The 57,671-nt window shown below is 63.9% G+C and carries 46 protein-coding genes (1 of these 46 running past the window's edge); 27 read left to right on the top strand and 19 right to left on the bottom strand.

Going from position 1 to position 57,671, the window contains the following annotated elements; translation table 11 throughout:
- The 4 genes from SB756_RS24745 to SB756_RS24730 all read right to left on the bottom strand — a co-directional run.
- On the bottom strand, positions 1–842 hold the 5' portion of the coding sequence (locus SB756_RS24745) for an aldehyde dehydrogenase (NADP(+)) (protein ID WP_341796541.1). 736 nt of this gene lie to the left of the window's left edge; 842 of the gene's 1,578 nt are visible here — the first part of the coding sequence; it begins with the start codon at positions 840–842; its stop codon lies beyond the left edge, outside the window.
- A gap of 185 nt (positions 843–1,027) precedes the next feature.
- On the bottom strand, positions 1,028–1,975 hold the full coding sequence (locus SB756_RS24740) for a dihydrodipicolinate synthase family protein (protein ID WP_341796540.1): 948 nt from the start codon (positions 1,973–1,975) through the stop codon (positions 1,028–1,030).
- A 41-nt stretch (positions 1,976–2,016) separates the two neighbouring features.
- Positions 2,017–2,943 (bottom strand): 4-hydroxyproline epimerase, encoded by a 927-nt coding sequence (locus SB756_RS24735; protein WP_341796539.1) that lies wholly within the window; start codon positions 2,941–2,943, stop codon positions 2,017–2,019.
- Between the two features lie 23 nt (positions 2,944–2,966).
- On the bottom strand, positions 2,967–4,580 hold the full coding sequence (locus SB756_RS24730; RefSeq protein WP_016498358.1) for an APC family permease: 1,614 nt from the start codon (positions 4,578–4,580) through the stop codon (positions 2,967–2,969).
- Positions 4,581–4,948: 368 nt separating this feature from the next.
- Here SB756_RS24730 and SB756_RS24725 point away from each other — a divergent pair, with 368 nt between their 5' ends.
- Positions 4,949–5,731, top strand: a complete 783-nt coding sequence (locus tag SB756_RS24725) for an AraC family transcriptional regulator (protein WP_341796537.1) — start codon at positions 4,949–4,951, stop codon at positions 5,729–5,731.
- Here the strand turns inward: SB756_RS24725 and SB756_RS24720 are convergent.
- Positions 5,719–6,606 (bottom strand): LysR family transcriptional regulator, encoded by an 888-nt coding sequence (locus SB756_RS24720; RefSeq protein ID WP_049276897.1) that lies wholly within the window; start codon positions 6,604–6,606, stop codon positions 5,719–5,721. The genes SB756_RS24725 and SB756_RS24720 overlap by 13 nt on opposite strands.
- A gap of 140 nt (positions 6,607–6,746) precedes the next feature.
- Here SB756_RS24720 and moaB point away from each other — a divergent pair, with 140 nt between their 5' ends.
- Entirely contained in the window at positions 6,747–7,286 is a 540-nt protein-coding gene (gene moaB, locus SB756_RS24715) for a molybdenum cofactor biosynthesis protein B (RefSeq protein ID WP_043204243.1), read from the top strand.
- A 68-nt stretch (positions 7,287–7,354) separates the two neighbouring features.
- On the opposite strand, the gene SB756_RS24710 is transcribed toward moaB, so the two are convergent.
- Positions 7,355–8,254, bottom strand: coding sequence for a bestrophin family protein (locus SB756_RS24710; RefSeq protein WP_341796535.1), 900 nt, complete (start codon positions 8,252–8,254; stop codon positions 7,355–7,357).
- 20 nt (positions 8,255–8,274) lie between these two features.
- The gene (gene moaA, locus SB756_RS24705; protein WP_341796534.1) at positions 8,275–9,279 is read right to left on the bottom strand and encodes a GTP 3',8-cyclase MoaA; all 1,005 of its coding nucleotides are present in this window, start codon (positions 9,277–9,279) and stop codon (positions 8,275–8,277) included.
- Between the two features lie 225 nt (positions 9,280–9,504).
- On the opposite strand from moaA, the gene SB756_RS24700 reads away from it, so the two are divergent.
- Positions 9,505–11,835 carry an FdhF/YdeP family oxidoreductase gene (locus SB756_RS24700; RefSeq protein ID WP_341796533.1) on the top strand — a complete coding sequence of 777 codons (2,331 nt, stop codon included), beginning with the start codon at positions 9,505–9,507 and terminating at the stop codon, positions 11,833–11,835.
- 109 nt (positions 11,836–11,944) lie between these two features.
- Here the strand turns inward: SB756_RS24700 and SB756_RS24695 are convergent, their stop codons facing one another.
- The gene (locus SB756_RS24695; RefSeq protein WP_049276903.1) at positions 11,945–12,403 is read right to left on the bottom strand and encodes an Lrp/AsnC family transcriptional regulator; all 459 of its coding nucleotides are present in this window, start codon (positions 12,401–12,403) and stop codon (positions 11,945–11,947) included.
- Between the two features lie 92 nt (positions 12,404–12,495).
- Between SB756_RS24695 and SB756_RS24690 the strand changes: the two genes are divergently transcribed.
- On the top strand, positions 12,496–13,677 hold the full coding sequence (locus tag SB756_RS24690; RefSeq protein ID WP_016498366.1) for a trans-sulfuration enzyme family protein: 1,182 nt from the start codon (positions 12,496–12,498) through the stop codon (positions 13,675–13,677).
- 61 nt (positions 13,678–13,738) lie between these two features.
- Here SB756_RS24690 and SB756_RS24685 read toward each other — a convergent pair whose 3' ends face one another.
- A complete protein-coding gene (locus tag SB756_RS24685) occupies positions 13,739–13,975 on the bottom strand; it encodes a YdcH family protein (RefSeq protein ID WP_410912297.1) in 237 nt (78 codons plus the stop codon).
- Positions 13,976–14,227: 252 nt separating this feature from the next.
- On the opposite strand from SB756_RS24685, the gene SB756_RS24680 reads away from it, so the two are divergent.
- The 4 genes from SB756_RS24680 (at position 14,228) to SB756_RS24665 (ending at position 18,449) form a co-directional block, all read left to right on the top strand.
- Positions 14,228–15,865, top strand: coding sequence for a phosphoethanolamine transferase (locus SB756_RS24680; protein WP_410912295.1), 1,638 nt, complete (start codon positions 14,228–14,230; stop codon positions 15,863–15,865).
- A gap of 225 nt (positions 15,866–16,090) precedes the next feature.
- Complete coding sequence (rnd, locus tag SB756_RS24675; RefSeq protein WP_341796530.1) at positions 16,091–17,224, top strand: ribonuclease D; 1,134 nt, start codon at positions 16,091–16,093, stop codon at positions 17,222–17,224.
- Positions 17,221–17,514, top strand: coding sequence for a YcgL domain-containing protein (locus SB756_RS24670; protein ID WP_016488604.1), 294 nt, complete (start codon positions 17,221–17,223; stop codon positions 17,512–17,514). Before rnd ends, SB756_RS24670 begins: the two co-directional genes overlap by 4 nt.
- 2 nt (positions 17,515–17,516) lie before the next feature.
- Entirely contained in the window at positions 17,517–18,449 is a 933-nt protein-coding gene (locus SB756_RS24665; RefSeq protein WP_234229528.1) for a D-2-hydroxyacid dehydrogenase, read from the top strand.
- A 113-nt stretch (positions 18,450–18,562) separates the two neighbouring features.
- Here SB756_RS24665 and SB756_RS24660 read toward each other — a convergent pair whose 3' ends face one another.
- Positions 18,563–19,156, bottom strand: coding sequence for a nitroreductase family protein (locus SB756_RS24660; protein ID WP_410912292.1), 594 nt, complete (start codon positions 19,154–19,156; stop codon positions 18,563–18,565).
- Between the two features lie 143 nt (positions 19,157–19,299).
- Here SB756_RS24660 and SB756_RS24655 point away from each other — a divergent pair, with 143 nt between their 5' ends.
- Complete coding sequence (locus tag SB756_RS24655) at positions 19,300–19,749, top strand: YcgN family cysteine cluster protein (RefSeq protein WP_016498373.1); 450 nt, start codon at positions 19,300–19,302, stop codon at positions 19,747–19,749.
- Positions 19,750–19,790: 41 nt separating this feature from the next.
- The gene (locus SB756_RS24650) at positions 19,791–20,999 is read left to right on the top strand and encodes a hypothetical protein (RefSeq protein ID WP_394207467.1); all 1,209 of its coding nucleotides are present in this window, start codon (positions 19,791–19,793) and stop codon (positions 20,997–20,999) included.
- A 56-nt stretch (positions 21,000–21,055) separates the two neighbouring features.
- Here the strand turns inward: SB756_RS24650 and SB756_RS24645 are convergent, their stop codons facing one another.
- Positions 21,056–21,394, bottom strand: coding sequence for a DUF2892 domain-containing protein (locus SB756_RS24645; RefSeq protein WP_410912290.1), 339 nt, complete (start codon positions 21,392–21,394; stop codon positions 21,056–21,058).
- Between the two features lie 300 nt (positions 21,395–21,694).
- Between SB756_RS24645 and SB756_RS24640 the strand changes: the two genes are divergently transcribed.
- The 5 genes from SB756_RS24640 to SB756_RS24620 all read left to right on the top strand — a co-directional run bounded on the left by SB756_RS24640 (position 21,695) and on the right by SB756_RS24620 (position 27,771).
- Positions 21,695–22,411 (top strand): GntR family transcriptional regulator, encoded by a 717-nt coding sequence (locus SB756_RS24640; protein ID WP_049276917.1) that lies wholly within the window; start codon positions 21,695–21,697, stop codon positions 22,409–22,411.
- A gap of 61 nt (positions 22,412–22,472) precedes the next feature.
- Entirely contained in the window at positions 22,473–23,792 is a 1,320-nt protein-coding gene (locus tag SB756_RS24635; protein WP_410912287.1) for an NAD(P)/FAD-dependent oxidoreductase, read from the top strand.
- A gap of 183 nt (positions 23,793–23,975) precedes the next feature.
- Positions 23,976–25,304 carry an MFS transporter gene (locus SB756_RS24630; RefSeq protein ID WP_410912285.1) on the top strand — a complete coding sequence of 443 codons (1,329 nt, stop codon included), beginning with the start codon at positions 23,976–23,978 and terminating at the stop codon, positions 25,302–25,304.
- Between the two features lie 69 nt (positions 25,305–25,373).
- Entirely contained in the window at positions 25,374–26,267 is an 894-nt protein-coding gene (locus SB756_RS24625) for a dihydrodipicolinate synthase family protein (protein ID WP_410912283.1), read from the top strand.
- A gap of 13 nt (positions 26,268–26,280) precedes the next feature.
- A complete protein-coding gene (locus SB756_RS24620; protein WP_410912281.1) occupies positions 26,281–27,771 on the top strand; it encodes an aldehyde dehydrogenase in 1,491 nt (496 codons plus the stop codon).
- A gap of 173 nt (positions 27,772–27,944) precedes the next feature.
- Here SB756_RS24620 and SB756_RS24615 read toward each other — a convergent pair whose 3' ends face one another.
- Both SB756_RS24615 and SB756_RS24610 read right to left on the bottom strand, forming a co-directional pair.
- Entirely contained in the window at positions 27,945–28,415 is a 471-nt protein-coding gene (locus tag SB756_RS24615) for an RNA methyltransferase (protein WP_016498381.1), read from the bottom strand.
- A 71-nt stretch (positions 28,416–28,486) separates the two neighbouring features.
- Positions 28,487–28,858, bottom strand: a complete 372-nt coding sequence (locus tag SB756_RS24610) for a YajD family HNH nuclease (RefSeq protein WP_016488597.1) — start codon at positions 28,856–28,858, stop codon at positions 28,487–28,489.
- Between the two features lie 132 nt (positions 28,859–28,990).
- On the opposite strand from SB756_RS24610, the gene SB756_RS24605 reads away from it, so the two are divergent.
- Positions 28,991–29,269: a hypothetical protein gene (locus SB756_RS24605; protein ID WP_084738417.1), complete on the top strand. Its 279-nt coding sequence runs from the start codon at positions 28,991–28,993 to the stop codon at positions 29,267–29,269.
- Between the two features lie 136 nt (positions 29,270–29,405).
- Here SB756_RS24605 and SB756_RS24600 read toward each other — a convergent pair whose 3' ends face one another.
- Positions 29,406–31,448 (bottom strand): S9 family peptidase, encoded by a 2,043-nt coding sequence (locus SB756_RS24600; RefSeq protein WP_410912279.1) that lies wholly within the window; start codon positions 31,446–31,448, stop codon positions 29,406–29,408.
- Positions 31,449–31,540: 92 nt separating this feature from the next.
- Here SB756_RS24600 and SB756_RS24595 point away from each other — a divergent pair, with 92 nt between their 5' ends.
- From SB756_RS24595 to SB756_RS24570, 6 genes are all read left to right on the top strand, one after another.
- On the top strand, positions 31,541–32,038 hold the full coding sequence (locus SB756_RS24595; RefSeq protein WP_341796525.1) for an MFS transporter: 498 nt from the start codon (positions 31,541–31,543) through the stop codon (positions 32,036–32,038).
- Positions 32,039–32,055: 17 nt separating this feature from the next.
- Positions 32,056–32,829 (top strand): class II glutamine amidotransferase, encoded by a 774-nt coding sequence (locus SB756_RS24590; RefSeq protein WP_086974630.1) that lies wholly within the window; start codon positions 32,056–32,058, stop codon positions 32,827–32,829.
- A gap of 9 nt (positions 32,830–32,838) precedes the next feature.
- Entirely contained in the window at positions 32,839–33,360 is a 522-nt protein-coding gene (locus tag SB756_RS24585) for a DUF2937 family protein (protein ID WP_341796524.1), read from the top strand.
- A gap of 236 nt (positions 33,361–33,596) precedes the next feature.
- Positions 33,597–34,373 carry a 5-oxoprolinase subunit PxpA gene (locus SB756_RS24580; protein WP_410912277.1) on the top strand — a complete coding sequence of 259 codons (777 nt, stop codon included), beginning with the start codon at positions 33,597–33,599 and terminating at the stop codon, positions 34,371–34,373.
- The gene (gene pxpB, locus SB756_RS24575) at positions 34,370–35,056 is read left to right on the top strand and encodes a 5-oxoprolinase subunit PxpB (protein ID WP_410912275.1); all 687 of its coding nucleotides are present in this window, start codon (positions 34,370–34,372) and stop codon (positions 35,054–35,056) included. The genes SB756_RS24580 and pxpB overlap by 4 nt, the downstream gene beginning before the upstream one ends.
- Positions 35,053–35,970, top strand: coding sequence for a biotin-dependent carboxyltransferase family protein (locus tag SB756_RS24570; RefSeq protein WP_410912273.1), 918 nt, complete (start codon positions 35,053–35,055; stop codon positions 35,968–35,970). Before pxpB ends, SB756_RS24570 begins: the two co-directional genes overlap by 4 nt.
- Before the next feature lie 114 nt (positions 35,971–36,084).
- On the opposite strand, the gene SB756_RS24565 is transcribed toward SB756_RS24570, so the two are convergent.
- The 3 genes from SB756_RS24565 to SB756_RS24555 form a co-directional block, all read right to left on the bottom strand.
- Positions 36,085–37,263 carry a vWA domain-containing protein gene (locus SB756_RS24565; RefSeq protein ID WP_410912271.1) on the bottom strand — a complete coding sequence of 393 codons (1,179 nt, stop codon included), beginning with the start codon at positions 37,261–37,263 and terminating at the stop codon, positions 36,085–36,087.
- 13 nt (positions 37,264–37,276) lie between these two features.
- Positions 37,277–38,122, bottom strand: a complete 846-nt coding sequence (locus SB756_RS24560; RefSeq protein ID WP_016488585.1) for an AAA family ATPase — start codon at positions 38,120–38,122, stop codon at positions 37,277–37,279.
- A gap of 158 nt (positions 38,123–38,280) precedes the next feature.
- Positions 38,281–39,354, bottom strand: a complete 1,074-nt coding sequence (locus SB756_RS24555; protein ID WP_019473480.1) for a DUF748 domain-containing protein — start codon at positions 39,352–39,354, stop codon at positions 38,281–38,283.
- Positions 39,355–39,487: 133 nt separating this feature from the next.
- Here SB756_RS24555 and cysK point away from each other — a divergent pair, with 133 nt between their 5' ends.
- Together cysK and SB756_RS24545 are read left to right on the top strand one after the other, a co-directional pair.
- The gene (gene cysK / locus SB756_RS24550; protein ID WP_013973746.1) at positions 39,488–40,462 is read left to right on the top strand and encodes a cysteine synthase A; all 975 of its coding nucleotides are present in this window, start codon (positions 39,488–39,490) and stop codon (positions 40,460–40,462) included.
- Positions 40,463–40,635: 173 nt separating this feature from the next.
- Positions 40,636–41,571, top strand: a complete 936-nt coding sequence (locus SB756_RS24545; protein WP_341796520.1) for an aspartyl/asparaginyl beta-hydroxylase domain-containing protein — start codon at positions 40,636–40,638, stop codon at positions 41,569–41,571.
- Between the two features lie 38 nt (positions 41,572–41,609).
- On the opposite strand, the gene SB756_RS24540 is transcribed toward SB756_RS24545, so the two are convergent.
- Together SB756_RS24540 and azu are read right to left on the bottom strand one after the other, a co-directional pair.
- A complete protein-coding gene (locus tag SB756_RS24540) occupies positions 41,610–43,262 on the bottom strand; it encodes a cyclic peptide export ABC transporter (RefSeq protein ID WP_341796519.1) in 1,653 nt (550 codons plus the stop codon).
- 34 nt (positions 43,263–43,296) lie between these two features.
- Complete coding sequence (gene azu, locus SB756_RS24535) at positions 43,297–43,746, bottom strand: azurin (RefSeq protein ID WP_341796518.1); 450 nt, start codon at positions 43,744–43,746, stop codon at positions 43,297–43,299.
- Between the two features lie 180 nt (positions 43,747–43,926).
- On the opposite strand from azu, the gene SB756_RS24530 reads away from it, so the two are divergent.
- From SB756_RS24530 to SB756_RS24520, 3 genes are all read left to right on the top strand, one after another.
- A complete protein-coding gene (locus tag SB756_RS24530) occupies positions 43,927–44,910 on the top strand; it encodes a TauD/TfdA family dioxygenase (RefSeq protein WP_341796517.1) in 984 nt (327 codons plus the stop codon).
- Between the two features lie 260 nt (positions 44,911–45,170).
- Positions 45,171–51,638: an amino acid adenylation domain-containing protein gene (locus tag SB756_RS24525; RefSeq protein WP_410912268.1), complete on the top strand. Its 6,468-nt coding sequence runs from the start codon at positions 45,171–45,173 to the stop codon at positions 51,636–51,638.
- Position 51,639: 1 nt separating this feature from the next.
- The coding region (locus SB756_RS24520) for an amino acid adenylation domain-containing protein (RefSeq protein ID WP_410912266.1) at positions 51,640–57,671 on the top strand (6,032 nt) is incomplete at its 3' end.

Here is a 57,671-nt window from a genome sequence, read left to right as displayed (position 1 = left end):
GCTTGCAGGGCCGCCTCGAACAGGAACACCGGGTTGATCGAACTCATTTCGGCGTATACCGGGATCGGCTCCGGGCGGGCCTGGGCCGCCTGGCACAGCGCGATACCACCGCTGCGTGAGCCGGTAAAGCCAACGGCCTTGATGCGCGGGTCGCTGACCAGCGCGATGCCGACTTCACGGCCGGAACCGTACAACAGCGAGAATACGCCGGCCGGCAAGCCGCACAGCTTCACCGCTTGCGCCACCGCCTGGCCGACCAGTTCGCTGGTGCCCGGGTGGGCGCTGTGGGCCTTGACCACCACTGGGCAGCCAGCCGCCAATGCCGATGCGGTGTCGCCACCGGCCACCGAGAAGGCCAGCGGGAAATTGCTGGCGCCGAACACGGCTACCGGCCCCAGGGCCACCTGGCGCTGGCGCAGGTCGGCGCGCGGCAAGGGCTGGCGTTCTGGCTGGGCGTTGTCGACCCGCACATCCAGCCATTCACCGGCCCGCACTACCCGGGCGAAGGTTCGCAGTTGGGTACAGGTGCGGCCACGCTCGCCCTGGATACGCGCCTTGGGCAGACCGCTTTCGGCCACGGCGCGGTCAATCAGGGCATCGCCCAGCGCTTCGATCTGGGTGGCGATGGTTTCGAGGAATTGTGCCCGTTGTTCGAGCGTGGTTTCGCGGTAGCCATCGAACGCCGCCCAGGCCAGGGCGCAGGCTTGGGCCACGTGTTCGCCGGTGCCGCCCAGGTAGGCCGGTTCCAGCGGCTGGCCGGTGGCCGGGTCGATGGCGCGGATGGCTTCGCGGCTGCCGGTTACCGGCGTCTGGCCGATCAGCATGTTGCCGGTGAGGGTCATGTATCCTCCTTGTGGATCAAATTCGGGTATCAAGGTAAACCGCAACCCCTGTAGGAGCGGCCTTGTGCCGCGAAGGGCTGCAAAGCAGCCCCAGCAATTTGTGTGTCTGCGCTGAAATGCTGGGGCTGCTTTGCAGCCATTCGCGGCACAAGGCCGCTCCTACAAGGGCCCAAGCAGGGCTTTGGTCAGGCGATGTTCTGCTCGGCCGACCAGCTGGCGTACCAGTTGCGGAACAGCGCGTACTGCTGTTCGGCATAGTTGCGCTGGGCATCGGTCAGCAGGTCGGTTTCGTTGAAGTGCAGGCTGTACTCGCTGTCGCCGTTCAGCACCATCAGGTGCTTGTAGTACAGCACCAGGTCGCAGCCTTCATCGAACGACGACAGCACCGCCAGCGCCGCTTCCAGCTCGCGCGCCAGGCGGCGGGCCTTGGCGTCGCCCTTGGCCGCCTGCTTGCTCAGGCTTACCAGGTGCAGCACCTCGCGGGGCAGGGCGTTGCCGATACCGGTGATGGCACCGGTGGCGTTGCAGTTGACGAAGCCATGCACCACCTGGGTGTCCACGCCGACCATCAGGGTCACGTCGTCATCCTTGGAGGTGATGTGTTCGGCGGCGTAACGCAGGTCGGCGCCACCACCGAATTCCTTGAAGCCGATCAGGTTGGGGAATTCGCGGCGCAGTTCGAAGAACAGGTCGGCGCGGGTGGCAAAACCGTAGTAGGGGCTGTTGTAGATCACCGCTGGCAGCTTGGGCGCCGCCGCGAGGATGGCCGAGAAGTGGTGTTTCTGGGCGATCAGCGAAGCGCCGCGGCTGAGCACGCGAGGGATGACCATCAGGCCGGCGGCGCCCACTTCGGCGGCGTGGGCGGCATGCGCTACCGCTTCACGGGTGTTTACCGCGCCGGTGCCGACAATGGTCGGAATGCCGGCGGCCACCAGGCGCGCCACGCCTTCCTGGCGCTCGGCCTCGGTCAGCAGCGGCCAGTCGCCCATCGAGCCGCAATACACCACAGCGCTCATGCCGGCCGCGATCAGTTCACGGCCCTTGCGCACCAGGGCGTCGAAGTCCGGCTTGCGTTCGGCGGTGCACGGGGTCATCAGGGCGGGCATGGTGCCGGTGAAGATGTTGTTGGTCATTGTTGTCACTCCTCGCAGTATTCAGTCGGAAAAAGGCGGGGTCAGATGCCCCAGGCGAACGGGTCCTGTTCGTCGATCAGCAGGGTGCTGTCGGCGGTCATGTAGGCGCGGCCGGTGATGAACGGGCGAATGTGGTCGCCGTCGCGCTCGTAGCGGCCATGGAACTGGCTGCCGGTGATGCTGGCCTGTACCCAGGTCTGGCCTTCGGCAAGCTTGCCGTCGGCGGCCAGGCAGGCCAGCTTGGCGCTGGTGCCGGTGCCGCACGGGGAGCGGTCGTAGGCCTTGCCGGGGCACATCACGAAGTTGCGGCTGTCGGCGTTGGCGTCGTCGGCAAACAGCTCGACGTGGTCGATAGGCGCGCCGTTTTCGCCGGTGATGCCCTGGGTTTCGAGGGCCTTGAGCATGGCCCAGGTGTACTCGGTCAGCGCCTCACGGTTGGCCAGCTCGATACGCTGGCCGTGTTCGGAAACCAGGAAGAACCAGTTGCCGCCCCAGGCGATGTCGCCGCGCACCACGCCGTGGCCGGGCACGTCCACCGCTACCTGTTGGCGGTAGCGGTAGGAGGGCACGTTGCCGATGGTGATGGCGCCGTCTTCATGCAGGGTGGCGCTGACCTGGCCGACCGGGGTGTCGATCTTGTGCACACCCGGTGCGATCAGGCCCAAGTGCTGCAACGAGGCGACCAGGCCGATGGTGCCGTGGCCGCACATGTTCAGGTAGCCGGCGTTGTTGAAGAAGATCACCCCGCAGGTGGCGTTGGCCGACATCGGTGGGCAATACAGCGCGCCGACCAGCACATCGTTGCCGCGTGGCTCCAGCAGGCAGGCACGGCGCCATGGGTCGTGCAGCTCGCGCAGTTCGTCGCGCTGTTCGGCCATGCTGCGGCCGCGCAGTTGCGGGAAGCCCTTCATCACCAGGCGGGTTGGTTCGCCGCCAGTGTGGGAGTCGATGACGTGTATCTGTTTCATGGGCTTGTCCCTTGCGTAAAAGATCAGGAAGCGACGGCGGCAGGGCGGCGGGTATAGGTTTCAGCGGCGGCTTCGCTTTCGTCTTCACCTTCCAGGCGCACCAGGTGGGCAGGCACGCCAGTCGCGGCGCCCCAGTAGTAGATGCCCAGCGCGCAGGCGGCCACAGCCACGGTGTCGAACGGGTGGCCGAGCACCCCCAGGCCGCCGAAGCTGCCCAACCACGACAGCAGGATGGTCACCGCGTAGAAGCCGATCAGCCATGCCGACGAGCGTACTTGCTGGGCCAGCGACAGGTGTTGGGTGGGTACGAAACGGCTGCACAGCAGGTACAGCACGAACATCACGATTTGCAGGGCCAGCAGCCACGACACGGTGTTCCAGCCCGACCAGTACACGATCAGCGCGGCGATGATGAACGACAGCGGGCCGAGCACCGCCATGCCCTTGACCCGGAACGGGCGCGGCATGTCTGGTGCATTGCGGCGCAGGGCGGCGACGGTGACCGGGGCGACGGCGTAGCTCAGTACCAGGGCAGCCGATACCACGTTGATCAGCGCTTCCCACGAGGGGAACGGCAGGGTCCAGAACACCGACAGGCCAAACGTCAGCCACAGGGCCGGGCGCGGGATGCCGGATTCTGCATCGATGCGGGTGAAGTACTTGAAGAAGGTGCCGGTCTGCGCCCAGCCATAGATCACCCGCGGGGTGGCGTTCATGTAGATGTTGCCGCAGCCGCTGGGCGAGATCACGGCGTCGGCCACCACCAGGTAGGCCAGCCAGCCCACACCCAGGGCCAGGGCGATGTCACGGTAGGGCAGGGCCAGTTCCTTGGTCACGCTGGCCCAGCCGTTGGCCAGCATTTCGGTGGGCACGCTGCCGAGGAAGGCCAGTTGCAGCAGGGCGTAGATCGCGGTGGACAGCAGCACCGACAAAATCAGTGCGATAGGGATGGTGCGCTGTGGGTTCTTCACCTCGCTGGCCACCGAAATGATCGGCGTCAGGCCCAGGTAGGCGAAGATGATGCCGCCTGCCGACACGGCCATTTCCACCCCGGACAGGCCGAACGGGGCAAAGCCCTGGACCTCGAAGTTTTCTGGTTTGAAGAAGGTGAACAGCACGCCGATTACCAGCAGCGGCACGATGAACTTGAACACGCTGACCAGGTTGTTGGCCTTGGCGAAGGTTTTCACGCTGCGGTAGTTGAGGAAGAAGAACAGCCCCAGCAGGGCGAACTGCACCAGCCAGCCGAGCACGGTCGGGTCGCTGGAGCCGGCCTTGGTGAGCCCGGGGAACCAGGCGGCGGCGTATTGGCGTGAGGCGACTACTTCGATGGCGATCAGGCTGGAAAAGGCGATCAGGGTGATGAAACCCATCAGGTAGCCGAGCAGTGGGCCGTGCGAGTAAACCGGGTAGCGCACTACGCCACCGGCACGTGGCAGGGCGGCGCCCAGTTCGCAGTAGACGATGCCCAGCAGCAGTACGGCGAACCCGCCGAGGAACCAGGAGAGGATGCCGGCCGGGCCGGCGATGGCCGACACGTGGCTGGCGGCGAACAGCCACCCGGAGCCGAAAATGGCCCCTAGGCCGATGAAGGTGAGGTCCAGCAGTGATAACTGTTTTTTGAATTTGCCTGACATGGGTTCGCCTTTTTGTTGGTTATTGGATAGGCAGGTCTGATGTCACGAGATGCGGCTTTTTGGGCCGCGCTCTTGTAGGACTTGGGCGGCTTGCGTGGGGCATAGAGTGAACCGGTCGGGGCGACGGTTCTTGATGGTTTTCTGCAGGGGGGATGACGAAATCGGCACAGTTGCAAAAAAAGCTGGTGGCCAGGGTGGGCTGGTGGATAGGCTGTAGGCCATACCGGATAAGGGTTTGAGAGATGCAGCGCCAGTGCTTGCCTCTTCGCAGCACAAGGCTGCTCCTACAAGGACCGCATGGCTATCAAGGCATGTAGGAGCAGCCTTGTGCTGCGAAGAGGCCCGCCCAGCAAACCGAGATAGAGAAGATGACCAACACCCCCCTGGCAACCCTCTACCAGTCTCTCGACCAGCACCGCCCCGCCACCCTCGAGGCCCTGCTTGCCGGTGTGTCGCTGCTGCTGCCGATCCTCGACGCCATCCCCAACGCCGCCATCTTCATCAAGGACCCGGCTGCCCGCTATGTGCTGGCCAACAACACCCTGGTCCAGCGCTGTGGCCTCAAGCGCCTGCAACCGTTGCTGGGCAAGACCAGTGCCGAGGTATTCCCGGCACAGCTCGGCCCCGGCTACACCGAACAAGACCGCCGGGTGCTCAAGGAAGGGATGGTGCTGGAGGACCAACTGGAGCTGCACCTGTACGGCAGCCGTGAACCCGGCTGGTGCCTGACCCACAAGCGCCCGCTGTACAACCAGGCGGGCGAGATCATCGGCCTGGTCGGCATTTCGGTCGACCTGCAATCAGCCGCCGACAGCCACCCCGCCTATCAACGCCTGGCCGCGGTGGACGAGCACATTCGCCAGCACTTTCACCAGCCGATCAGCATGGGCGAGCTGACCCGCATCGCCGGTATTTCCGTGGCCCAGCTGGAGCGCTACTGCAAGCGGGTGTTCCACCTCACGCCCCGGCAGATGATCCACAAGGCACGCCTGGAGCACGCCCACCGCCTGTTGCATTCGGACCTGCCCATCACGGACGTGGCGATGCGCTGCGGCTACACCGACCACAGCGCCTTCAGCCGCCAGTTCAAGCAACTGACCGGCTTTACCCCGCGCCAGTACCGCCAGGCCACCAGCGATCAGGTGGCTTGAAACAGTGCCCGTGCCTCGGCGAAGCACTGTTCGGCAATCGCCGAGCGCGGCTCGCTGCGGCGCAACAGCAGGCCGACCGGGCTGTGGATGGCGGCGTCGGCCACCGGCACGATGCGCAGGTGCTCGCTGAGGTCTTCCAGGCCGCAGTCCAGCGGCATGATCGCGCAGCACATGCCGGTGTTGATGGCCTGGATCAGCTGGAAGGTCGAGTCGCTTTCCAGCACCGCATTCGGCTCCAGGCCGCGGCTGCGGAAGCTCAGGTCCAGAGACTGGCGGTAGTGCATGCCTTTGCTCAGCAGGCCCAGTGGTATGTCGCTGAGTGCATCCCAGCGCAGCGGGTCGCTGGCGAACTGGAAGTGCCGGGTGTCGTGCAGCAGGCCCATGGTGGTGGTGCCCAGTTCGATCACTTCAAAGAAGCTGGTGTTGACCTGGTCCAGGTAGCAGATACCCAGGTCGAGCTGGTTGCGGCTGAGCCCGTCGATGACCTGTTCCGAGCTCAGCGAGCTGAGTTGAAAGTGCAGTTCGGGGTATTTTTCGCGCAGTGGCAGCAGCAGGTGCATGGGGTTGAAGCTGGCCAGCGGTACCGTACCCAGGCGCAGGCTGCCGACCACTTGGCCGCGGCAGCTGGCAGCCTCGGCCTGCAGGCCGTCGTGGGCGGCAAGCAGGGTGCGGGCCCAGGCCAGGATGCGCTCGCCGGCCTCGGTAAAACCTTCGAAGCGCTGGCCGCGCTTGACCAGCACCAGCTCCAGCTCGTCCTCCAGGTTGCGCAGGCGCATGGACAGCGTCGGCTGGGTGATATGGCACAGCGCCGCCGCCTGGCCGAAGTGGCGGGTCTGGTCGAGGGCGATGAGGAACTTGAGCTGCTTGATGTCCATGGAAATGCCTGGCGTCTGGTTATGCAGACCTTAACCCACGTCTGCGATAGATGTCATTGATCGCCCGGTACGCCATATTGATTGGACGCCCTCGGGCCGTGCCTCTAGCGTGGCGACAATGCCATTCAAGGAGCTTTACCGTGCGCGTCCAACCCGATGCAGTCTTCGTACCGCTGAACATCGCCGTGCTGACCGTCAGCGACACCCGTACCTACGACAACGATACCTCTGGCGAGCTGCTGGCCAGCCGTTCGGTAGAGATCGGCCACCGGCTGGTGGCGCGGGCGCTGCTCAAGGACGACCTGTACAAGATCCGCGCCCAGGTGGCGACCTGGATTGCCGATGAGCAGGTGCAGGTGGTGCTGATTACCGGCGGCACCGGCTTTACCGGGCGAGACAGCACACCGGAGGCCGTCGAATGCTTGCTGGACAAGCGCATCGATGGTTTTGGCGAGCTGTTCCGGGCGTTGTCGATTCTGGATATCGGCACCTCGACCGTGCAGAGTCGGGCGTTGGCCGGGTTGTCCAACAGAACGTTGGTGTGCTGCCTGCCTGGCTCTACCGGGGCCTGCCGTACCGCGTGGGAGGGTATCCTGGCCGAGCAGCTGGATGCCCGGCATCGGCCGTGCAATTTCGTCAAACACCTGTTGCCGATCGAGGCCTGCGCAAGCCGGGGCTGATGCTACTCCTGTTCTGGCCTCTTCGCGGGCGTGCCCGCGAAGAGGCCAGAACAGGCAACCACAAATCGTCAGCTCAACACATACCCCACCGGCAACAACGCCGGCGGCAACTGCTGCTCCCCCAACCCCGCCAGCACATCGCGCTCCACAGTCCGCACCATGGCATCGGTCGGCAAATCATTCTCATCGCGCCCGAACGGGTCTTCCAGCTCGTTGCCAATCGCATCCAGCCCGAAGAACGTGTACCCCACGATGGTGGTGAACAGCGGCGCCAGCCAGCCCAGGGGCTCGGCCAGGGCAAACGGTAGCAGCAGGCAGAAGATGTAGATGGTGCGGTGCAGCAGCAGCGTATAGGGGAACGGCAAGGGCGTACCCTTGATCCGCTCACAGGTGGCCTGTACTTCGGTCAACCCTACCAGCCGCTGCTCCAGCAAACTGTAACGCCAGTCACTGATCTGCTGTTGCTCTGCCAGCCTTGAGCAATGCTGGCCAATTTCGCGCAGGATGCCATCGCACACGTTGTGCGAGCTGATCGCCTCTGGCCGGGCGAGCCATGGCCGGGCAGCCGCCAGTTCGTCCTCACCGCGCAGCCGCGCATTCAATGCATGGGCAAAACCGCACAGGCTGCGCAGCAGTTCGTTACGCAGTTTTCCATCTGTAATGACAACGCTCTCACGCACGAACGAGCGGGTTTCGATGATCAGCTTGCCCCAAGCTTTGCGGCCCTCCCACCAGCGGTCATAGCAGGCGTTGTTGCGAAAGCTCATGAAGATCGACAGCGACAGGCCAAGCAAGGTGAACGGCGTGGCGCTCACCGGGTAGAAAAACGCCGGGTAATGGCGCTCGATCAGCACGATCAGCGCGGCCAGCAGGGTCACCATCAGGCAGCGCAGGGCAATGCGCTTGACGATCGAACCCTTGAGGGTGAACAGCACGCGCAGCACATCGGGGGTTGGGTGGACGATCATGGATTTCCAGAGACGGCCGCTTAGCCGCCGGTCATGTTCATGAAGCGCAGGATCTGCACGTCGCCACCGACTTCGAAGTGATGGCGGTACGGCTTGAGGTGCAGCGAATCGCGGATGGCCTTTTCCAGGCGTTCGGCATTGCCAGGGTGCGCGCGCAGCACATGCTTGAGGTCCACCGAATGTTCATTGCCCAGGCATAGCAGCAGGCGGCCTTCGACCGTCAGGCGCACGCGGTTGCAGGTGGCGCAGAAATTGTGGCTGTGCGGCGATATGAAGCCGACTCGGGTGTTCGCGGTTTCGGCCAGACGCCAGTAGCGGGCCGGGCCCTGTGAGGATTCGGTGGATTCGATCAGGGTGAACTGCTCGGCAAGGCGCTCACGTACTTCATCACTGGAGCAGAACGACTCGCCGCGTTCGTGCTCGCTGATCACCCCAAGCGGCATTTCTTCGATGAAGGTGATGTCCAGTTCGCGATCAATGGCGAAGCGCACGAGGTCGACCAGTTCATGATCGTTGCGGCCCTTGAGCACCACGCAGTTGAGCTTGGTGCGCTTGAACCCGGCCTTGCGTGCGGCGTCGATACCGGCGATGACCTGATGCAGGTCGCCGGTGCGGGTCAGCTGCTTGAAGCGGTCGGCGTCCAGGCTGTCGAGGCTGATGTTCAGGCGCGTCACGCCGGCATCGAACAGCGGCTGGGCCAGGCGCCCGAGTTGCGAGCCGTTGCTGGTCAGGCACAGTTCGCGCAAGCCGGGCAGGGCTGCGATGCGCCCGCACAGGTCGACGATGCCCTGGCGTACCAGTGGCTCGCCGCCGGTCAGGCGGATCTTGCGGGTGCCCAGGGCGACGAAGCGCTCGGCCACCTGGAACAGTTCTTCGAGGCTGAGGATCTGCTGGCGCGGCAGAAACTGCATGTCTTCTGCCATGCAGTACACGCAACGGAAGTCACAGCGGTCGGTGACCGACATCCGCAGGTAGTCGATTTTCCGGTTGAAGCCGTCGATCAGGGCCCGGCTGTTCTGTTCCACGTTCGCGCTCGAATGGGTTGGGACACAACTCCAAGCTATAACCTGGCCGCAGGTGCGTCAAATTGCTTTGTCCGACTGCTTGATCGACGGCCTCTATCATGGCGGCAACCACATTCCCGGCCCATGATCGAAACCGCTTATCACACCGTAAGATCTTTCGATTGGACGCCCCTGCCTCACGCTCAATAGGCTGGAAAAAAGCATCGAAGCGTGAGGATTCATCGCATGAGCCAGGACGAACACATCAGGGACTACAAGGGCGCCGCCGCTGGCTGGGGGGCGCTCAAGAGCGTTACCAAAAGCTGGCTGGGCAGCGAAAATGCCTTCAAGAACCTGCGGGCCATGCTCAAGACCAACCAGAACGGCGGCTTCGACTGCCCCGGCTGTGCCTGGGGCGAGTCGCCGGAAAGCGATATGGTCAAGTTCTGCGAAAACGGCGCCAAGGCGGTTAACTGGGAAGCCACCGGCCGCTCGGTCGACCCGGCCTTCTTCGCCAAATACAGCGTCAGCGCGCTGAAGGACCAGACCGACTACTGGCTCGAATACCAGGGCCGCCTCACGCACCCAATGCGCTACGACGCTGCCACCGATCACTATGTCGAAACCACCTGGCAGGAGGCCTTCGAGCTGGTCGCCACGCACCTGCGTGCGCTGCAGTCGCCCGATGAGGCCGAGTTCTACACCTCGGGCCGGGCCAGCAACGAGGCGGCGTTCCTGTACCAGCTGTTCGTGCGCGCTTACGGCACCAACAACTTCCCCGATTGCTCGAACATGTGCCACGAAGCCAGCGGCGCCGGCATGTCGGAAACCCTCGGGGTGGGCAAGGGCACCGTGGTGTTTCACGACCTAGAGCTGGCCGACGCCATCTTTGTCATCGGCCAGAACCCCGGCACCAACCACCCACGCATGCTCGAACCGCTGCGTGAGGCGGTCAAGCGCGGGGCCCAGGTGGTGTGCTTCAACCCGCTGAAGGAGCGTGGCCTGGAGCGCTTCCAGCACCCGCAGCACCCGTTCGAAATGCTCAGCAACGGCTCCGAGCCGACGTCCAGCGCCTACTTCCGCCCGGCCTTGGGCGGTGACATGGCGGCCATGCGTGGCATTGCCAAATTCCTCTTGCAGTGGGAGCGCGAAGCCCAGGCCAAGGGCGAGCCGGCGGTGTTCGACCATGCTTTCATCGCCGAGCACACCAGCGGCGTCGATGACTACCTGGCAGCGGTGGACGCCACCTCTTGGGAACACATCGTCAAACAGTCGGGCCTGACCCTGGCCGAGATCGAGCTGGCCGCACGCATGTACCGCAAGGCCGAGCGGGTGATCATGTGCTGGGCCATGGGCGTCACCCAGCACCGCCATTCGGTGCCGACCGTGCAGGAAATCGTCAACCTGCAGCTGCTGCGCGGCAACGTCGGCAAGCCCGGCGCCGGCCTGTCGCCGGTGCGCGGCCACAGCAACGTGCAGGGGGACCGCACCATGGGCATCGACGAGAAGCCCAAGGCGGCGCTGCTCGACGCCATCGAAAAACGCTTCCAGTTCCGCGTGCCGCGGGCCCACGGGCACAACGCGGTGCTGGCGATCAAGGCCATGGAAGAGGGCCGGGCTAAGGTGTTCATCGCCTTGGGCGGCAACTTCGCCCAAGCCACCCCGGACACCCCGCGCACCCACGCGGCCCTGCAGAACTGCGCGTTGACCGTGCAGATTTCCACCAAGCTCAACCGCTCGCACCTGGTGACAGGCCGCGATGCGTTGATTTTGCCGTGCCTGGGCCGTACCGAAATCGACCTGCAGGCCGAAGGGCCGCAAGGGGTGACCGTGGAGGACACCTTCAGCATGGTGCACATCTCCAACGGCCAGTTGCGCCCGCGTTCGCCGCACATGCGCTCCGAACCGTGGATCGTCGCCGGCATGGCCAAGGCCACGCTGGGCAATCAGCCGATCGACTGGGAGTATGCGGTGGCCGACTACAACCGCATTCGTGACATGATCGCCGACGTGATCCCGGGTTTCACCGGCTTCAACCAACGCCTGCATAGCCCGGGCGGTTTCCACCTGGGCAACAATGCCGCCGATCGCAAATTCCGCACGGCCACGGGCAAGGCCCGCTTCATGCCCCACGCACTGCCGGAAGAGTTGGTCAACGCCAAGGTGCTGGCGCGGGGTGACAAGCCCGACCTGATCCTGCAGACGCTGCGCTCGCATGACCAGTACAACACCACCCTGTATGGCCTGGATGACCGCTACCGCGGGGTGTTCGGCCTGCGTGAAGTGGTGTTCGTCAACGAGGCCGACATCCGCCGCCTGGGCTTCGAGCCGGGTGAGCAGGTGGACCTGGTGTCGCTGTGGGAGGATGGCGTGGAGCGGAGGGTTTCCGGGTTCCGCCTGGTGGCGTATGACGTGCCTGAGGGGCAGGCAGCGGCGTATTACCCGGAGACCAACCCACTGGTGCCGCTGGAAAGTTATGGCGAGGGGACCTACACCCCGACTTCGAAATTTGTGGCCATCAAGGTCGAGAAAGCCAAGGCGGGGAACCGCATTGCCGCGGTGTTGGCTTCGGATTGACCGGTTGCCTGAGCTGGCCTCTTCGCGGCACAAGGCCGCTCCTACAGGTGATCGCATTCCTCTGTAGGAGCGGCCTTGTGCCGCGAATGGGCTGCAAAGCAGCCCTTGATCACCGATGCACCGGGTAAGCCGTGGTGTACTTCATCTGTTCCATGGCAAAACTGGAGGTGATGTTCGACAGCCCATCGGTACGGGTAATCAGCTTTTTGTAGAACCGGTCATACGCCGCAATATCTCCCACCACCACCCGCAGCATGTAGTCCCAATCCCCCGACATGCGGTAAAACTCCATCACTTCCTCGAACCCGGTCACAGTCGCGGCAAACTGCTCCAGCCAGGCGCTGTCGTGGCGCTGGGTCTTGAGCTGGACGAACACCGTCAGCCCCAGCCCAAGCCGTTCGGGGTCCAGCAGGGCGACACGGCCGAGTATGTAGCCTTCTTCTTCCAGGCGCTTGACCCGCTTCCAGCACGGCGTGGTGGACAGGTTGACGGCCTCGGCCAGGTCCTTGAGCGAGATCGAGGCATCGCGCTGTAGCAGGGTAAGAATGTGCTGGTCGAAACTGTCCATATCGCGCGCGGGCCGTGTAGAAAAATTTTTCACAGATTACCCCAAGGCCAGAAGATTTGGGTTGTGCGATAGTTGCAGCCTTCACTCTGCCAATGGGCCTGACCATGTCCGACAAGCCGCGCAATTTCGCCACCCGTACCATTCACGCCGGCGAGCAGTTCAGCGTCGCCGAAAACGCCATCTTCCCGGCCATCGTCACCGCCAGCTCGTTCACCAAGCGCAGCCTGGACGACAAGCCGGAGTACTCCTACAGCCGGGTCGGCAACCCCACCCGGCATGCCTACGAAACCTGTGTCGCCGCCCTGGAGGAAGGCGTGGGCGCGGTGGCCTGTGCCTCGGGGGTGAATGCCACTGCGACGGTGCTGGAGCTGCTGCCCAAGGACTCCCATGTGGTAGTGATGAACGGCGTGTATGGCGGCACCTTCCGCATCCTGGAAGACTACCGCAGCCGCACCTCGGGCCTGACCACCACCTATGTCGACCTCAACGACCTTGAGGCCGTGGCTGCCGCCATCAAGCCAGAAACCCAGCTGATCTGGATCGAGTCGCCGACCAACCCGTTGCTGCACCTGGTCGACATCAAGGCAGTGTGCGACCTTGCCAGGGCGCGGGGGATTCTCACCTGCATCGACAATACCTTCTGCTCACCGTGGAACCAGCGCCCGATCACCTTGGGCGTGGACCTGGTGATGCACTCGGCCAGCAAGTACATCGGCGGCCACTCCGACCTGACCGGTGGCGTGGTAGTGGCGGCCAATGATGCGCTGCTGGCGCGCCTGCGCCGCATCAGCATGGCGATTGGCGCGGTGCAGGGGCCGTTCGACTGCTACCTCGCCCTGCGCGGCCTGAAGACCCTGGATGTGCGCATGGAACGCCAATGCAGCAACGCCCTGCAGGTGGCACGTTTCCTCGAAGGGCATGCGCAGATCGAGCAGGTGTATTACCCGGGGCTGGAAAGCCACCCCCAGCATGAACTGTGCAAACGCCAGATGCGCAGTGGCGGGGCGGTGGTGGCGATGAAGGTCAAGGGTGATCGGGCCGCGCTCAACCGCCTGGTGGAAGCGCTGCAGATTTTTGTGCTGGCTGACTCGCTGGGCGGGGTGGAGAGCATGATCAACCACTCGTGGACCATGTCGCACTGCTCGCTGAGCCCGGAGCAGAAAGGGGTGATGGGGATCAGCGAGAACCTGCTGCGGCTGTCGATGGGGATCGAGGATTACCGCGACCTGATCGAGGACCTGGATGGTGCACTGAAAGCGCTGGCTGCAGTGTAAGGGCGGCAGGCCTCTTCGCGGGCGAGCCCGCGAAGAGGCCTGCAGGTTTGATGAATTTTTTTCAGGATTTGGGCGGATGGATGATCTGTTCGATCTTGTCCTTGATCAGCAACCGTTCCTTGCGCAGCCGGTTGACGGCGTCGTCGTTGGTACCGTTGCCTTCGGCGGCGACCACCTCCTTGTCCTTGGCGTTGTATTCCTTGTGCAGCGTGTGCAGCGTCTGGTCCTTGTCTATGAGCGCCTGGAATGCATCAGCGGTAACGTGCAGGTCAGCGAGCAGATCATGCGGAACTGGCATTTCTTCACCTCTGTCAGGGTTGTCGGTAAGGTCCTGACCACTGAGGATAGCCGCGTTTGCGCAGGCTTGTGACGGCTGCCAGGCTGAATGCCCGCTGAACCGCTGTCAGGTAATTGATAAAAGACGCAGCTTCACTAAATTGTTACCGTCTTTTTCACGAAAAATTGATGACGCGCTTTCTAGAGTTCGCCCAACTTTCCCACCGTGCCATGCGGCCTGGGAGTTGATAATTACTCTTGATTGCGGACGCTGATGCTCAACTTCAAATCCATGCGGACTGAATGGGTCACGCTGCTGGCCAGCCTTTACCTGCTGATTGGCTTGAACATGTTCCTTTGGGAGCATCTGCAAGAGGTCGTGCCCGCCGGCCTGTCGGGGCTGTGGCTGAGCTTGGCATTTGCCGTGCTGATGTTGTTTGCCTTCAATCTGATCCTCACCTTGTTCGCCTTCCGCTATATATTGAAGCCGTTACTTATCGTGTTGTTCATGAGTGGAGCCGGTGTGGCTTACTTCATGAACCAATACGGTGTACTTATTGATGCCGGCATGTTCCGCAATATGGCTGAGACCAATGTTGCAGAAGTGCGCGACTTGATGTCGCTGAAGTTTGCTGCCTATATCCTGCTGCTGGGCGTGTTGCCTTCGGTGCTGCTGTGGAAAGCGCCTGTCGCCTACCGCCCCTGGCACCGTGAGCTGCTGGGCAAGCTGGTGGTCAGTGGTGCCTGTGTCGTGGCCCTTGGCTCGGTAGCGCTGGTCAACTATCAAGGCTTGTCGTCGCTGTTTCGCAACCACCACGAACTGCGCCTGATGCTCACCCCGAGCAATATCGTCGGGGCCTCCATTGGTTATGTCAGCGAGCGAGTCGGTACTGCTTCGCGCCCGTTCCAGCACTATGGCGAAGATGCCAAGCGTGATGCCGCCTGGCAAAAACATGAGCGCAAGTCGCTGACAGTGCTGGTGGTTGGTGAAAGTGCCCGGGCAGACCATTTCGGCGTGCTGGGCTATGACCGCGATACCACGCCGAACCTGGCCAGGGAACAGGGCCTGTTGGCGTTTTCCGACGTGCACTCGTGCGGTACGGAAACGGCAGTCTCGGTGCCGTGCATGTTCTCGGGCATGAAACGCAAGGATTACGACGCCCGCGTGGCGAAGAACCGCGAAGGGCTGCTGGACATCCTTCAGCGTGCCGGCCTGGCCGTACAATGGCGTGACAACCAGTCAGGCTGCAAGGGTACCTGCGACCGTGTGCAGTTCATTGATGTCAGCAACCTCAAGGACCCCCAGCTGTGCGCCAATGGCGAATGCCATGACGAGATCCTGCTGCAAGGCCTGGACGAGCTGATCGACAACCTCGACAAGGATACCGTGCTGGTGCTGCACCAGATGGGCAGCCACGGCCCGGAATACTTCAAGCGCTACCCCAATGGCGGCGAGCGCTTCACGCCGGTGTGCAAGAGCAACGCGCTGAACCAGTGCAGCGAGCAGGAAATCATCAACGGCTACGACAACACCCTGGCCTACACCGACAAGGTGCTGGCGTCGCTGATCGACACCTTGCGCAGCAAACAGGACAAAGTCGATACGGCCATGATCTACCTGTCCGACCATGGCGAGTCGCTGGGCGAGTACAACCTGTTCCTGCACGGCACGCCTTACGCCATTGCCCCAGAGCAGCAGAAGCACGTGCCGCTGCTGACCTGGTTCTCCGACAGCTACAAGGAAGACTTCGGCCTCGACACCGACTGCCTGGCCAAGCTCAGCGATGCCCCGCTGTCGCAGGACAACCTGTTCCACTCCATGCTCGGCCTGTTACAGGTGCACACCGAGCTCTACCAGCAGTCGCTGGACATGTTCGCCAGCTGCCGGCCTTGGCTGGCGGCCAAGCGCTGAATGCATGGCTGTACCTCCCCCGGTAGGAGCAGCCTTGTGCTGCGAAGAGGCCGGTACAGCCAGCCCATTACCAGAATGCCTGCACCGGCCCTTTCGCAGCACAAGGCTGCTCCTACAAAAAAGGGCCGGTTTGCAGCGCCGTTTATCTACTCCAGGGATGGCGCAGGTTTCACCAGCAGTGCCCGCGCCGTATATACTGCGCGCCAATGTTAGTGGGAGAGCCTCGTGGCCATCGAAATTCACTGGATCCGTGACGACCAGAGCCTGGCCGAACACTGCCGCGACTGGCACCAACTGCCCTTCGTCGCCGTCGACACCGAATTCATGCGGGTCGACACCTTTTACCCGAAAGCCGGGCTGATTCAGATCGGTGACGGCCAGCGGGCCTTCCTGATCGATCCGCTGTTGATCGGCAACTGGCAGCCCTTGGCCGACCTGCTGGAAGACAGTGGCGTGGTCAAGGTGCTGCACGCCTGCAGCGAAGACCTTGAAGTGCTGCTGCGCCTGACCGGCAAGCTGCCGCAGCCGCTGTTCGACACCCAGCTGGCTGCCGGTTACCTGAACCTGGGCTTCAGCATGGGTTATTCGCGCCTGGTGCAAGAGGTGCTGGGTATCGAGCTGCCCAAGGGGGAGACCCGTTCCGACTGGCTGCAGCGCCCGCTCTCGGAAACCCAGGTCAGCTACGCTGCCGAGGATGCCGTGCACCTGGCCGAGCTGTTCACCGCGCTGCGCCCGCGCTTGTCCGACGACAAGTACGCCTGGGTGCTGGAGGACGGTGCCGAACTGGTGGCCGCATTGCGTCGTGAAGTCGAGCCCGAAAGCCTGTACCGCGACGTCAAGCTCGCCTGGAAGCTGGCCCCCCAGCAACTGGCGGTGCTGCGTGAACTGTGCGCCTGGCGCGAGCGCGAAGCCCGCAACCGCGATGTGCCGCGTAACCGCATCCTCAAGGAACACTCGTTGTGGCCCATGGCCAAGAGCCAGCCAAGCAACCTGTCGGCGCTGGCCAAGATCGACGAGATGCACCCGCGCACCATTCGTCAGGACGGTGAGTTCCTCATCCAGCTGATCAAGCGCGCCGGTAGTCTGCCAGCGGAGCAGTGGCCAGCGCCCTTGCCCGAGCCATTGCCGATCGAGGCCGCCGGCATCCTCAAGCAGCTGCGTGCCATCGGCCAGGCCGAAGGCGAGCGCCTGGGGATTACCCCCGAGCTGATGCTGCGCAAGAAAGCCCTGGAGGCGCTGCTCAAGAGCGGCTACCCCAACGGCCCATATCAACTGCCCGATTCGCTGCGCGGCTGGCGCCGTGAGCGCATGGGCCAGGCCCTGCTGGACAACCTCGCAGGTGCCGGAGAGACCCGATGAAACGCATTTGCTCGATCTACAAGAGCCCCCGCAAGAACGAAATGTACCTCTACGTGCTCAAGGCGGACGGCCTGGAGCGCGTGCCCGAAGGCCTGCTGCCGGCCTTCGGTACCCCCATGCACGCGTTTGACCTGGTGCTCAGCCCCGAGCGCAAGCTGGCCCGCGAGGACATCACCAAGGTACTGGAGAACCTCGACAACCAGGGCTACCACCTGCAGATGCCGCCGCTGGAAGATGAGTACATCGAGCACCTGCCCGAAGAGCTGCTGCGCCGTAACGACCCGGTCTGACCATGCGTGTACTGATTGCTGAGCATGAGCATGCTCGATACGCCGGGCTATTGCGTGAAGCAGCGCCTGAAGTGGAAATCCTGACCAGCGGTGACTCCGCCGAACTGGCGCAGCAGGCATCGCAGTGCACGGTGTGGCTGGGCCAGCCGGACCTGCTGGCAAGCTTGCTGCGCCAGGGCCTCAAGCCGCAGTGGATGCAATCGACCTGGGCCGGTATCACGCCGTTGCTGGCCGACGGCCTGCCGCGTGACTATCGCCTGACCCGTGCGGTGGGCATTTTCGGCCAGGTGATGGCCGAGTACATGCTGACCTACATGCTCGGCCATGAGCGCGAGGTGCTGTCGCGCCTGGTCAGCCAGGTCGAGCGGCGCTGGGATGACCGCCCGGGGCGCACGCTGGAAGGGCGCAAGGTGCTGATTGTCGGCACCGGCGACATTGGCCAGCGTGTGGCCGAGTTCCTGCAACCGTTTGGTGTGGTGCTGTACGGTGTGGCCAGCACCGCCCGGGAACAGGCACCGTTTGTCGAGGTGGCGGCCCTGGCCGACTTGCCGCGCATGGTTGGCCAGGTCGACTACGTGATCAACCTGCTGCCGGACACCCCGGCTACCCATGACCTGTATGACGCGGCGCTGTTCAAGTGCTTCCTGCCCACGGCGTTGTTCATCAATGCCGGGCGTGGCGTGGCGGTGGTCGATGCCGACCTGGTCGAAGCGCTGAAGGAAGGCCATCTGGCCGGTGCGGTGATCGATGTCTGTCGGCAGGAACCACTACCCAAACAACACCCGTTCTGGACCGCCTGGGGGCTGTTGCTGACCGGGCACAGTTCGGCACCCACCTCGCCGGCGGCGATGGTGCGGTTGTTTGTCGAGAATGTGCGGGCTTATGAAGCGGGGCAGGGGTTGCGTGGGGAAGTCGACTTCGCCAAGGGCTACTGATTTGTAGTGCCTGTATCGGCCTCTTCGCAGCACAAGGCTGCTCCTGCAGGGCGATGGAGGTCCTGCAGGAGCAGCCTAGTGCTGCGAAGAGGCTAGTGCAGCCTACACAGGCCTTACAGGCTGAAATCACCCTCGGCAGCCAGCTCGCTCAACGGCTTGCGCGGGCTTGGCACTTCACGCGACTGCAGCGCTTCATCCAGGCTGGCCTTGTCACCCAGCTTGCCAATCGCCACCATGGCATGCAGCACGTAGCCCTCGGGAACCTTCAGTTCCTGACGCGCCAGGTCCTGGTCGAATCCGGCCATGCCATGGGTATGCCAGCCGCTGATGCTGGCCTGCAGGGCCAGGTGGCCCCAGGCGGAACCTGTGTCGAAGGTGTGCCACAGCGCCGGTTTTTCTTCTGTGGCGCCCGGGGCGGCAAAGGTGGTCTTGGAAATGATCAGCACCAGCGCCGAGGCGTGTTGCGCCCAGCTGCGGTTGAACGGCACCAGCAGGTTCAGGTAGCGCTCCCAGTTCGGCGTGTCGCGGCGGGCATACAGGAAGCGCCAAGGCTGCGAGTTGTACGCCGACGGTGCCCAGCGTGCGGCTTCCAGGAAGCTCAGCAGGGTTTCTTCGCTGATCGGCTCGGCGGTGAAGGCGCGTGGCGACCAGCGGTTGATGAACTGTTCGTTGATGGCGTAATCGGCAATGCGGGGGGTTGCGCTCATGACAGCTCCTGCAAATGTACGGGAAAGCGGCACGCTACTGCGTCCCGTCGCGACTGACAAGCGGTCTGGCTTTGCCGAAGGCCAGGCTCTAGACTGGCGCCGCCGCGCGCCGTGGCCCCAAGATGAATGCAGGAAACCGTGTGATGATCGCTGAAAACGCGCCGTTCTGGCGGCGCAAGACCCTCGAACAACTCAGCCCGCAAGAGTGGGAGTCGCTGTGCGACGGCTGCGGCCTGTGCTGCCTGCAAAAGCTTGAGGATGAAGACGACAACAGCGTCTATTACACGCGTATCGCCTGCAAGTTGCTGGACATGGATACCTGCCAGTGCAGCGACTATCCCAACCGCTTCGCGCATGTACCGGACTGCATCCAGCTCACCCCGGGCAAGGCCGACCAGTTCACGTGGCTGCCAAGCACCTGCGGTTATCGCCTGGTCAGCGAGGGCAAGGACCTGCCGGCCTGGCACCATCTTGTCTGTGGCGATCGCCAGCAGGTCCATGAACAGCGCATTTCCCAGTCGGGGCGTATGCTCAGGGAGCAGGATGTGCACGAAGACGACTGGGAAGACCACCTGATCTTCCGCGCCAGCTGACCGGCGCGGCCCGCTGCCACGGGGAAACAAGGAGTTTCTGTATGCGTTGCCAGCTGTTCTTGCTGTTGGGCCTGATGGCCAGTTCGCCAGCCTGGGCTAAAAAGGTCGACCTTGACTACCAGGTGCGCCTGTTGCCCGCCAGTGGCCAGGCGGAAGTCCGCCTGACCCTGGCAGAAGGCAGTGCTGTGCGCAGCCTCGACTTCGACCTGGGCAAGGCGGGTGCCTTCAGCGGCTTCCAGGCCGATGGCCAATGGCAACTCAAGGGCCAGCGTGGCGTGTGGCAGCCGGCGGCCGGCAAGACCAGCCTCAGCTACCGCGTGCAGCTCGACCAGAAGCTCGCCAGCGGTGCCTATTCCTCACGTATCACCCCGCACTGGGCGCTGTTCCTCGGCGACCAGCTGGTACCGCCTGCGCGGCTTGACCAGCAAGATGGCACCGAGCTGGTGGCGCGCCTGGCGTTCGACTTGCCCGAGGGCTGGAAGAGTATCGAGACCTCCTGGCCACGCATTGGCAAGGACAAGTTTCGCATCGACAACGTTTCGCGCCTGTTCGACCGCCCGACTGGCTGGATGCTGGCCGGCGACCTGGGTAGCCGCCGTGCCCGCCTGGGCGATACCGAGGTCACCGTGGCCGCGCCGGTGGGGCAGGGCATGCGGCGCATGGACAGCCTGACCTTGCTGACCTACGTCTGGCCGCAGCTGCAGGCGGTGTTCCCGCGCAACCCGCCAAAGCTGCTGCTGGTCGGTGCCCGTGACGGCATGTGGCGCGGGGCAATGGCCGCGCAGGGTTCGCTGTACCTGCACAGCGCCCGGCCGATGGTGAGCGAGAACGGCAGCAGCCCGTTACTGCGCGAAGTGGTGCAGCTGTTTGCGCAGATCCGTGGGCGCGACGGCAATGACTGGCTGGTGGAAAGCCTGACCGACTACTACGCCAGCGAGTTGCTGCGCCGTTCGGGCGGGGTCAGCGATGACCGCTACCAGGCGTGGCAGGCGCGCCTGAGCAAGCAGGGCGCCAAGGTCACCCAGCTCAAGGGCGAACGCGCAAGCCCGGCCCAGGTAGCCCGCGGGGTAATCCTGCTACAGGCACTGGACAAGGAAATCCGCATTCATACCCAGGCCAAGCGTTCGCTGGACGATGTGGTGCGCGGGCTGATGCGGCTGCCCAGCGTAAGCACCGAAGAGTTCGTGCAAATCAGCGAGAACGTGCTGGGCCGCAAGTCCGAGGTACTGCAAAGCAAGGCGTTGCGTTAGACATCCCTGGCGCCTGTATCGGCCCCGCGAAGAGGCCAGTACAGGCGACACAAAGATCAGCTGTCAGCCAACGGATCCTTCCCGGTCACCGTCACTCCCTGCGTCGCCGCCTTGGCGCTGGCCTTCAACGCCTCCAGCTCCGCCGCACTGTGTTCTATATCCGAACGCAAGCGGTGGTACTCCTGCCGATGCCGCTGCCACCACGCCTTGGTCGAGCAATGCCCGCTGACCCCGCGTGCCACCGCAATACCGCCCACCACCATCTGCAGCAAGCCGACCAGCCCGCCATGGCGCAGCCCCTTGCTGAGCATCAGCGCCCCGCCGGCCAGCGAACTGACCCGTTCCAGACCATGAACATTTTGCTGCGAAGCCGCAGCAGCGTGGATATCGAGCATGGCAAGACCTCCGTGTGAAATGTAAGCAGCTGACCTGCCGGAGGCCGCCGGCGTTCATTCGGGTCGCCCAGCGGCGCCAAAAGTGCTCGCTGTGTCGCATTTGGCCAATTACCTGTCTGGTTTGGCAATGCACCCCCAAGGGTGTTTAATCACACCCCGGGAGCCGCTGTAACCCTTGAAAACAAAGGGCCACGCAGTTTTCACCGTTCATCGAGAATGCTGTAGACACATTGTCTAACAGTGCCCTATAGTCGTTATACAAATAGTAGACACAGCTCTATGACAACAAAGAAGGCCGCCATGAAAGCCACCGTCCAACCACTCGCTGCAGAAGTGCCGCAGGACCGCAAAGCCGTCCTCGCCGAAGCACTGCGCCGCCGGATCATGAGCATGGAACTGGCTCCGGGCGCCGTGGTGGACGAACTGGCCCTGTGCGACGAGTTTGGCCTGTCGCGCCCCCCGGTCCGCGAGCTGCTGCGCCAGATTGCCGCTGAAGGCTACATCGAGCTGGAAGCCAACCGCGCGCCACGCGTCGCCGCCATGAACCACGAGTCGCTGCACAGCTTCTACGTTGCGGCGCCGCTTATCTACGTGGCCACTACCCAGCTGGCCGCCACTTACGCCAGCGCTGAAGAAATCGAGGTGCTCAAGGCTATCCAGGCCCAGTTCCGTCAGGCCATCGAAGAACGCGACGTTGAAAACCGCGTGCTCTACAACGACGCCTTCCACCTGGAAATCGGCAAGATGGCGCACAACGACTACCTGATGCCGAGCCTGCGTCGCCTGCTGATCGATCACACCCGATTGGGCAAGATCTTCTATCGCCATCCCACTACCGATGACATGCAGCGCGACCTCGAAATCGCCTGCGAGCAGCACGAGCAGATGATTCAGGCCATCGAGCGCCGCGACCCGCAAGCGGCTGGCCAGCTGGTGCGCGATCACTTCGAACTGTCGCGCCGCCGCATGGCCGAGTACGCCGCGCCGCAAGGGCTGGATGTACCGATTCAGATATGAATTACCAAGGTCAGGCCACCGGCGTTGACCACCCGTCGACAACACGATCCAGGTTAGTGAGATGACAAGAATAAGTTCGTTACCTGCCGATGATGCCACCTGTGGCTGGTACCACCTGAGCAAACCGCGTACGCCACGGCCGGCCCACAGTGGGCACAGCCAGGCGCGCTGGGTGGTGGTCGGCGCAGGCTTCACCGGGCTGGCGGCCGCACGACAGCTGGCAACGAACTTTCCGCATGACGAGATCGTACTGGTCGAAGCGCAGGAGGTTGGCTTCGGCACTTCCGGGCGCAACGCCGGCTTTGCCATCGACCTGCCGCACGATATCGGCGCCGAGGATTACATTGGTGACATCGACATCGCCAAGACGATCCTCAAGCTCAACCTGGGTGGGCAGCAATGCCTCAAGGACCTGATCGAGCGCTACAACATCGATTGCCAGTTCCGCCATTGCGGCAAATACCAGGCGGCCATCGAAGACCGCGGCATTGCCGTGCTGGATGCCTACCGCCGCGGCCTGGACAAACTGGGTCAACCCTACGAAGTGGTCGAGGGCCGCGACCTGCCCGATCATATCGGCACGGATTTCTACCGCAAAGGCCTGTTCACGCCAGGCACAGCCTTGTTGCAACCCTCGGCGCTGGTCAAAGGCCTGGCCGATAGCCTGCCGTCCAACGTCTCGCTGTACGAGCACACACCGATCACCGACGTCGAGTATGGCGACAAGGTGGTGCTGCGCCACACCAAGGGTTCCATCACCGCCGACAAGCTGGTGCTCACCACCAACGCCTTCGGCATGAGCTTCGGTTTCCTCAAGGGGCGCATGCTGCCGGTGTTTACCTACGCCAGTATCACCCGCCCGCTGACCGAGGAAGAACAGGCGCGCCTGGGCGGTAAACCCTACTGGGGCGTGATCCCGGCCGACCCGTTCGGCACCACCCTGCGCCGCACCGTCGACAACCGCCTGCTGATCCGTAACAGCTTCAGCTACAACCCCGACGGCCGTAGCAACCGCAAATATCTGGAACGCTTTGTTCAGCGCCACCGCGAATCGTTCGCCCGGCGTTTTCCGATGTTGCCTGGGGTGAACTTTGAATATACCTGGGGCGGTGCGCTGGCGCTGTCGCGCAACCACATGGGCTTCTTCGGCAAGTTGGCGCCTAATGTCGTCGGCGCACTGTGCTGTAACGGGCTGGGCGTTACCCGAGGCACGGTCACCGGCAAGTTGCTGGCCGACTGGCTGGCGGGCGACAAGCACGAACTGATCGAGTTTTTGCTCAATGCCCCGGGGCCTTGTGCAAACCCGCCGCAGCCCTTGGTTTCCTTGGGCTTGAACGCCAACCTGATGTGGGGGCGGTTCCGCGCTGGCAAAGAAAGCTGATCGCTGCCTGAGTTAGACCAAAGAGCATTTTACGTCGGCGTTAGTTGGCCGGCACGGGCACGGCTTGCCCGAATTTTATGATCGAGATGCGTCGTCCGATCACCCGGGGCTGAAGGCAGTTTTCAGTTTCGCGGACACGCTCGCCTTGAAAATGTGCATGTAGCCGAAATGGCAGGAACAACAATGACAAATCCGAATGTTTCGATTGAAGATGTACCGATCAACAACTTCCACCAATTGCTGACCTTGCGTTCTGGCGGCGGTTCGTTCGTCGATGGCTATGTACTGAGCATCATTGGCGTGGCCATGGTGCAGATGTCTGCAGGCCTGAGCCTGAACAGTTTCTGGCAGGGCATGATCGCCGCTTCGGCGTTGATCGGCATTTTCTTCGGTGGTTTTTTCGGCGGTTGGCTAACCGACCGCTTCGGCCGCAAACGCGTGTTTTTCGTTGGCCCGACCCTGTTTATCCTGGCCTCGGTCGCGCAGTTCTGGGTGGAGTCGGCGCTGGTTCTGTTCCTGCTGCGGTTTGCCATCGGCATTGCCGTAGGCATCGAATACCCGGTTGCAACTTCGCTGCTGGTGGAGTTCCTGCCTAAGAAGAACCGTGGCCCGCGCCTAGCTACCCTGACGGTGTTGTGGTTTGCCGGCGCCGCTACCGCCTACCTGGCCGGTGAGGCCATCCTGCGCCAGGGTGGCGACGATGCCTGGCGCCTGGTGCTGGCCAGTGCGGCCGTCATTGGTGCGCTGCTGTTCGCCATCCGCCTGGGTACCCCGGAATCGCCGCGCTGGCTGATCAGCAAAGGCCGCTTGGCCGAGGCCGAGCAGGTGATCAAGCGCGTCTACGGCAACGGCTTTTCGCTGAAGAACCTGCCGGAAGAGCCCAAGGCCCGCAAGCTGTCATTCCTCAGCCTGCTGCACTCCGGCTACGGCAAACGCATGCTGTTCGTCACCATGTTCTGGACCTGCTCGGTGATCCCGGTATTCGCCGTGTACGCATTCGCCCCGAAAGTGCTGGGCGCGCTGAACCTGAAAGGTGACTGGGCATCGATCGGCTCCATCGCCATCACTTTCCTGTTCGTGGTGGGCTGCATCGTGGGCACCCGCCTGCTCAACACCCTCGGTCGGCGCACCACGCTGCTGCACAGCTTCTTCTGGTCGGGGCTGGCACTGCTGGGCCTGGGTGCCTTCAGCAATGGCAACGAGATGCTAATCCTGGTGCTGTTCGGTGCCTATGCCCTGTTCATCGGTGGCGCCCAAGTGCTGCAACTGGTGTACCCCAACGAATTGTTCCCTACCGAAATCCGTGCCGGCGCCGTGGGCGTGGGCACTTCCATGTCGCGGGTCGGTGCGGCAGTCGGCACCTGGCTGGTGCCCATCGCGCTCGACAGCTATGGCATCGGCGCCACCATGTATGCCGCTGCCGCCGTGACCTTTGTCGGCCTGGCCTTCTCGGTCGCCCTGGCCCCGGAAACCCGTTCGCTGAACCTGCAACAAGCGGCTTCGTTGAGCTGAAACCTTACGCCGCCGCGTGGTTGCGTGGCGACTCTTTACAACACTGAGCAACGCACTGGAGAACCTACCGTGAAATTCGAAGGCATCTACACCCCGGCAATCAGCCCGCTGGCTGCGGACGGCTCGATCGACAAGGCGGCGTTCGCCGAGGTCCTCGAATACCTGGTCGAGTCGAAAATCCACGGCGTCATCATTGGTGGCTCCACCGGCGAGTACTACGCCCACACCACCCAGGAGCGCATCGAGCTGGCCGCCCAGGCCAAGGACGTGCTCCACGGCCGCCTGCCGCTGATCGTCGGTACCGGTGGCATCCGCACCGAAGACGCCGTGGCTTTCGCCCAGCACGCCAAGGAGATCAAGGCTGACGCGCTGCTGGTCGGCACACCGCCGTACGCCCTGCCGACCCAACAGGAAATCGCCTTGCACGTCAAAGCGGTCGACGCCGCTGCCGACCTGCCGATCATGCTCTACAACTACCCGGGCCGCATGAGCGTAAGCATGGGCGAAGAGTTCTTCGATGCCGTGGCTGATGTGAAGAACATCGTCGCCATCAAGGAAAGCTCCGGCGACATGGCCCAACTGCACCGCCTGGCCATCCATCGCCCGAACATCCAGCTGTCGTGCGGCTGGGACGACCAGGCCCTGGAGTTCTTCGCCTGGGGCGCCCAGAGCTGGGTCTGCGCCGGCTCCAACTTCATTCCGCGTGAGCACGTGGCCCTGTACGAGGCCTGCGTGATCGAAAAGAACTTTGCCAAAGGCCGCAAGATCATGGCCGCCATGATGCCGCTGATGGACTACCTCGAAGGTGGCAAGTTCGTCCAGTCGATCAAGTACGGCTGCGCCCTCAATGGCTTGAGCACCGGTGGCGTGCGCAAGCCGCTGTACGACCTCGACGCTGGCGAGAAGCAGGAACTGCAACGTGTGGTCAGCGAACTGAAGGCCACCATCGCCCAGATCAAATAAGGAGGCTGGAAAAATGGCTGAATTGCTGAGCAAGGAACAATACGCGGCCATCGCCGCTGACCTGCAACTGCGCACCCAGGCATTCATCGACGGTGAATTCCGTGATGCCATCTCGGGCCGCACCTTCGTCACCACCAACCCAGCCACCGGCAAGCAACTGGCCGAAGTCGCCGCCTGTGACGTCAATGACGTCAACGTGGCCGTAGCGGCTGCCAAGCGTGTGTTCGAAGAGGGCACCTGGTCGAAGATGCAGCCGAACGACCGCAAGCACGTGTTGCAGAAGTTCGCCCAGCTGCTGGAAGACAACGCCCACGAACTGGCGGTGCTGGAAGCGCTGGACAGCGGCAAGCCGGTCAGCGAGTGCCAGACCGTCGATGTGCCGGAAACCATCCACACCATTCGCTGGCACGCCGAGCTGATCGACAAGATCTACGACGCCACTGCCCCGACCGGGAACGCTGCCGTGACCATGGTGGTGCGTGAAGCCATCGGCGTGGTCGGCCTGGTGCTGCCGTGGAACTTCCCGCTGCTGATGCTGGCCTGGAAGATCGCCCCGTCGCTGGCTGCCGGTTGCTCGATCGTGGTCAAGCCCGCCAAGGAAACCACCCTCAGCGCACTGCGCGTGGCCGAGCTGGCCCATGAGGCTGGTATTCCGGCCGCTGTGTTCAACCTGGTGCCTGGTGGTGGCCGTGAAGTGGGCGAGGCCATCGGCCGCCACATGGACATCCCGATGGTCAGCTTCACCGGCTCCACCGACACTGGCCGCCTGTTCCTGAAATACGCTGCCGAGTCCAACCTCAAGCGCATCGTCCTGGAGCTAGGTGGCAAGAACCCGGCCGTGGTCATGAACGACTGCGAAGACCTGGACGAAGTGGCCCAGTTCGTCACCGCCGGCGCGTTCTGGAACATGGGCGAGAACTGCTCTGCTTCTTCGCGCCTGATCGTGCACAAGGATGTGAAGGATGAGCTGCTGGGCCTGATGGCCAAGCACCTGAAGGACTGGAAACTGGGAGACCCGATGGACCCGGACAATCGCCTGGGCGCCATGGTCAGCAAGTCGCACTTCGAGAAGGTGAAGTCGTACCTGGAATACGCTGCCGAGCAAAAACTCAGCATTGTCCAGGGTGGCGAAACCGAGCAAGGCGTGTACGTGCAGCCGACCATCGTCGACAACGTAGGCCGCGACAACAAGCTGTTCGTGGAAGAAATCTTTGGCCCGGTGCTGAGCGTGACCAGCTTCGAGACCATTGATGAAGCCATCGAACTGGCCAACGACACCATCTACGGTCTGGCGGCTTCGGCGTACACCGGCAGTCTGCGCAATGCGTTGCGCCTGTCGCGTGAAATCCGCGCGGGTGTGGTCACGGTCAACTGCTTCGGCGAAGGTGACGTGACTACGCCGTTCGGTGGCTACAAAGAGTCTGGCTTTGGTGGGCGCGACAAGTCCATCTGGGCACACGACCAGTACACGGAGCTGAAGAGCATCTGGATCAACGCTTCGTGATCTGAGCAAGAGCGGTGCTGTTCTGACGGAGCTCAGCACCTGGCCGCCCTGTGCTGGCAGGGCTGGCCCTTTCGCAGCACAAGGCTGCTCCTACCGGGTTCACACTGCCCGCTGTTGTAGGAGCAGCCTTGCGCTGCGAAGAGGCCGGTCCCGCTGTCGCAGTGGCGGCCTTTTTATTTGAACTTGGGCCCCGAGCGGGTATTAAGCCCCTTGGCCAAGCGGTCATACAGCACCACATTCACCGTCGCCGCCAGGTTCATGCAGCCTTCGGTGGGGATGTAGATGGTTTCTTCGCACCACGCCCGGACCTCGGGGCTGAGGCTGCCGTCTTCCGGCCCGAAGATGTAGATGGCCCGGTCCGGGTGGGTATAGTCCGGCAGGGGGCGCGCACCTTCCACCAGCTCCACCGCCACCGGCGTACAGCCCAGCGGGATGATGCGCTGCAGGTCATCGATGCCGATCAGCGGGATGTCGTAGTGCACGCGCTTGGTGTCGGTGACGAAGTCACGCGCGCGTTCGTAGCGTTTGCCGGTGTAGAACACCGAATTGACGCCATAGCAGCCCGCAGCGCGCATCACCGAGCCGACGTTTTCTGCCGACTTGGGGTTGAACAGGCCGATGCAGCTGTATCGTTTGTTTGCCACGTACCGGGGCCCTTCGCGAAAAAAGCGCGATTATACGGGCTGCCCGGTAGTAGCGGGGGCCGAATCGATGGTCAGTCTTTCTTCAACATGCCCGCCAGCGCGGCGAACGGGTTGTGGGTGGCCTTGGCGATACTCGGCGTGCTGGTGGAGCCTTCGCTGAAGTACTGCTGGTCGGTGTAGCGCGAATGCTCGTTGTCATGGCAGTACAGGCATAGCAGCTCCCAGTTGGAGCCGTCCTGCGGGTTGTTGTCGTGGTTGTGGTCACGGTGGTGCACGGTCAGCTCGCTCAGGCGCTTGCCGGCGAATTCGCGGGCGCAGCGGCCGCACACGTGCGGGTACATTCTCAGGGCCTTGTCGCGGTAGCCCATTTCCTTGTCACGCTTGGCATCGGCCAGGATGCGGTCGAGGCGCGCGGTGGCGGCGGCGGAAGAGGTGGAGCTCATGGTGTTTCCTTTGTTCTGATCAGGCAAATGACGGTTATGGCATTGAGTCTAGCGCGCTTGCAGGGCAGGCGGACAGGCGAAAGCGGTGATTTAGGCGTAGCCTGTAAGCAGGTTCCCGACAGGAGGTTGCTGATGTTTCACGCGATCCTCACCGCGTTGTTGATGGCTGGCCTGCCCATGGCCGAAGCTGCCAGCACGCCACCACGACTCACTACGCCAGTGCCTGGTGCACCGGGTACGCCCACGCCCACGCCATACCCGCAGATAACCCCGAGTACACCGCCCAAGGCTTACGACAGCCAGCCGGGGGCGCCCTTGTTGCCGCCAATGCCAGTGCCCGGGCCGCCGAAGGACCAGCCATTGCCGGGGTTGCGCCAAGACCCGCCGAGGCCGGCGGCGCAGGATGATTGAGCATGAGCGGCCTGCGCCGGTCTTGTGGGAGCGGGCATGCCCGCGAACACCGGCGTAGCCGGTGCCAGGCACCGCGTTGAATGCTTCGCGGGCTTGCCCGCTCCCACAGGTATCGCGCAGGTGCTCAAACCTCCCTTCATGCGATACCTAATTCGCCAAACACGAACGCATATTCCAGAGCCACATCCTTCAACCCCTGGTACCGCCCGCTCATCCCGCCGTGCCCAGCCCCCATTTCGGTCTTGAGCAGCAGCAGGTTGTTGTCGGTCTTGCGCGTCCGCAAGCGCGCCACCCACTTGGCTGCTTCCCAGTACTGCACGCGGCTGTCGTTGTAGCCCGCTACCACCAGCATCGCCGGGTAGGCCTGCGCTTTTACATTCTCGTAGGGCGCATACGCCTTGATCCGCTCATACACCTCCGGCTCCTCCGGGTTGCCCCATTCGTCGTACTCGGTCACCGTCAGTGGCAGCTCGGGGTCGAGCATGGTGTTGAGCACGTCGACAAACGGCACTTCGGCAATCGCACAGCGGAACAGCTCGGGCCGCAGGTTCAGCACTGCGCCTATCAGCAGGCCGCCGGCGCTACCGCCGCTGATGGCCAGCCGCTCGGCAGTGGTCACGCCCTCGGCAATCAGGTGCTCGGCGCAGGCGATGAAGTCGCTGAAGGTGTTGGGCTTGTGCTCCTGCTTGCCGGCGCGGTACCAGGCTTCGCCCAGCTCGCCGCCGCCGCGCACGTGGGCGATGGCAAAGGCCACGCCGCGTTCCAGCAGGCTCAGGCGGGCATGGGAGAACCACGGGTCGAGGCTTTCGCCATAGGCGCCGTAACCGTACAGGTACAACGGCACGGTTTTGCCCAGGTCCTGGCGGCGACGCACCAGGCTGATCGGCACCTGGGTGCCATCCGCGGCGGTTGCCCACAGGCGCTCGCTCACATAGTCATCGGCATCGAACGCACCCAGCACCGGGGTTTCCTTGAGCACCGCCTGGGCGCCCGTGGCCAGCGCCAGCTGGCGCACCTGGGCTGGGCGGTTGAGCGCTTCGTAGCGCAGGCGTACGCGCGTGCTGGCGAACTCCAGGCTGTCTTGCACGTACAGGCTGTAGGCAGCGTCGGGGAGTTCCACGCGGTAGGCCGGCAGGCCTTGCGGGCGTACTTCGATGATCGGCAGGCCACCTTCGCGCAGGCTCAGGGTCAGGGCGCCGGCATTCAGGCTGAGGCCTTCGAGCATGATCGCATCGCGGTGTGCCACCAGCACCTGCCATTGTTCACGGCTGGGCACCGGTGTGACCGGGGCGTGGTACAGGGCGAAGTTGATACCGTCCTGGTTGGTGCGGATGAACCAGCGCCACTCGCCATCGAGCTGGCCATGGTCGGGGAAGTACTCATGGCCTTCGACACGCGGCGCCAGGCAGGTGAACGGCGCCTGCGGGGTTTCGGCGTCCAGTACCCAGGCCTCGCTGGTGGTCTTGCTGTTCAGCAGCAGCACCAGCTGGCACTCGGAACTGGTGCGGTAGCAGTGCAGGAAGAAGCGCCCGTCTGGTTCTTCGAACACGGTCTGCGCATCGTCGCTGCCCAGGGTGTGGCGGCGCAGCCGCCAAGGCCGGTGGGTGTCGTCCAGTTCGGCGAAGAACAGCGTCTGGCTGTCGTTGGCCCAGGTCAGGCTGCCGTCGCAGTCGTCGAAGGGCAGGGCGGTGATGCTGCCAGTGGCCAGGTCCTTGACGTACAGGGTGTAGATTTCATCGCCGCTGGTATCGAGGCTGTAGGCCAGCAGGCGGTGGTCGGGGCTGACGTTGAACGCCCCCAGCGACAGGAAGCCGCCATTGGCCAGGGCGTTGGGGTCGAGCAGCAGCTGCTCCTGGCTTTCATCGACGGTGTTCGAGTCGTCGGCCGGGCGCGGGCAGCGGTAGTGGCGTGGGTATTCGTCGCCTGCGGTGGTGCGGGTGTAATACAGGTAAGGGCCCCAGGGTGCCGGCAGCGACAGGTCGGTTTCCAGGATGCGGCCCTTGATCTCTTCGAACAAGTGCTCGCGCAACGGCGCCTGGTCGGCCAGGCAGGCTTCCTGGTAGGCGTTTTCGGCTTGCAGGTAGGCGAGTACCTCGGGGGTGTCGCGCTGCTGCAGCCAGGCGTACGGGTCGGCGGCGTTGTCGGCGTGGGCGATGGGCGGCTGAGGCTTGTTGGGCATTGGTGATCTCTTGGCTAGGGACAGGCAAACACTGTCTGCGCCCGGAAAAGTGTTTATCATAGGCATCTCTTTGCCTGGCTTGCACGAACACCATGACCGAGAACGACTACACCTTCGCCTGGGGCCTGTACGCCGTGGCCGCCCTGGGCTGCCTGCTGGTGGCCTTCAAGGTCACCAGCTGGATGTGGCGCTGGCTGCGCGAACCGCTGCGGGTGGTGCTGGCCGTGCTGCTGCTGACCCCGACCGTGGTCGACCCGGTCAAGGACAGCTTCGCCCCGGCCATCGCCATCACCGCCCTGGATGTCGCCTTCAAGGTCGGCAACAACGCCTGGCGTGCGGTGTCCGACTTCGCCATGTACGGCATGATTGCCTTCGGCCTGTATTTCCTCTTCGTGCTGCTGCGCTGGCCGCTGGAAAAGCGCGCCCGCGAGCGCCGTGCGCAAGCCGAGGACGCCGCCAAGCGCCAGGCGGACGAGGATAACCAGGTCGGCGGGCAAGCCCCCTTGGCCGCCGAGCGCGGCGACCGTTACCGCGACGACCCACGCCCTGCCGCACCCCGCGGCAATGGCCGGGTCGAGCCCCGTCTGTAAACGGAGGAGACACGCCAGTGTGCGAACTGCTGGGCATGAGTGCCAACGTCCCCACCGACATCGTTTTCAGCTTCACCGGCCTGATGCAGCGCGGTGGCCGTACCGGCCCGCACCGTGATGGCTGGGGCATCGGCTTCTACGAAGGCCGTGGCCTGCGCCTGTTCCAGGACCCGGCCGCGAGCAGCGAGTCGGAAGTGGCCAACCTGGTGCAGCGCTACCCGATCAAGAGCGAAGTGGTAATTGGCCATATCCGTCAGGCCAACGTCGGCAAGGTCTGCCTGTCCAACACCCACCCGTTCGTGCGGGAAATGTGGGGCCGCAACTGGTGCTTCGCGCACAACGGGCAATTGGGCGACTTCAAGGGCCTGGCCAGCTTCTACCGGCCGGTGGGCGACACCGACAGCGAAGCGGCTTTCTGCGACCTGCTCAACCGCATCCGCAGTGCCTTCCCCGAGCCGGTGCCGGTGGAACAGCTGCTACCGGTGCTGGTCGAAGCTTGTGCCGGCTACCGTGGCCTGGGCGTGTTCAACTGCATGCTCAGCGACGGCGACTGGCTGTTCTGCTTCTGCTCGACCAAGCTGGTGCACATTACCCGCCGTGCGCCGTTTGGTGCCGCGCGGTTGAAGGATGTCGACCTTATCGTCGATTTTCATACCGAAACCACCCCCAACGACGTGGTCACGGTGATTGCCACCGAGGCCCTGACCGAGAACGAGACCTGGCACCGCTACGAGCCGGGTCAATGGGCCCTGTGGCGGCACGGCGAGTGCGTGGCGCACGGCCAGAGCTAAGGACGCTGCATGTTCAGAAGTTACCTGCGGTTGCTGCTGTTCACCTTCGGCCTGCTGGCCGGTATCCAGGTCCCGGGGCTGGTCAAGGACTATAGCCAGCGGGTGGAGGCGCACCTGTTCGAATCGCGCGAGGCGCTTGATGGGTTCCGGCAAACCGCCGAGCGCTTCTTCAAGGGCGACTTGCAGGCGTTGCTGCAGCATTACCGCAGCAGTGACGACCCGGTGTTCAATAGTGATGCCAACAGCATCGAAAGCCTGATGATCCGCAACCAACTGCTGGAAAACGAATGGCAGGCGCTGCAAGGGCCTTGGGCCCAGCGTACCTGGCATGTGCTGGTGCAGGCCGACCCGCAGCTGCGCGAAGAAACGCTCAATGGTTACAGCTACCAGATCCTGCTGGTGCCCGAGGCGATTGGCTGGGGTGTAGGCGCGGGGTTTGTGCTGGCCTTCGTGGTCGAAAGCCTGGTGCTGGGGCTTGGCTGGGTGATCCTGGGCGGGCGGCGCAGGGCGGTGAAAGAAAGCTGGCGCTGACGCCTTACTAAATCAGTTTGTACGCAGCCCCAGCAATTTGTGCATCGCTGCTGAACCCCTGGGGGCTGCTGTGCAGCCCTTTCGCGGCACAAGGCCGCTCCTACAAGGGCCGAGTCAGCCTGTGAGAAGTGGGGCGGTTGAAATCGGTTAGACCCAGCACTCCGCTGCCCCCTGCGGCGGCCTTGAGCCTGCAGGAAACACGCGGCAAACAGCTGCAGGCGCGGTAAGGTAGGCCTATGAACAACAAGGGAGACCGCGTGGTGGAACGCCTGCTACTCAATTGCGACATGGGCGAGAGTTTCGGCAGCTGGCGCATGGGCCTGGATGCCGAGGTAATGCCCTACATCGATTGCGCCAACATTGCCTGTGGCTACCACGCCGGCGACCCCGGCATCATGCGCCGCACCGTGGCCTTGGCGCTGGAGCATGGCGTGACTGTCGGCGCGCACCCCGCCTACCCGGACCTGGTCGGCTTCGGCCGCCGCTCCATGGCCTGCAGCCCCGAGGAAATCCGCGACCTGCTGCACTACCAGATTGGTGCGCTGGACGGCATCTGCAAAGTGCTGGGTGGCCGCGTGGCTTATGTGAAGCCCCATGGCGCGCTGTACAACGACATGATGGCCGACCCGCTCAAGCTGCGCACCGTGCTGGAAGCTGTGGCGGCCTACGACGGCAACCTGCCTCTGATGCTGATGGCCACCGCCGACAACCGCGCCGCTCAGGCACTGGGCGATGAAATTGGCGTGCCGCTGTGGTTCGAGGCGTTCGCCGACCGCGCCTACACTGCCAGCGGCCACCTGGTGTCGCGCCGTTTGCCTGGCGCGGTGCATCACGACCCGGTGCTGGTGGTGGAGCAAGCGGTGCGCCTGGCCCGAGGCGATACGCTGGTGGCGGACGATGGCAGCGCCCTGCGCCTGCAGGCCAGCACCCTTTGCGTGCATGGCGACAACGACAGTTCGGTGGCGGCGGTGCGGCAGATACGCCAGGCCTTCGACGCGCTGGAGCCGCAATGAAAGCGCGTATCGAAGTGGTGGCCATCGACAGCCTGATGGTGCGCCTGTTCGACCGTATCGACGAGGCCAACATGCCGTGGATGCTCGCCGCTAGCCAGCGCCTGAGCGCCGTGTTCGGCGAGCACCTGCTGGACCTGGTGCCGTCCTACACCACGCTGATGGTGCAGTTCGACCTGCCGCCAGGCGAGGCGAGGGCGCTGATCAACCAGGCGCTGGAGGGTTTGCAGCCAGACACCGGCAGCGGCAGCCGGCACCACGAGATCCCGGTGTGGTACGACGCCAGCGTCGGCCCTGAACTGCCTGTGCTGGCGGCCCGCAGCGGGTTGAGTGAAACCGAGGTTGTGCGCTTGCACAGCGAACGTGATTATCCCGTGTTCGCCCTGGGCTTCGCCCCCGGTTTCGGTTTCATGGGCCTGGTCGACGAACGCCTGGCCAGCCCACGCCTGAGCACCCCGCGCAAGCGGGTGGCGGCGGGTAGCGTGGGCATCGCCGAGCGCCAGACGGCGGCGTATCCGGCGGTATCGCCGGGTGGCTGGAACCTGATCGGGCGCACGCCGGTGCGCCTGTTCGACCGTGAGCGTGACGGCTACAGCCTGTTGCAGCCCGGTGACCGGGTGCGTTTCGTGGCGGTTTCGCGCAGCGAGTTCTTGGCGTTGGGCGGCGATGTGGAGGCACAAGGATGAAGCAATTGAAGATCGAGGCCAGCACGCCGCTGTGCCAGTTGCAGGATGCTGGCCGCTTTGGCGTGCGTCACCTGGGCGTGACCCAGGGCGGCGCGCTGGACTGGGTGGCCATGCACTGGGCCAACTGGCTGCTGGGCAACCCGTTGGGGGCCCCGGTGGTCGAGGTGGCGCTGGGTGGCTTTGGCGTGGTGGCCGAACAGGATTGCGTGCTGGCCCTGGCCGGTGCCGACCTGGATGCCCGAGTCGATGACCAGCCTGTCGCGCCCTGGCGCAGCTTTGCCCTGGGCAAGGGCCAGCGCTTGACCCTGAAGCAGCCAAAGCAGGGCGTGCGGGCTTATCTGGCGGCACCGGGCGGGTTCCTGGGCGAAGATGTACTGGGCAGTTGTGCCACGGTGGTACGTGAAGCACTGGGGGGCATTGGTGGCCAGGGTGCGGCGCTGGCTAAAGGCCAGGCGTTAGCGTTTACCGGTAGCGATACAACCCTGCGCGAGGTGCCGCAAGCGCTGCGCCCGCAGTACGCAGAAAAGCCTGTGCTCGACCTGGTGATGGGCGCACAGATCGGTGACTTCAGTGGTACCAGCCTGTTCGAAGCCTTCAACCGGGAGTGGACGCTGGACAGCCGGGCTGACCGCATGGGCATTCGCCTGTTGGGGCCGCAGCTGGTTTACCTGGGGGCGCCGATGATTTCTGAAGGGATACCGCTGGGGGCGGTGCAGGTGCCGCCGGATGGGCAGCCGATTGTGTTGCTCAATGATCGCCAGACCATTGGCGGGTATCCGCGGCTGGGGGCGTTGACACCGTTGGCGCTGGCGCAACTGGCGCAGTGCATGCCGGGGGCGGTGGTGCGGTTCAGGGCGGTGGTGCAGGATGAGGCCTGGCGGGAGCACCAGGTTTACCTGGGCCGTTGGTTGTAAGGCTGCTGGCCCTTTCGCGGGCTTGCCCGCTCCCACAGGTATTCCACAAACCTCAGGGTCTGTGGTGCACCTGTGGGAGCGGGCGAACCCGCGAAAAGGCCGGCACCGGCAACATCACTTGGACAGGTAGCGCATCCCTTCTTCCAGCCCCTGCAAGGTCAGCGGGTACATCTTGTCCTCGATCAGGTCGCGCACCAGATGGGTCGATGCGGTGTAGTCCCAGGCCTGCTTGGGGTACGGGTTGATCCAGATCACCTTCTTGAACTTCTCCATGAAACGCTGCAGCCACACATACCCGGCCTCTTCGTTCCAGTGCTCCACGCTGCCGCCCGGCTGGGTGATTTCGTAGGGCGCCATGGCCGCATCGCCGACGAACACCACTTTGTAGTCGTCGCCATACTTGTGCAGCAGGTCGAAGGTGGAATAGCGCTCCGAGGTGCGGCGCAGGTTGTTCTTCCACACCGACTCGTACACACAGTTGTGGAAGTAGTAGTACTCCAGGTGCTTGAACTCGGTCTTGCAGGCCGAGAACAGCTCTTCGCAAACCTTGATGTGGGCGTCCATCGAGCCGCCGATGTCGAACAGCAACAGCAGCTTTACCGTATTGCGCCGCTCGGGGCGCATCTGGATGTTCAGCAAGCCGGCGTCCCGCGCGGTATGGTCGATGGTGCCGTCGATATCCAGCTCTTCGGCGGCGCCTTCCCGGGCGAACTTGCGCAGCCGGCGCAGGGCCAGCTTGATGTTGCGCGTGCCCAGTTCAACCTGGTCGTCGAGGTTCTTGTACTCGCGCTGGTCCCACACCTTTACCGCCTTGCCCTGGCGTTTGCCTGCCTCGCCCACGCGGATGCCTTCGGGGTTGAAACCACCCGAGCCGAACGGGCTGGTGCCGCCGGTGCCGATCCACTTGTTACCGCCGGCGTGGCGTTCCTTTTGCTCCTCAAGGCGTTTCTTGAATTCCTCGATCAGCTTGTCCAGGCCACCCAGGGACTGGATCTGCGCACGCTCTTCATCCGTGAGCGAACGTTCGAACTCCTTGCGCAACCAGTCTTCGGGGATCAGCGCCTCGATGTGTCGGTCGAGGTTTTCCAGGCCTTTGAAGTAGGCAGCAAAGGCCCGGTCGAACTTGTCGAAATGGCGTTCGTCCTTCACCAGGATGGCGCGCGCGAGGTAGTAGAATTCGTCCATGTCGGCGAACACCACATGCTTTTGCAGGGCCTGGTGAAGGTCCAGCAACTCGCGTACCGACACCGGCACCTTGGCCGCGCGCATTTCATTGAACAGGTTGAGCAGCATGGCCCGGCTCCTGTCAGCGGTTGCCGCGCCGGCTCATGAAGGCCAGGCGCTCCAGCAGCTGCACGTCTTGCTCGTTTTTTACCAGCGCGCCGGCCAGCGGCGGGATGGCCTTGGTCGGATCGCGCTCGCGCAGTACGGCTTCACCGATGTTGTCGGCCATCAGCAGCTTGAGCCAGTCGACCAGCTCGGAGGTGGACGGTTTTTTCTTCAGGCCCGGCACCTTGCGCACGTCGAAGAACACATCCAGGGCTTCGCTGACCAGCGACTGGCTGATGTTCGGGTAGTGCACGTCGACGATCTGCTGCAGCGTGGTGCGGTCGGGGAAGGCGATGTAGTGGAAGAAGCAGCGGCGCAGGAAGGCGTCCGGCAGCTCTTTTTCGTTGTTGGAGGTAATAATGATGATCGGGCGTTGTCTGGCCTTGATGGTCTCGTCGATTTCGTAGACGTAGAACTCCATCTTGTCCAACTCTTGCAGCAGGTCGTTGGGGAACTCGATGTCGGCCTTGTCGATTTCGTCGATCAGCAGGATGACCCGCTCATCAGCCTCGAAAGCCTCCCACAGCTTGCCCTTTTTCAGGTAATTGCGCACATCGTGCACCTTGTCCACGCCCAGCTGCGAGTCACGCAGGCGGCTGACCGCGTCGTACTCGTAGAGGCCCTGGTGGGCCTTGGTGGTGGACTTGATGTGCCAGGTGATCAGCCGCGCGCCGAACGAGGCCGCCAGCTGCTCGGCAAGCATGGTCTTGCCGGTGCCGGGCTCGCCCTTGACCAGCAGCGGGCGTTCGAGGGTGATGGCCGCGTTTACCGCCAGTTTCAGGTCGTCTGTGGCGACGTAGTCGCGGGTGCCTTCGAACTTCATGGGTCTGTCCTCTGCCGTATGCCTGTCAGGGCCTCTTCGCGGGCGTGCCCGCGAAAGGCCCAACACCTGTTTTCGATTTGTTACCGACTATAACGCGGGGTTGAGCGGCTGCAAACGCAGACCGGGTATTCAGTCCCTGAATGCCCCGTCACGCCGCCTCAGTCGGAATCCGGCGCGCCTCGCTCGTATCGGGCATTGAACGCCTGGATAAACCCGTTGCGCAGGATTTGCAAAAACGCCTCGAAGGCGCTGATATCCTGCTTGCGCACACTGCCACTGAGCTCCACCCGGGTGGCGAACTGGTTTTTCGGCTGGTTCTTCAGCACCGTCTCGGTCGCCCCCACCACCGCTTCCCACACCGAGCGGAAGAAGCCCTTGTCCTTTTCCTCGACGTCCTGTTGCCAGTCGAATACATCGACGTCACGCAGCAGCGGCTTTATGTAGCCGTTAAGCCGACCGTTTTCCGCCTGCGCCTCGATGACCACGTCCCCATGCCCGGCATTGAAGTCAAATTTGCCATAGGCGCTGGCGAAGTCGTTCAGTTTGCGCAGCTCGATGCCGGTGGCGCGCAGCCTGAATTCGAAGTCATCGAAATCACTGAACGGGTCGAACGTGGCACGGCTTTCTACCTTCGCATCGCCCGCGATCAGTGCAGTACCTTCAAAACTCGCATCGCGACGGCCTTTGGGGTCACGGACATTGGTCAGGTTGCGAATGTTGGCGTTCAGCCGGGTGGCCTTCAGGTCGACCGGTGGCTTGGAGTTGAAGTTGCGGAACGTCAGCACGCCGTTGTCGATACGCACTTCGTTGAGTGTGATGGGCAGCAGTTTCTCCAGTTGCTGGCGCCAGTCGGTACCCCGGCCGGTCTGCGACGCCTGCTTGCTGCCACCGTCGACGAAGTTCAGCTCCGGGCGCACGAAGGTCACCTCGGCCACCACGGCCTTGTCGTACCACAGCGAATGCCAGCTCACCGAAAGGTCGATCAGCGGCGCGTCCAGAAACGGTACCGGCACCTTGCCGCTGGTCTTGACGATCTTCAGGCCGTTGATCTGGTACGCGCCGCGCCACCAGGCCAGGTCCACATCGGCCACCTGGCCACGGTAATCGCCCATGTCGGCCAGTTTTTCGTTCAGGTAGTTGCGCACCAGGTAGGGCAGGGCAAGGTGCAGGGCCACCAGCAGCACGACCAGGCTGCCCAGGCCGATCAGCGGCCAGCGATAACGGGCTCTCATCGGGACGTCTCCAAGGCGGGATGTGCGGTTGACCGCAACACGCCCAGCCGAGTTCGAACAGGCTTTACGGGCCACCGGTCGGGGCTTACCCTTTAGGTCTTTCCCGCTGTTTTTCATGCCAAGGACTCCTGCCATGAGCCGTATCTTTGCAGACAACGCCCATTCCATCGGTAACACGCCGCTGGTGCAGATCAACCGCATCGCCCCGCGTGGCGTAACCATCCTGGCCAAGATCGAAGGGCGCAACCCGGGTTATTCGGTCAAATGCCGCATCGGCGCGAACATGGTCTGGGACGCGGAGAGCAGCGGCAAGCTCAAGCCGGGCATGACCATCGTCGAGCCCACCTCAGGCAACACCGGTATCGGCCTGGCCTTCGTCGCCGCCGCACGGGGCTACAAGCTCATGCTGACCATGCCAGCCTCCATGAGCCTGGAGCGCCGCAAGGTGCTGAAGGCGCTGGGTGCCGAACTGGTGCTGACCGACCCGGCCAAAGGCATGAAAGGTGCCATCGAGAAGGCCAACGAAATCGTCGCCTCCGACCCGGCCCAGTATTTCCTGCCGGGCCAGTTCGAAAACCCGGCCAACCCGGCCATCCACGAAAAAACCACCGGCCCGGAAATCTGGAACGACACCGACGGTGCCGTCGACGTACTGGTGGCGGGCGTGGGCACGGGCGGCACCATCACCGGCGTGTCGCGCTACATCAAGCACACCCAGGGCAAGGCCATCCTGTCGGTGGCTGTGGAGCCCGTGGCTTCGCCGCTGATCAGCCAGACCCTGGCCGGCGAAGAACTCAAGCCCAGCCCGCACAAGATCCAGGGCATCGGCGCCGGCTTCGTGCCAAAAAACCTCGACCTGTCGATTGTCGACCAGGTCGAAACGGTGACCGACGAAGAGTCCAAGGCCATGGCCATTCGCCTGATGCAGGAAGAGGGCATTCTTTGCGGGATTTCCTGTGGTGCGGCAATGGCCGCCGCCGTGCGCCTGGCCGAAAAACCGGAAATGCAGGGTAAGACCATCGTCGTAATCCTGCCCGATTCGGGCGAGCGTTACCTGTCGAGCATGTTGTTCAGCGACATGTTCAGCGAGCAGGAAAACCAGCAGTAATCGGCCTTGCCGCTGACCCTGCGCAACAATCGGCGGCCTGGTTTATTGCAAAATCTTCATGAATGCGATCCCGCCCGGGTTGTTTTTACCGGGGCGGGATCGGTTTATGATGGCAGGATGATTTTCAGGAGAGCAGGTGGCGCAGCCCTGGCTCTTCCCCAAGGAGTGAAAGCATGACCTTTTCCTTTGCAGCCAAGGCGGGCGTCTTGCTGGTGTTTTTCGGCAGCGTGCTGTTCGTGCACCTGCGCGGCAAGGCCCGCCTGCCGGTGTTGCGCCAGTTCGTCAACCATTCGGCGCTGTTTGCCCCGTACAACGCCTTGATGTACCTGTTTTCCGGTGTGCCGTCCAAGCCCTACCTGGACCGTCAGCGTTTCCCTGAGCTGGACGTGCTGAAGGACAACTGGCAGGACATCCGCGAAGAGGCCATGCGCCTGTTCGACGAAGGCTACATCCGCGCCGCCGAAAAGGACAACGACGCCGGCTTCGGTTCGTTCTTCAAGAAAGGCTGGAAGCGTTTTTACCTGAAGTGGTACGACAAACCGCTGCCTTCGGCTGAAGCACTGTGCCCGCGCACTGTCGAGCTGGTCAGCAGCATCCCCAACGTCAAGGGCGCGATGTTTGCGCTGCTGCCCGGCGGCAGCCACCTGAACCCGCACCGCGACCCGTTCGCAGGCTCGCTGCGCTACCACCTGGGCCTGTCCACGCCGAACTCCGATGCTTGTCGCATCTACGTCGATGGCCAGGAATACGCCTGGCGTGACGGCGAGGACGTCATGTTTGACGAAACTTACGTGCACTGGGTCAAGAACGAGACCGACGTTACCCGGGTGATCCTGTTCTGTGACATCGAGCGCCCGCTGAGCAGCTCGCTGATGACCCGCATCAACCGCCAGGTCAGTGCCTTCCTCGGCCGCGCCACCGCGCCGCAGAACACCGACGACGAGCGCGTGGGCGGCATCAACCAGGCGTACGCCTGGAGCAAGCGGTTCAGCAATAAAATCAGCACCCACGTGAAGCAGTTCAAGCGCGCCAACCCCAAGGCCTACCGCGTGCTGCGGCCGGTGCTGGCGGTGGTGGTGGCATACGCGTTGTATCGCTGGTTGTTCTGATTCTGCGAATGGGGGCGCAAAACGCCCCCACTCTTTTCTCAGGCCGGCTCCAACGCCTCGACTATCTTCCCACGGCTAAGGTGCACCACCTTGTCCGCCGTATCGAAATACCGGTCGTCATGCGAGATCACGATGATGGTCTTGCCCAACCGCTTCAGGTCCGGCAGCAGCTCGGTGTAGAACACCCGGCGGAAGGTCGGGTCCTGGTCCGCCGCCCATTCATCGAACACCAGCACCGGCCGCCCGTCCAGCCAGGCATTGACCAGCGCCAGGCGCTTGCGTTGGCCGGTCGACAGGTCGGTGGTGGTAAAGGCGCCATCACGCACGCTGACCTTGTGGGCGATCTCCAGCCGTTCCAGGTAGCGTGTGGCATCGCTGGGCAGGCTGTGCTCGTGCTCTGGCAGGTCTTCGAACAGGTAGTAATCGGCGAACACAGTGGTAAACAGCTGGCGGTAGTCGTCCAGTCCCTCCGGGCCGACAGCCTTGCCGTTCAGGCGCACTTCGCCGCGCTGCGGGGTGTACAGGCCCAGCAGCAGCTTGATCAGCGAGGTCTTCCCGCAGCCGTTTTCACCGACGATGAACAGGATTTCGCCCGGCTCGATGCTCAGGTTCACCGGCCCCACGCGAAATGGCTCGTTGCCGTCCACTGGCGGGTAGGCGTATTCGACGTCGTGCAGTTCCAGGTGCGCCGTAGCCGTGGCTTCACGCTTGACCGGCGGCTCCAGCAGCAGGTGCGGCTCGGGCGACGAAAAGCGCTCGGCCAGGTCGGCAATGCGGCGGAAAGCCACCTGGGCGCGGCCAAGGATTGGCAGGTTGCCGATCAGCGTCTCCAGTGGGCCTTTCATGTACAGCAGCACCAGCACGAAACCGCTCATCACTGCCGGGTCGTTGCTCGGCCATAGCGATTGAAGGGCCAGGGTAAGGCCGATGACCACGAAGAACAGCATCGAACCCAGGCTCTTGGCCACCACGAAGATGTTGATGGCACGGATGTGGGTGTCGGCGATGAAGTCGGCGGTGCCCTGGATATTACGGGTGAGCATGGCATGGCGGCGGCGGCGGTCGATGCGCAGCTCCTTGGCGCCTTCAGCGATGGCCGAGTAGTGCTTCTGCAGGTTGTCTTCGGCATCGCGAGCGGCGTTGAAGCCGGCCAGGCCTTTTTGCCGGGCGATGTACTGCACACCACTGCCGATGCCGATGGCCACCAGGGTGATGACGAAGATCGGCCACGACAGCCAGGCCAGGTAGGCCATGCAGCCGGTCACCGTGGTCAGCGAGATGGCCAATGGGGCGAAGGCGAAGGCGAAATCGCTGATGGTATCGACGTCACGGGTCAGCACCGGGATCAGGCGGTGAGTGCGGTAGCGTTCGATCTGTTCGATCGGCGCCGACAGCACTTTGGCACCCAGGTCCTTGCGCAGGCGGGCAATCACTTTCTGGCCGACGTAGTTGGTGCCGCTATCGGCCGCCACGCTGCTGACCAGGGCCAGTACGCACAGGCCGGCGAAGGCCAGGATCACACCCTGGCTCATGCCGCCGTCAGCGTGCAGGCCTTGGTTGACGGTAGCCAGCAGGGCAGTCACGGCGAGGCCACCGAGCATGCCCAGCAGCACCGACACGATTACCGCAGGGCGGTAGGGTTTGAGCAGGCCCAGCAATTCGCGGATGGCCCCGGGAGAGGAGGTTTTCATGAAGCGTGATCTCGCTGGTGAGGTGGGGGCGGGGTCAGCTGCCAAGGGTCAGGGTGCCCTTCATCAAGGTGCTGTGGAACGGGAAGGAACAGTAGAAGCTGTAGTCGGTACCGGTCTTCAGCGACCGGGTGTCGAGGGTGACGCTGTCCTTTTCGCCGCCGCCGATCAGGCGAGTGTGGGCGATGACCCGGGTGTCGCCAGGTTTCACATAGCCCTGCGCCTCGCCGGCCTTCTGGCCGTCATCCAGCACGCCTTGCATGTCGGCTGCGGTGCTCAGCACCCAGTTGTGACCCATGACGTTCTTTGGCATGTCACCGGGGTGGGTGAGGGTGACGGTGAACGAGGTGCACGCCTTGGGTACGGTGATGGCGGCCTTGTCGAAGGTCATCTGGTCGGTGCCATGGATTTCCACGGCGCATTGCTCCGCCGACCAGGCGGCAGGGGCCGCGGCAAGCAGGGCGAGGAGCAGAAGCTGGCGAGTCATGTACGGTTCCTGGGCGATAAAAGGGTCACATCGTTCAGACGAACCGGCGCGGCTGCGCTTTACCTGCGTGTGCTGCCCTGGTGAATTTCCCGCTGGCCCGCTCGTTCATCTAGTCAGGCGCCGCCATGGCGCAAAACCCGATTACGCCGCCAAAGCGGCCCTGGCTTGAGGTGACCGTACATGAGTGAACTGCTGAGCTTTGCCATCGAACCCCTGGACGCCACGCGCGGCAACCTGCCGCTGCTGGTGCGCGCACCGGAGCCGGGGGTTGACCTGCTGGAGGCCTTTGCCGAATTGCAGCCGCTGGTGGACCGGCACCTGCTGCAGGCGGGTGGCATCCTGTTCCGCGGGTTCGAGGTAGGTGGCGCCGAAGCCTTCCGTCAGTTTGCCGCCTCTTTCGGGCACCCGCTGCTCAATTACGAGTTTGGCTCCACGCCACGCAGCAACGTGACAAAGGGCGTTTACACCTCAACGGAGTACCCCGCGCACCAGAGCATCCCGCTGCACAACGAGCAGGCCTACACCCTGGAATGGCCGATGAAGATCTGGTTCTACAGCGTGATCCCCGCCGAGACCGGTGGCGAGACGCCGATTGCCGACAGCCGGGAGGTGTACCGGCGCATGCCGGTGCGCATTCGCCAACGTCTGGAAGAGAAAGGGCTGATGTACGTGCGCAACTACGGTAACGGCCTGGACGTGGAGTGGTCGCAAGTGTTCAACACCGAAGACCCGCGCCAGGTCGAGGCCTACTGCCGGGCGCATGCCATCGAGTGTATCTGGAAGGACGACGGCGAGCTGCGCACCCGCCAGCGTTGCCAGGTGGTGGGGCGCCACCCCGTGACCGGGGACAATGTGTGGTTCAACCAGGCGCACCTCTTTCATGTGTCGAACCTGCAACCAGAAGTGCGTGAGTCGCTGATGGACATCGTCGAGGAAGAGGACCTGCCGCGCAACGTGTACTACGGCGACGGTACGACCATCGAAGATTCGCTACTCGATGAAGTGCGCGGGGTGCTGGATGACTGCACCATCAGTTTCCCTTGGCTGGCGAATGATGTGCTGATGCTCGACAACATGCTCGCGGCGCATGCGCGGTCGCCGTTTACCGGCAAGCGCAAGGTGGTGGTAGCGATGGCCGAGGGGTATTCCGAACTGCTGCGCTGAAGGGCTCTGAGGTACCGTGTTCCTGCAGTGTTATCACTGTCCTCAGGAACGATGCAGGACCTGTGGGAGCGGGTTCACCCGCGAAGAATCCAGCGCGGAGAATGGCACCGGCTTTGCCGGTGTTCGCGGCTGAAGCCGCTCCCACAGTGATTGCGTCAACTTTTAGAGTCTCGGCAAGCCCGTTCTCCGCTGCCCCCCTAAATCAGCCCCCCATGCCTTCGTCTGACAGTTACCGCTCGACTGCCAGGACACCGCTCGACATGAATGCTGATCAAACGCTCAAGCTCGCCCGCCGCTTCATCGAACTCAGCCCCGACAAGCGCCGCCTGTTCCTCAAGGCGCTGCAGGGCGAGGGCATGGACTTTTCCGTGCTGCCGATCGCGCCCGGTGTGGAAGTAGCTGAGCGCGACCAGCTATCGTACGCCCAGCGGCGCATGTGGTTCCTCTGGCAGCTCGACCCGCAGGGCGCGGCGTACAACCTGCCCATGGCTGTGCGCTTGCATGGCACGCTGGACCTGGCTGCCCTGCAGCACGCCTTCGACGCCCTGATCGCCCGTCACGAAACCCTGCGTACCCGGTTCGTCGCCGATGGCGATGACGTACGCCAGCAGGTCGATGCGGTCGCTGCCCCGTTGCAGCTGCGCCAGGATGCCCTGGCCGAACTGGATGAAAGTGCCCGCCAGGCCGCTGTCGAGTCCATCGCCGAAGCCGAGGCGCTGACCCCGTTTGACCTGGCCAGCGGCCCGCTGCTGCGTGTGCGCCTGCTGCAACTGGACCCGCAAGATCACGTGTTGCTACTGACCCTGCACCATATCGTCGCCGACGGTTGGTCGATGAACGTGCTGATCGACGAGTTCCTGCGCCTGTACGACGCCGCCGTGGCGGGTACCGACGCCACCCTTGAGCCGCTGCCAATCCAGTATCGCGACTATGCCCTGTGGCAGCGCAGCTGGCTGGAAGCCGGAGAACAGGAGCGCCAGCTGGCTTACTGGCAAGCCCGTCTGGGTGATGACCATTCACCGCTGGAACTGCCATTGGACCGCACACGCCAGGGCCGGCCCAGCTACCGGGGCGCACGCCACGAGTTCCCCATCGCCACAGACGTCGCCGAGCGCTTGCGCGGTGTGGCGCGCAAGCACAACGTCACCCTGTTCATGATCCTGCTGGCTGCCTTCAAGCTGCTATTACAGCGCTACAGTGGCCAGGCAACGATCCGCGTCGGCGTCCCCATCGCCAACCGCAACCGTGCCGAAGGCCAGGGCCTGATCGGCTGCTTCATCAATACCCAAGTGCTGCACACCGAGATCGACCCGCTGCTGGACATCACTGGGCTGCTGCAGCGCGTGCGCGAGACCGCTTTGGGCGCGCAAAGCCACCAGGACCTGCCGTTCGAGCAGTTGGTCGAGGCCCTGGAGCTGCCGCGCAGCACCGAGAGCCCGTTGTTCCACGTACTGTTCAACCACCAGGCCCAAGTGGCTGATGTGCAGGCCATCGAAACCCGTTCGGGCCTGACCCTGGCGCCGATCGCGCTGGAAAAGCACACCGCCCGCTTCGACCTGGCGCTGGACACCCACGAACGCGCCGGGCAGTTGCACGCGGCTTTTACCTACGCAACGGATGTGTTCGACACCACTACCGTCGAAGCCTTGGGCATACAGTGGCTGGCCTTGGTGCAAGCGCTGGCTGATGAAACCGGTGGTGCTGTAGGTGAGCTGGCATTGCCGGGCCTGGCCGTTGCCCACAGTGAGCCGAAGCCGGTCGAGGCAACCTTGCCGGTGCTCCAACGCTTTGCCGCTGCCGCCAGCAGTCACCCCGAACGTACGGCGGTAATGGCCGCGGGCGAGCAAGCCAGTTTTGCCGAGCTCGATGCCCGTGCCGAAGCTATTGCCGGCCGCTTGAACCAGGCCGGGGTAGGGCCGGACACGCTGGTCGGCGTGTTGGCCGACCGCAGCGTTGGCATGCTTGCCAGCATCCTTGGCGTGCTCAAGGCCGGTGGCGCATACCTGCCACTTGAGCCTGAACAGCCGCCCGAACGCCTGCACTACATGCTGGCCGACAGCGGCACGCGCTTGGTGCTGGCCCCCGGTAGCTGGCAGGCCGAACTTGCCGATGGCGTGCAGCGCATCGACTGGGTGCAGACGGGTAACGTCCGTGCCGTTCGCCTGGCGCCCGAGCCGGCCAACCTGGCCTATGTGATCTACACCTCTGGCACCACCGGGCAACCCAAGGGCGTGGCGATCAGTCACGGCGCTCTGGCCAACTACGTGGATGGCATCGCCGCGCGCCTGCCGGTCGAACGCATCCGCAGCATGGCCCAGGTCTCGACGCCGGCTGCCGACCTGGGCCACACCATGCTGTTCGGCGCACTGTGCGGTGGCCACACCCTGCACATGCTGTCACGCCAGCAGGTGCTGGATGCCGAAGGCTTCGCCGCCTACCTGGCCGAGCATCAGGTAGATGCGCTTAAAATCGTGCCGTCTCACCTGGAGGCGATGCTGGTGGCCGGCCGTTCGGCATTGCCTGCGCAGTGCCTGGTGCTCGGTGGCGAGGCCGTCAGCCCGGGCCTGCTGGGCAAGATCCGCCAACTGGATCCGGCACTGAAGGTGTTCAACCACTACGGCCCGACCGAGACCACTGTCGGCGTGCTGGTCGCCGAACTTGACGAGCACGCCAGCCTCGGCAAGCCATTGGGCAATACCCGGGTTGTGGTACTCGACCGCTGCCTGCAGCCGCTGCCAACCAAGGCCAAGGGCGAGCTGTACATCGGCGGCACCGGTTTGGCCCGTGGTTACCTGAACCGCCCGGCGCTCACTGCCGAGCGCTTTGTCCCCGACCCAGGCGGCAGCCACGGTCAGCGCCTGTACCGCAGCGGTGACTGGGTACGCCAAGGCAGCGACCTGCAATTTGTCGGGCGTATGGATGGCCAGGTGAAAATCCGTGGCTACCGCGTGGAGCTGGCCGAAATCGAAAACCAGCTGCGTACGCTGGACGGTGTCGCCAACGCGGTGGTTCGCGTTCATGGCCAGGCCCCGCAACTGCAACTGGCCGCATGGCTGGTGCCCACACAGGTGCCGGCCGACAGCATGGCCTGGCAGGACACCATCCGCGCCACCCTCAAAGGCCTGTTGCCCGAGCACATGGTGCCTGCCTATGTGATGGTGCTGGAGCACATGCCGGTCACCGTCAACGGCAAGGTCGACCTGAAGGCATTGCCAGAGCCGGTCGCTACCCAGGTGGCGTACCAGGCGGCGCAAACCCCGCTGCAAGTGCAGCTGGCACAAATCTGGGCCGAAGTCCTGCAGGTACCGCAGGTAGGCCTGACGGATAACTTCTTCGCCCTCGGCGGCCACTCGCTGCTGGCCACCCAGGCCGTATCACGGGTGCGCAAGCAACTGGGCGTGGATCTTGCGCTGCGCACCCTGTTCGACACCGTCGATTTGCAGGCCTTTGCCCAGGCAGTGGCCGAAGGCGAGCAGGGTGCAGGCCTGGAGATCGAAATACTTGACCGCCAGCAGCGGCTGCCAGTGTCCCGTTCGCAGAACCGCCAGTGGCTGTTCTGGAAGCTGAACCCCGAAAGCCTGGCCTACAACACGCCAATGGCCGTGCGCATGCAGGGCAGTCTTGACCGTGCGGCGGTACAGGCTGCGCTGGACGCCTTGGTCGCCCGCCACGAGTCGCTGCGCACGGTGTTCGTCGAGGCCGAAGGCTTGCCTTGGCAGCGTATTCTGCCGGCCGCCCCGGTGCCCATCGGTTTTGAAGACCTCAGCGGCCAGGACCACGCGGCGCAGATGCGCAAGCTGGAAGCCGAAGCCTTCGTGCCGTTCGACCTGGAGCGCGGCCCGCTGCTGCGTGCCCGCCTGTTCAAGGTGCATGCGCAGGAGCACCTGTTGTCGCTGACCCTGCACCACATCGTTTCCGATGGCTGGTCGATGAGCCTGCTGGTGCGCGAGTTCGCTGCTGCCTATAACGCAGCGGCCACCGGCCAGACACATGCCATCGAGCCGCTACCGGTGCAGTACGCCGACTTCGCCGCCTGGCAGCGCAAATGGCTTGCCGAAGGGCAGATGCAGGCGCAGATCGACTATTGGAAGGCCCGCCTTGAAGATGACTTCGAAGTGCTGGAACTCCCCGCCGATCGCATTCGGCCGCAGGTCAAAAGCTACCAGGGCAGCCGCTTTGACGTGCGCCTGCCGCTGGCCCTGACCGAGCGCCTGCGGGCACTGGCGGTGGCATCCAACGCCACGCTGTTCCATGTGTTCCTGGCGGCTTACGCCATCGTGCTGTCGCGCTACAGCCGCAAGGGTACGCTGAACATCGGCGTACCGGTCACCAACCGCAACCGCCTGGAGCTGGAAGGGCTGATCGGCTTCTTCATCAATGTGGTGGTGGCCCGTATTGGCGTGGATGGCAGCCAACCGTTCCCGCAGCTGCTGGCTGCGATCAAGGAAACCACCTTGCAGGCCCAGGCCAACAAGGATGTGCCGTTCCTGGAGGTGGCCGAGGCGCTGTACCCCGACCGGGACCAGGGCGTGAACCCGTTCTTCCAGGTGCTGTACAACCACCTGCGCGACTTGGGCGAGCAGGTGTCCAGCGATGCCCTGCACGGCCTGAGCGTCAAGGAAGTGGACCTGCTGGAGCCGGGCGCGCAGTACGACATTTCGCTGAACACGCTGGAGCGCTCCGATGGTGTGACGGCTTCGTTCAACTACTCGACCGACCTGTTCGACGCAGCCCGTATCGAGCGCATGGCCGGGCACTGGCAGGCGCTGCTGGAGGCCATCTGCGCCGAACCGCAGCGTTGCGTTGCCGAGCTGGACTTCCTTGGCAGCACCGAGCGCCAGCAACTGACCCATGGCTGGAACCCGACGCCAGCAGCCAGCAGCGGCCTGTGCGCGCACCAGTTGCTGGAGCGTCAGGCACGTGAGCGGCCAGACGCCTTGGCGCTGATTTTCGACGACCAGCAGATGACCTATGCCGAGCTGGACCGTAGCAGCAACCAGCTGGCGTATCGCCTGCGGGCACTGGGCGTAGGCCCGGACTGCCTGGTCGGCGTTGCCGTCGAGCGTGGCTTGGGCATGGCCTTGGCGCTGATCGCCATTCACAAGGCCGGAGGCGCGTATGTGCCGCTGGACCCAGACTACCCGCAGGATCGACTGGCCTACATGGTCGAGGACAGCAAAATCGGCTTGCTGCTGGCCGATGCCGCCTCGCGTGAGCGCCTGCAGCTGGCCAAGCAGCTGCCTTGCGTGGTGCTGGAGCCTGGCAGCGAGTGGTTGCAAGCCTGGCCAGCCGAGCGGCTACCGAACCTGGTTACGCCACAAAACCTGGCATACGTCATCTACACCTCCGGTTCCACCGGTATGCCCAAGGGCGTGGCCATCGACCACCATGCCTTGTCGGTGTTCTGCCAGGTGGCCGGCGACTATTCGCGGTTGAGCCCGCACGACCGTGTGTTGCAGTTCGCCACTTTCAGCTTCGATGGCTTCATCGAGCAGTTCTTCCCGCCGCTGGCCTGCGGCGCCTGCGTGGTGCTGCGCGACCTGCGGCTGTGGGATACAGCCACCTTGCTGGATGAAATCAACCGCCACGGCGTAACCGTGGCCGACCTGCCTGCCGCCTACTGGCGCCTGTTGGCGCTGGAGCGTCGCGGCCCCGAAGCCTATGGCCGACTGAAGCAGATTCACGTGGGTGGCGAGGCAGTGCCGGAAGACGCCCTGCGCGCCTGGCTGGCCGATGGGCCGCCAGCCGTGCGCCTGCTGAACACCTATGGCCCGACGGAGGCCACCGTGGTCGCCACCACCTATGACTGCTCTGTGATGACCGAGCAGCAGATCAGCCTGGGGGGGGTGCCTATCGGCCGAGCCTTGCCAGGCCGCAGCCTGCATGCGCTGGACGATGGCCTGGCGCCAACCCCGGTGGGTGTGCCCGGTGAGCTGTTCATCGGCAGTGCAGGCTGCCTTGCACGCGGTTACCACCAGCGGCCATCGCTCACTGCCGAGCGCTTCATCCCCGACCCGTTCGACCCTGTTGGCGGTGGCCGCCTGTACCGCACTGGCGACCTCGGCTACTACGACGAGAACGGCCAGCTGGCCTATCGCGGCCGGGTCGACCATCAGGTGAAAGTACGAGGTTTTCGCATCGAGCTAGGCGAAATCGAGCAGTCCCTGCGGGCGCACCCGGACGTGCGCGAGGCCACCGTGCTGGCTATCGACCTGCCCACTGGCAAACAACTGTGTGCCTATGCCGTGCCAGTTGAAGGCCACAGCGGTGACTTGCGCCTGGCGCTGAAGCAGTACCTCAAGGGCAGCCTGCCGGACTACATGATCCCGTCTTATCTGGTGACCCTGCCAAGCATGCCCCTGACCCCCAGCGGCAAGCTCGACCGCAAGGCGCTGCCGCTGCCCGACCCAAGCCAGCCGCAGCATGACTACGAGGCGCCACAGACCGAGCGGCAACAGCAGCTGGCCACGCTCTGGGCGCAGTTGTTGAACGTTGCCCGGGTGGGCCTGAACGACAACTTCTTCGAGCTCGGCGGCCACTCCCTGCTGGCCGCTCAGGCGGTGTCACGGATCAACGTGGAGCTGGGGCTCGACGTGCCCCTGCGGCTGATCTTCAGCCACCCCGAACTGCGCGCGTTCGCCCAGGCACTGGACGAGCAAGGTCTATCGCTTTCCGACGACGGCCTGAGCGATATCGAACAAATGATGAACGCATTCACAGAGGCCTGATATGGAACTCACTGCAGCACAACGTATCGCCCAACGTTTCGTCGGCCTCCCCGTGGAGCAGCGCCAGCAGATCCTGGAAAAGATGCAGGCCAGCGGCCAGAGCTTCCGCCTGCTGCCCATCGTGCCCGCACGCCAGGGCCTGGCGCGCATCCCGCTGTCGTATGCCCAGCAGCGCCTGCTGTTCCTCTGGCAGTTGGAGCCTGCCAGCCCGGCCTACAACGTGCCGATGGCGGTGCGCCTGAAAGGTGCGCTGGACCAGGCGGTGCTGCAACAGGCACTGGATGCGCTGGTGCAGCGTCACGAGTCACTGCGCACACGCTTTGCCTCTGATGAGGGGGCGTTCCATCAGGAAATTCTCGATCACTGCCCGCTATCGCTGGAGCGGGTGATGCTCGACGGCCCGCCCGATGAAGCCTCGTTGAGCGTTGCCGTGGACGCAGCCCTCAAGCAGCCGTTCGATCTGCTGACAGGGCCGCTGCTGCGGGTGACCCTGCTGCGCGTGGCGCAAGAGGAGCATGTGTTGGCGCTGAGTATGCACCACATCATCTCTGACGGTTGGTCGAGCGATGTACTGGTGCAGGAGTTCATCCAGCTGTATACCGCCCTGGCCGAAGGCCGTCAGGCGCAGTTGCCGGCCTTGCCGATCCAGTACGCCGACTACGCCATCTGGCAGCGTGCCTGGCTGGAAGCCGGCGAAGCACAGCGACAGCTGGAATATTGGCAGACACAGCTGGGCGATGAGCAGCCGGTGCTTAGCCTGCCACTGGACTTCGAGCGCCCGGCCACGCCAAGCCAGCGCGGCGCGGTGGTGCGCGTGGACATTGCCGGCGAACAGGCCGAAGCCCTGCGCAACCAGGCGCGCAAGGGTGGCCATACGTTGTTCGTGCTGGTGCTGGCGGCCATGGCGGTGGTGCTGTCGCGTTACAGCGGCCAGGCCGATATCCGCATCGGCGCGCCGAACGCCGGGCGCAACCGCAAGGAGCTGGAAGGCCTGATCGGCTTCTTCATCAACACCCAGGTGCTGCGCGTGCAGGTGGACGAGCGCGCCACCTTTGCCGCGCTGCTGGAGCAGGTCAAGGACGTGATCGGCGGCGCACAGTCGCACCAGGAACTGCCGTTCGAGCACCTGGTGGATGCCTTGCTGCCGGAGCGCAACCTGGCCCACAACCCGCTGTTCCAGTTCAAGATCAACCAGCACGTGGCCGCCAGCGACACCGAACGCAAGCGGCTGGGTACGCTGGAGGTGGAGGGTTTTGCCCGTGACGGTGGCGACGCGCGCTTTGACCTGGCGTTCGATTTTTCCGACAAGGCCGAAGGCATTGAAGGCTACTTCACCTACGCAACTGACCTGTTCGAGCAGGCCACCATCGAGCGTATGGCTGGCTCATTGCGCCATGTGCTGGGTGCGCTGACCCGCGACCCGCAGCAGGTAATCGTCGACTGCCCAGAGCTTGTGGCTGCGCTGCCGGCTGCTGTGCAGTCTTATCCGCAGGGTGACATTCTTGCGTTGTGGCGCCAGGCCATAGCCCAAGGCCAGGCCCACGGCGGCGTGCGAGCCGGTGAGCGGTTCATGACCCAGGCCGGGCTGGAGGCAGCGTCCAATCGCCTGGCCAGCTTCCTGCACCAGCGCGGTGTGGGTGCTGGCAGCATCGTAGCCTTGTGCTTGCCGCGTTCCATCGAGTGGGTCAGCGCCTTGCTCGCGGTGCTCAAGAGCGGTGCGGCTTACCTGCCGCTGGACGGCCAGCAACCGCAGGAGCGCCTGCAACAACTGATTGCTGACAGTGGTGCTTCAGTGCTGTTGCACGAACCCGGTGATGACCGTTTCACCGACCTGCAAGGTGTACAGGTGATTGCCTGCGAGCACACCGCCTGGGCAACCTGCAGCGACAGCCCGGTCGAGGTGGCCATCGCGCCTGAGCAGCCGGCTTACCTGATCTACACCTCCGGTTCGACCGGCCAGCCGAAAGGCGTGGTGGTCAGCCACGGCGCGCTGGCCAGCTACACCCAGGCCGTGCTGGAGCGCCTGCAACTGCCGGGCTCGGCCAGCATGGCAATGGTGTCCACTCCCGCAGCCGACCTGGGCCATACCGTGCTGTTCGGCGCTCTGGCTTCCGGCCGCTTGCTGCATCTGTTGCCACAAGAGCTGGCATTCGACCCGGATGGCTTCGCCAGCTACATGACGCAGCATCAGGTTGGCGTGTTGAAGCTTGTTCCGAGCCACTTGCAAGGTTTGCTGCAAGCAGCCCGCGGTGCTGATGTACTGCCCGCCGAAGCGCTGATCCTGGGGGGCGAGGCATGCAGCTGGAGCTTGCTGGAAAAGGTCCGCGAACTGCGCCCAGGCTGCCGGGTAATCAACCACTACGGCCCGACCGAAACCACGGTCGGTGTGCTTACCTTTGAACCCGGCCCGCCTGTGCCAGGCTGCCGTACGGTGCCGGTCGGTCGCCCGCTGGGCAATGCCTGCGCCCAGGTGTTGGATGGCTACCTCAACCCACTGGCGGCACAGGTGCCCGGTGAGCTGTACCTGGGCGGGCAGGGCGTTGCCCAGGGCTACCTGGGCCAGCCCGCGCTGACCGCCGAGCGCTTCGTGCCGGCCGAGAACGGTTTGCGCCTGTATCGCACGGGTGACCGTGCACGGCTGACGGCCGATGGCCTGGTCGAGTTCATTGGCCGTGCCGATGACCAAGTTAAAATCCGCGGTTACCGTGTGGAGCCGGGCGAAGTTGGCCGAGTGTTGGCTGGCCTGCCGGGCGTCAACGATGCGGTGGTGCTGGCGTTGCCGCTGGAGGGCGACGCCGAGCGCTTGCAACTGGTGGCCTACGCCGTGGCCGAAGGTGGTGTGACCGTGCAGCAGTTGCAGGCGCAACTGCAAGCACGCCTGCCGGACTATATGGTGCCGGCACAGATGCTGTTGCTGGAGCGCCTGCCGCTGACCGTCAACGGCAAACTGGACAAGCGAGCGTTGCCAGTGCCTGGCGCGGTGAGCCGTGGTTATGTGGCGCCAGAAGGGGAGATAGAAGAGAAACTGGCCGCCGTTTGGGCCGATGTACTGAAGCTGGAGCAGGTGGGTAGCAGCGACAACTTCTTCGAGCTGGGCGGCGATTCCATCCTCAGCCTGCAGATCATCGCCCGCGCCAAGCGCCAGGGTATCAAGATCACCCCCAAGCAACTGTTCGAGCAACAGACCATCGCCCAACTGGCCCAGGTGGCCAAGCGCATCGAGGCCAAGCAACCTGCCACCGCATCGGCACCCGTGGACCCCGGTATCAGTGGCGAGGCGGTATTGCTGCCCGCCCAGGTGCGCTTCTTCGAGATGGCTATTGCCCAGCCTGCGCACTGGAACCAGTCCGTATTGCTCGAACCGGCCGACCCGGTACAGGTGTCGCAACTGGAAGCAGCCCTGCGCGCGGTGGTTAAACACCACGATGCCCTGCGCCTGCGCTTTACCCAAGGTAGCGACCAGTGGCAAGCACGCTTCCAGCCCCTGGACACTGCGCCGCTGCTACGCCAGCACACGTTGGCCTCGCTGGACGACATGGACGCTGCCGGCAATGACGTGCAGGCCAGCCTGAACCTGGAGCACGGGCCGTTGCTGCGTGCCGAACTGTTCGACTTCGCCGATGGCCAGCAGCGCCTGCTGCTGGTGGTTCATCACCTGGTGGTGGACGGTGTGTCGTGGCGCGTCCTCCTGGAAGACCTGCAGGAGGCCTATCAGCAATTGCTGAACGGCCAGGCCTTGAGCCTGCCCGCCAAGACCAGCCCGGTGAATACCTGGGCGGAGCGCCTTGCCGCTCACGCCAGTAGCCCGGCCTTGCACGCACAGCAAGGCTACTGGCAGCAGGTGCTGGCCGGCGACAACGCCGAACTTCCGCGGGACAACCCACAGGGCAGCCTGGACAACACCCATGCCCGCACCGCCGCCACGCGACTGGACGCCGAGCGTACCGCCAAGCTGCTGAAGCAGGCCCCTGCCGCCTACCGCACGCAGATCAACGACCTGCTGCTGACTGCACTGGCGCGCACGCTGTGCCAGTGGAGTGCCCAGGACAACGTACTGGTGCAGCTGGAAGGGCACGGTCGCGAAGACCTGTTCGACGACCTCGACCTCAGCCGCACCGTGGGCTGGTTCACCAGCCTGTTCCCGATGCGCCTTGCCCCTGGCCATGACCTTGGCCAATCGATCAAACGGGTGAAGGAGCAGTTGCGCGCAGTACCGGACAAAGGCATCGGCTATGGCCTGCTGCGCTACCTTGGCGCCCCCGAGGTGCGTGAGCAACTGGCGAGCGCCGCCCAGCCCCGTGTCACCTTCAATTACCTGGGCCAGTTCGACGCCAGCTTTGATAGCGAAGGCAGCGCACTGTTCACCCCAAGCGGTGAAGCGGCAGGTCGCACCCAATGTGCCGGTGCGCAGCTGGGTAACTGGCTGAGCATCACAGGCCAGGTATACGGCGGCGAACTGTTCCTGGAGTGGACCTATAGCGCCGACGTCCACCACCCGGCCACCATCGAGCGCTTGGCCCAAGCCTACGGGCAGGCCCTGACAGAACTGGTCGAGCATTGCTGCAATACCCAACACCAAGGTGTGACGCCATCTGATTTCCCGCTGGCCGCGCTGACCCAGGCGCAACTGGACAGCCTGCCGCTGGCCGCCGGGCAGATCGCCGATGTGTACCCGCTGTCGCCCATGCAGCAGGGCATGCTGTTCCACACCCTGTACGACCAGCAGGCCGGCAACTACATCAACCAGCTGCGCGTGGACGTGCAGGCGCTGGATGTGCAGCGCTTCAAGCAGGCCTGGCAGGCCACTTTCGATGCCCACGATATCCTGCGTACCGGTTTTCTCATGCAGGGCGAGCTGGACCATGCGGTGCAGGTGGTGCGCAAGGCCGTCGAGCTGCCCTTCACCGAGCACGACTGGCGGGGCCAACCGGCGCTGGAGCAGGCCTTGCAGGCGTTGGCCGAAGGCGAGCGTCAGCGCGGCTTTGACCTGGCCGCAGCGCCACTGCTGCGCCTGGTGCTGGTGCGCACGGGCGATGACAGCCACCAGCTGATCTACACCAACCACCATATCCTCATGGACGGCTGGAGCACTTCGCGCCTGCTGGGTGAAGTGCTGCAACGCTATGCCGGCGTGGCGCCACAGGCGCAGGCCACGCACTACCGAGACTACATTGCCTGGCTGCAAGGCCAGGACGCCGCCGTGGCAGAAGCCTTCTGGAAGGCCCAGCTGGCTTCCCTCGATGAGCCGACCCGTTTGGCTCAGGCCATCGCCGGCAGCGCAGGTGCTGGCGGCAGCGGCTACGGCGACCGTCGCCTGGCCTTCGACCGCGAGCAGACCGCGCGCATCGAAGCCTTCGCCCGGGCCAACCGGGTCACGGTCAACACCTTGGTGCAATCGGCCTGGCTGCTGCTGTTGCAGCGCTGCACCGGCCAGGCCAGCGTGTGCTTCGGCGCCACGGTCGCCGGCCGCCCGGCAGACCTGCCGGGGGTGGAAGAGCAGATTGGCCTGTTCATCAATACCCTGCCGGTCATCGGTGCACCGCGTGCCGAGCAGACTGTAGCCGAGTGGATCGGCCAGGTGCAGGCTGGCAACCTGGCTGTGCGCGAATTCGAGCACACCCCGCTGTACGACGTGCAGCGCTGGGCGGGGCAGGGCGGTGACGCGCTGTTCGACAGCATCCTGGTGTTCGAGAACTACCCGGTGTCCGAGGCGCTGCAACAAGGCGCGCCCGGTGGCCTGCGCTTTGGCGAGGTGGCCGTACAGGAGCAGACCAACTACCCGCTGACCCTGGTGGTGGAACTGGGCGCGACCCTGTCGATGCAGTACAGCCATGACCGTACGTTGTGGAGCGACGACACCATTGACCGTTTGGCGGGCTACTTCAGCAACCTGCTTGAGGCGCTAACTGAAAACGCTGATGCACTGGTCGGTCAACTGCCAATGCTGGCCCAGGCAGAACAGCAAGTGATGGTCGAAGGCTGGAACCACACCCGAGCGGCCTATCCGAACGAGCGCAGCATTCATTCGTTGAT

The organism is Pseudomonas sp. SIMBA_068, assembly GCF_046534705.1.
GTDB lineage: Bacteria > Pseudomonadota > Gammaproteobacteria > Pseudomonadales > Pseudomonadaceae > Aquipseudomonas > Aquipseudomonas putida.
This window is presented reverse-complemented; position numbering and strand designations above follow the sequence as displayed.

Excerpts from the sequence above, each read along its gene's own strand:
- SB756_RS24580 (WP_410912277.1), top strand. The coding sequence starts at position 33,597 with ATGAACAACAAGGGAGACCGCGTGGTGGAACGCCTGCTACTCAATTGC.
- SB756_RS24735 (WP_341796539.1), bottom strand. The coding sequence starts at position 2,943 with ATGAAACAGATACACGTCATCGACTCCCACACTGGCGGCGAACCAACC.
- SB756_RS24650 (WP_394207467.1), top strand. The coding sequence starts at position 19,791 with ATGCGTTGCCAGCTGTTCTTGCTGTTGGGCCTGATGGCCAGTTCGCCA.
- SB756_RS24710 (WP_341796535.1), bottom strand. The coding sequence starts at position 8,254 with ATGATCGTCCACCCAACCCCCGATGTGCTGCGCGTGCTGTTCACCCTC.
- azu (WP_341796518.1), bottom strand. The coding sequence starts at position 43,746 with ATGACTCGCCAGCTTCTGCTCCTCGCCCTGCTTGCCGCGGCCCCTGCC.
- cysK (WP_013973746.1), top strand. The coding sequence starts at position 39,488 with ATGAGCCGTATCTTTGCAGACAACGCCCATTCCATCGGTAACACGCCG.
- SB756_RS24565 (WP_410912271.1), bottom strand. The coding sequence starts at position 37,263 with ATGCTGCTCAACCTGTTCAATGAAATGCGCGCGGCCAAGGTGCCGGTG.
- SB756_RS24690 (WP_016498366.1), top strand. The coding sequence starts at position 12,496 with ATGGGCCTGACCATGTCCGACAAGCCGCGCAATTTCGCCACCCGTACC.
- SB756_RS24610 (WP_016488597.1), bottom strand. The coding sequence starts at position 28,858 with ATGAGCTCCACCTCTTCCGCCGCCGCCACCGCGCGCCTCGACCGCATC.
- SB756_RS24665 (WP_234229528.1), top strand. The coding sequence starts at position 17,517 with ATGCGTGTACTGATTGCTGAGCATGAGCATGCTCGATACGCCGGGCTA.
- SB756_RS24630 (WP_410912285.1), top strand. The coding sequence starts at position 23,976 with ATGACAAATCCGAATGTTTCGATTGAAGATGTACCGATCAACAACTTC.
- SB756_RS24645 (WP_410912290.1), bottom strand. The coding sequence starts at position 21,394 with ATGCTCGATATCCACGCTGCTGCGGCTTCGCAGCAAAATGTTCATGGT.
- SB756_RS24620 (WP_410912281.1), top strand. The coding sequence starts at position 26,281 with ATGGCTGAATTGCTGAGCAAGGAACAATACGCGGCCATCGCCGCTGAC.
- SB756_RS24585 (WP_341796524.1), top strand. The coding sequence starts at position 32,839 with ATGTTCAGAAGTTACCTGCGGTTGCTGCTGTTCACCTTCGGCCTGCTG.
- SB756_RS24635 (WP_410912287.1), top strand. The coding sequence starts at position 22,473 with ATGACAAGAATAAGTTCGTTACCTGCCGATGATGCCACCTGTGGCTGG.
- SB756_RS24660 (WP_410912292.1), bottom strand. The coding sequence starts at position 19,156 with ATGAGCGCAACCCCCCGCATTGCCGATTACGCCATCAACGAACAGTTC.
- SB756_RS24680 (WP_410912295.1), top strand. The coding sequence starts at position 14,228 with ATGCTCAACTTCAAATCCATGCGGACTGAATGGGTCACGCTGCTGGCC.
- SB756_RS24685 (WP_410912297.1), bottom strand. The coding sequence starts at position 13,975 with ATGCCAGTTCCGCATGATCTGCTCGCTGACCTGCACGTTACCGCTGAT.
- SB756_RS24545 (WP_341796520.1), top strand. The coding sequence starts at position 40,636 with ATGACCTTTTCCTTTGCAGCCAAGGCGGGCGTCTTGCTGGTGTTTTTC.
- pxpB (WP_410912275.1), top strand. The coding sequence starts at position 34,370 with ATGAAAGCGCGTATCGAAGTGGTGGCCATCGACAGCCTGATGGTGCGC.
- SB756_RS24695 (WP_049276903.1), bottom strand. The coding sequence starts at position 12,403 with ATGGACAGTTTCGACCAGCACATTCTTACCCTGCTACAGCGCGATGCC.
- SB756_RS24555 (WP_019473480.1), bottom strand. The coding sequence starts at position 39,354 with ATGAGAGCCCGTTATCGCTGGCCGCTGATCGGCCTGGGCAGCCTGGTC.
- SB756_RS24570 (WP_410912273.1), top strand. The coding sequence starts at position 35,053 with ATGAAGCAATTGAAGATCGAGGCCAGCACGCCGCTGTGCCAGTTGCAG.
- SB756_RS24655 (WP_016498373.1), top strand. The coding sequence starts at position 19,300 with ATGATCGCTGAAAACGCGCCGTTCTGGCGGCGCAAGACCCTCGAACAA.
- SB756_RS24595 (WP_341796525.1), top strand. The coding sequence starts at position 31,541 with ATGACCGAGAACGACTACACCTTCGCCTGGGGCCTGTACGCCGTGGCC.
- SB756_RS24525 (WP_410912268.1), top strand. The coding sequence starts at position 45,171 with ATGAATGCTGATCAAACGCTCAAGCTCGCCCGCCGCTTCATCGAACTC.
- SB756_RS24640 (WP_049276917.1), top strand. The coding sequence starts at position 21,695 with ATGAAAGCCACCGTCCAACCACTCGCTGCAGAAGTGCCGCAGGACCGC.
- SB756_RS24700 (WP_341796533.1), top strand. The coding sequence starts at position 9,505 with ATGAGCCAGGACGAACACATCAGGGACTACAAGGGCGCCGCCGCTGGC.
- SB756_RS24530 (WP_341796517.1), top strand. The coding sequence starts at position 43,927 with ATGAGTGAACTGCTGAGCTTTGCCATCGAACCCCTGGACGCCACGCGC.
- SB756_RS24600 (WP_410912279.1), bottom strand. The coding sequence starts at position 31,448 with ATGCCCAACAAGCCTCAGCCGCCCATCGCCCACGCCGACAACGCCGCC.
- SB756_RS24730 (WP_016498358.1), bottom strand. The coding sequence starts at position 4,580 with ATGTCAGGCAAATTCAAAAAACAGTTATCACTGCTGGACCTCACCTTC.
- SB756_RS24740 (WP_341796540.1), bottom strand. The coding sequence starts at position 1,975 with ATGACCAACAACATCTTCACCGGCACCATGCCCGCCCTGATGACCCCG.
- SB756_RS24720 (WP_049276897.1), bottom strand. The coding sequence starts at position 6,606 with ATGGACATCAAGCAGCTCAAGTTCCTCATCGCCCTCGACCAGACCCGC.
- SB756_RS24540 (WP_341796519.1), bottom strand. The coding sequence starts at position 43,262 with ATGAAAACCTCCTCTCCCGGGGCCATCCGCGAATTGCTGGGCCTGCTC.
- SB756_RS24560 (WP_016488585.1), bottom strand. The coding sequence starts at position 38,122 with ATGAAGTTCGAAGGCACCCGCGACTACGTCGCCACAGACGACCTGAAA.
- SB756_RS24670 (WP_016488604.1), top strand. The coding sequence starts at position 17,221 with ATGAAACGCATTTGCTCGATCTACAAGAGCCCCCGCAAGAACGAAATG.
- SB756_RS24605 (WP_084738417.1), top strand. The coding sequence starts at position 28,991 with ATGTTTCACGCGATCCTCACCGCGTTGTTGATGGCTGGCCTGCCCATG.
- SB756_RS24725 (WP_341796537.1), top strand. The coding sequence starts at position 4,949 with ATGACCAACACCCCCCTGGCAACCCTCTACCAGTCTCTCGACCAGCAC.